Raw genomic sequence first — 57671 nt, forward strand, 5'->3', positions numbered from 1 at the left:
TCTTTTGTTGCAATTAACTCTTTCGAATTTCTAAAAAATGGAATAACTACTTCAATGGGTCTTTGACCATCACAAATGGATTTTATATTTTTACCTGCTTCGGTTTCACGTATAGTTACTTCTCCAAGTTGATTATATTTTTTATAAATTAGGTCAATATAAACTTGTTCAGTTATATCTACTAGTATTCGATTATCAGCACTTTGTAAATAAAATACATCAGGAATATTTAATTTTAATTGAGCTTTCATAAAGTGGCTAACAAACTGACTTTTGGTAGGCTTGTCATTTAGAAGTTCTAAAGTATATTTATTTATCTTCCATAATCTAGTTTCAATCACTACATTTTTATATTCGATTTGTGGAACATATGAAAATTGACTGTAGACTTCACTCCAAGGAAAGTTACTCCAGGTTAGTTCATCTTGCAGTGATATTTCTTGCATTAACCGAATACCATTATCAGTAATGGTAGGATTTAGCATATTGTTACTTGTTACTAGTATTTTTTTATTATCTACAAGATTACGAAGGTACAATCTATCATTTTCAACACCTACTAGAATATCAGTCATTTTAACTTCATTATCACTATCGTATGAATTAGTGTGTAGAGATATGTTTTTACTGTTAGATGTAAAATCTCGTGTAACATTCCCAGATCTTACATTCTTGGGAAGATAAACCAGTTCGCAAACCTCTTCGTTGCTAGAAATACTGAATTGATTGTCAAATTCTTTTATTACTTCTGAAAATCGATTTGAAAAATAGGCAAATCGGCCGAAGGTCTTTCCTGCTTTATTTGAACCAATATTAGGTCCCAAGTAAAATGTTTTTTTGTTTTCATTTTCTTTGATAAAAAAATTAAGTTCTAAATTTTTAGGTAAAACCTTATCCATATTTTTTCCAATGTATAAAGATATTTCCTTAAAGTTAATTTTTATTGACGAATTCATTGTAATAGCTTGAATATATTTATTAATGAAATAGTCGGTTAAGTCACTTGTCTCAGTCAGATTTACAAATGGAGTAATATAACGATTTTGAGGTTGAGAATAATTCATCGGTGCACCAATTCCTATTGTTTCATCTATTACCTCATAAAGAGGAACTTCAATATATTCACCATATCTTTCTAAAAATCTTAATTTAAATTCATCAAGATATTTGTTTTTTTGATACTGTGATACCTCTAATAAAAAAGAGGCAAAATCTTCTAATTGTCCCATGTCTTCTTTTACTAAGACTAGTGAATTAGTTTCGATTTCGCTATCCACTTGAAGATAACTTTTAGACTTAATGCCTTTGATACTTTTCATCTTACTTAAAATAGATTCATATAATGTAATTCCCTCCCCAATCTCAGTATTCCCATATTCATTGATATCATTTTGAATTTCTATTAATAAATTCTTATAGGATTTAACGTCTGAGGTATCATTCATTTTAGATATAACCCAGTCTAGCTCATCTATATTAGTTAACGGTGGTCTTAGATTAGAAATTAAAAATTCTTTTTCTATTAAGGTATTCAAAAACGATCTAAAAATTTCTGAATCACGTTCTGGATATGATGCTTGTAAATAATCTAGCAAATCATTAAAACTCAAAAAATCGGATTTATGAAATTTATGATAGATCATTTCAAAAGGTTTGTTAAAGTTAATACTAATCTTATCCGTTTTTGAATCTGTATTGTAAGGTAGAAAAACTCTGCTACCAATAATATATAGACTACTATTCAATTTAAAATTCAAATTCAGGTAATAATTTTTTTCAATATATTTAACAAAATTTATTAACCATTCCAAATCTACTCGAGCATGTTTAATAAATTTGATTTTTTCTTTATTTGAGTTGCTTGATTGGTTATTGTTTGTGTCAGTCAATCCAACACCTGAGAACAATCCAAATGGTGTTGTTCGTGTTGCTGACCTGTTTATATAGCTTGCCATAGAAGAAATAAGATTTCTTTTCTTTTTTGAAGATAATTCCTCGAAATTACTATTTTTAAATAGTTCATATAAAGAATGTGATGCAACTAACAATTGTTCACAGAATATTGGATTTTGTTTCAATTCATCTAGTTTATCTTGTATATTTACAGCATTATATTTGAACTTTTCGTCTTGGAAAGGAAAGCGGATCATAAATTTACTACTTGCAATTAAAGATTTTCTCATACGTATTTCACCCCTTAAAAAATAGCGGATATGAGTACATATCCGCTAATAAAATTAACAACCACCTAAAGAACATATAAGTGAAGCAACACAACAGTTAGATTTCAAAGTAGAAGCACCCTTACAAGTATTATTGCATGTACCAGGGGTACACCATTTTAAACTAGTAATACGTGGTTCTTTACTTGTACTAGATACATTTTGTTTTAAATTCAAATCAAAGTCATCATATTTTGGCATTGTCTTTCCTCCTCAAATTTTATGCACAAGTCCAGCATGTTTTAGTAACACACACATTAGAACATAACCAGTTTGTATTAGGACATTTGTTGTTACACGTACCTGGCGTACAAGCCATTACGCTAGTTACTCTTGGATCTTTTTGGTTTGACGTAGAAGTTTGTTTTAAATTCAAATCAAAATCATCATATTTCGGCATATTGATCATCCTTTCACATTATTTTATAATCGATTACAAGTAAAGTATAGAAGTCGAATATAAAGTTTTTATAAACTTTTTTTTTAATTTGTTTATAAAAGGTTTATTGTTTGTTGCTAAACTAAAAATATTCAACTAAAGAAAGAGGATAAAAATATGGATTTATTATTAAAATCAGAAAATTTAACAAAAAAATTTGGAAAATTAATCGTAGTTAATTCAATCTCTATTGGTGTTCAAAAAAATTCTATTTATGGACTAGTTGGTCCGAACGGAGCTGGAAAATCAACAACTTTAAAAATGTTGACGGGGAGTCTAAAGCCTACTAGCGGAAAAATACAATTTAGTAAAGCAGTAAATAATAATCCTACAATTGGAGCATTAATTGAGGAACCTGCATTATATAAGAATTTAACAGCTGAAGAAAACCTTTTAGTTTTGGTAAAACTTTTAAATTTGGAAAAAAAAAGAATTAAGGAAGTTTTACATTTAGTAGGATTAGAGGATACAGACAGAAAAATCGTTGCTAAATTTTCTTTAGGAATGAAACAACGACTTGGAATTGCTGCGGCATTAATACAGAGACCTGATTTACTTATTCTAGATGAACCTACAAATGGTCTAGATCCTATAGGTATTAAGGAATTACGAGAATTAATTAAGTCATTTCCTGAACTCGGAATTACTGTTATAGTATCAAGTCACAATCTAAACGAAATTCAACACATGACTAACTATGTCGGAATTATGAACACCGGCATTTTAAAATATGAGGGTATAATACCTGAAGATAAAGATTTAGAAGATTTCTTTCTAGATATAACTAGTAGCAAGTAAAAATGGAGGATAAATAAAATGAAAAATTATATAATAGCTGAGTACTTTAAAGGAAAACGATCTTTCAGTCACTTTTTCTTTTTGTGGTTCCCACTACTAGTTGTGCTAATTTGCATTCCCTTTTCCCAATTTATGTATTTCGATATAAATTTTTTTGTTCCTCTTATTTATAATTGGTGGCCTACACTTTTCTTGCCTATGGGATTATCAGCTTTGGCTTATCAATCGATACAAAGAGAAAATGAAAGTCACACACGAAATTATTACTATTTGTTGAATAAAAATATGTTTTGGAAGTCAAAAATAATTACCTTATCTGGATACTCCTTAATATCAAACAGTTTCCTAGCTATTTTAACGATTGCTTTAGAGTATATCATGTATGATTCATCAAATATTATCCTTGTAAATGTGATAGTATCATCACTGGTTCTTTGGATAACCACATTATTTATTGTTCCGTTCTCTATTTTGCTAGCACAATTAACAACACCGATATTTTCTATTATTGTAAATCTTTTTGGTATTATTACAGGGGTTTTTACATCTGCAGGAAATCACTGGTATTTAAGTCCTTGGGGTTGGTCCCTACGATTGATTACCCCCATCATCAAGACAAATCCAAATGGCACCTTACTACAGGAAAACGATCCATTGAATACTCCTTCAATAATATATCCTGGGATCGGACTCGCTCTATTTATTTTTATCATTTTTTATGTTACTGTACCTTTAATTTTATCTAGGAATTTGGAGAGTGATTAATAATGTTCCGTACATTTAGTGCAGAGTGGCTTAAAACAAAGAGAACATCTTTTAGAATTGCTTTGTACCTCTCTCCATTTTTATTTAATTTGTTCGTTTTCGGTTACATACTTTTAATAAATCCAAAAGTATCTGAAAGTAGTTTTTATATTAACTACTTCTCTATTCTCAACTTTTTATTACCATTCACCATAAGTTTCATACTGGCTTTGATGAATAATTGTGACCGAGAAACAGGAAATTTTCAAAATATATTTGGGTTGAATCGCCACTATTTTTCTTTACTATCTCTAAAATTTATTTTTTCATATTTATTGATTAGTGTCGTATTCATACTAAACGCATTGCTTACAATTATATTGCTAAAATTTGTATTCAATTTATCTTATACTACTTTATTTCCCCACTACGTATATGGGTTCTCCTTAGTTTGGATATCATTCATAACATCATTTATTATATATTTTTTCTTAAGTATTCTTTGTAGCCTTATTATTACTCTTTTTATTGGACTAACGTCTTCTTTGTTGACTGCTATTATTGGTCTAACAGCCTTAGGCAATGAAATTTGGATTTTTTTTCCATTTACTTGGGGTAGTCGTTTTATTACAATGAATATTCATAATAAATCACTAATTAATTTTTATTATGAAAATGTAGATTTTAGCTATATTCTTTTCTTCTTTCCCATAATTATCTTTCCCCTGTTTATAATTACTTATGTCTCTTTTTTCAGAAAGCAATCAACTTAGAAAGAAAAATTTGATACTTACTTAAACTAAATGATAGAACATCAAACTATCTAAATACTCATTGATAGTTTGATGTTCTATTCGCATTTATTCAATAAGTTAAATAGAATATGTTGTATATAAAGTTAGGTTTGTACAATTTAATAACATATCAAAATATTCATCAGCGTTTGTCTTATTCCGCTTCAAAAATTTACATCATTTTTTATTTGATATAGTTTCTTGTTTCTTTACTATCCGTTCCTTCATTTCTAAGAATTCTAATATATTTCTAAATTCTCTATTCTTTCACATCGTCCATTTAAAAATACTTTATAAAATAGATTGTTTTTCATCTAATTATTATTAGACAAAAAAATTCTATCCCCAAACATAAACCCCCAGTGAAAAATCTCCATTTGCAACTTCTATGCAAGTTTAAATTTATAAAATTGTGTCTCAATCGCTCCAGCCGTCCACCACCGCTCTTTCCCTACCTCGTTTGTGCCAAACGAGAAGACCGTAAATCGTCGCTCGCAACGCTTTACAAAGGGCAAAAGGGCTAGTTGCAAGCAACTAACCCTTCCTAAACCTTTAAAAGACATCACAATTTTAATTATGCCCTTTTCGATGAGATACCCACTTATCTTTTTTTGCTTGTTCATGTTTCTTGTAGTATGTCTCGGTCGATTGCTGATTGATACAGTATCACAGCCAGTCAATCCAACAAGGGTAAAATGCACGAGCAAGCTCGCCCTTGTTTCCTCTTTGTGTCTATGATTCTTCCTCTGCACAGCAACCGACCGAAACATACTGACCACAAATGAACCATTTAAACTAAAAAAAGAAAGGAGAATAGTGTATCCCCTCAGTGCATAATCAAAAAATGCGACCAGCTTCTCTCCCTCACACTTCCCCCAAATGGTTGTTTAAAAAATAAAAAAAGAAAACCTTTTGCTCGAACAAAAGATTTTCTAAACTTACTTACTATGAACTGATTGATTTAAGTTCATTATATAGTAAGTGCCGACTTTTTACAATTACACACAAAAAAAGGAGACTTACTATGACAAACAATATTATCAAACAAGCAAACAATTTCTTATCAAGATTTTCTTTAAATAGATACGTTATGACACCGTTAAATGAGTTCGATTTGAACGAGGTATCAATAATTGACTACTTAGAACAAGAATCACTTTCAATCAGTCAAAATGATTTAAGTTATCCAATCGCTCTAGGACAAATTGAATACGAGGAAATTTTAAAAATTGTTCAATCTTTTAGTGATATTTCTTCATCAAATCAAGATTCTAACACTTATTTAGTTGATATTTTTCTTCAGATTAAAACAAATAATCTCGAACAAAAATTCGTCAAAGAAACAAGAAATCAAACAGGTTATCCATTTGATACGTTCGATGAAATTTTAAACTGTTTAGTTCTAAAAAATTTCTATATGCCCCTGGGCGACCAACTACCATTAGCTACAAATGTACACAATAGGCAAGTTAATTTCTTACCTTAAAAAATTGCCATCACAAGCGACTGTTGCAATGCAGACAGAAGAACTTGAATACACTTCACTTTACTTGGCAATAGATGGCATGATGTATAACAAATGAAGTCCTGTGAAGGGTCATGTCTAAATGGGACAAACAATCAACTATTCGATGTTATAGAGGACCGTCGTTTGTTTCGGTTGGTTCAGTACTTCATGCGCTTTCCTCTTGAACAGCGTTTAAATGTTCGATATTTAGTGATGGATATGAATGGTAGCTATCATTTTCTCTTCAAACGCCATCTCTATCCACAAGATATTATTGATGAGTTACTCAATTACGATATAACGCTACGCCTTGCTTATGAGAGTGTCCAACTTCTACATTATCATCGAAAGGAGAAGGATTCGGTTTCTTTTTTCAATGTGATACAAACATTAGACTCTCGCTTACCTCAGTTGTTCAAGAAGAAGCTACGCTTTTTAAAGAAGTATAAGCAAGGTATCAAGAACGCTTTTGACTTAGACTACTCGAATGGTGTGACCGAAGGTTTAAACAATAAGATTAAAGTCATTAAGAGAGTCTCCTACGGTTATCGAAATTTTTATCATCTTCGCGATCGTATTTACATTATTCAAGGATTAATTTATCAATAAAAAGCAAAAAATCGGCAGAGTTTTCTCCACCGATTTCTATGACATATTTGATTCATTTTGAGTCCATCAACACTATCTGACGAACAACCAGACTTTCGTAACTTACCCTTCGTATAGCTCTCTTAAAGGATTCATGATGATGCGATTTAAGTCATTTACAACAAGGCTAAATGCTTGCTCTGTCTGCATTAAGTCGCTAATGATTGGCTCGGTTTGAACTCTTTGTGCTAAAGCTTGGGCTTTTTCTCCATCTTCATCGCTCATTTCTTCTCCCGCCATCATTTTTTGATGCATTTCTTGTTGGAATGTTTGAAACTCTTTGAATAATTCATAGGCTTCTTCGTTTTCTTTTAAACGGTTGAAGGATGCACTTAGCGCTTGAAATGCAGCATCTTCACGGATTTCACGTTCTAATTGATTGGCTGTATCGTATAAATTTGATGACATTTTTATTCCTCCTAGAATTTAATTACCTCACAATTGTACCACTCTTTGAGAAACTACGCGACTGATTTAAGGAAGGAAATCCCTTAAACCTCGTAAAACGTCTTTCCCTTTTTCAATCGCTTTTTTGCCGACTTCTTTCCCTTTTTGGAGGGCGCGATCTGTAAAGTCCTCCAGTTCTTCTTTCCATCGATCCGTTTGTTCCGACTCCTCGGTTGGTGCCGTCACTTCATCGGCCGCTTGAATTTTTCCACCGGTCCAGTAGGCATTCGCAACAGCAAATGGGGTTTGAGCAGTGTAGGGTAACACGCCTTCCGCCTGCGCTTTAAACAAGGCGCCCATGTTCTCTCCACCTGTTCCATGTAAAACGTTTGTTTCGCTTGATGTTTCAAAACCAATCCAAGTGGACAAGACCACATCTGGTGTGTACGCAATCATCCATTGATCGTTACTTTTACTTGTATCAAAACTACTTTCGGTGGTTCCTGTTTTTCCAGCGATCGTGTAGTTTGTAGGAGCCGCACTGACTCCTGTCCCATTTGAATACGTGCCCAGTAACATACTGGTCATCTCATCGCTTGTTTCTTTTGAAATCACTTGTTTGCCTTTTGGCTGCGTTTTATCAACGATGACGGCACCCGTCGAATCAATGATTTTTGTGATTAAATGCGGTGTATAAAGCGTGCCGCCATTTGCAAAAACACCGTAGGCACTGGCCATTACCGCCGGCGACGTCCCATGTTTTAGCCCTCCTAACGACAGTCCCCAATATTTATCTTCTTCGACTAAAGGTAATCCGAACTCTTTGGCCTTGTTATAGCCCTTAGTTAAACCGAGTTCATGCAATAACCACACCGCTGGCAAGTTTAAACTTTGAGCAACTGCTTCATACATTGGCGCTTCGCCTTGATAAGTGCCATCAAAATTTTTCGCCTCATAGTAAGACTGTGGTTCATCTTTTAAAAGGCTATCAGGTTTATAGCCGGCTTCTAACGCAGGCGTATAAACACTTAACGGTTTAATGGTGGAACCGGGCGAACGTTGCATGTCGATGGCAAAGTTAAACCCACGGAAAGTATAATCGCCACGACGACCAATCAGGCCTTGAATGCCGCCAGTGTTGGGGTCTAAGGCTACTGAAGCCGTTTGAACGAGGTCTCCGTTTGGACCATTCGGAGGAAAATAGCCATCTTGAGCAAAGATATTTTGCATATTGCTTTGATAGTTTTGGTCTAGGGCAGTGTAGATCTTATAGCCGCGCTTCATCACGTCGTCACCATCCAGCCCATACAAACGCACCGCTTCATCAATCACCGCGTCAAAATAATAGGGGTATTGATAACCCGAACCTTCCGGATTATAAGCGTCATAGAGCTGATCTCCTAAAGCCAGATTCATTTGGTCTGTCGCCGCTTCTTGTGTAAGTTTTCCGTTATCAACCATCACACTTAAGACGGTGTCTCGTCGATTTTTCGCTGCTTCAAGGTTATCGATTGGGTTATAAATCGACGGTCCTTTTAAGAGGCCAACCAAGGTTGCTGCCTGACCAATGGAAAGGTTGGCTGCATCGACACCGAAATATTTTTTGGAGGCATCTTGAATGCCCCAAACGCCGCTACCAAAATAGGAATTGTTTAAGTACATCGCTAAAATCTCATCTTTGGAATACTTCTTTTCGATTTCAATTGCTAAGAAAATTTCTTTGGCTTTACGGGTAAAGGTTTGATCCAAAGTTAAATACGCATTTTTGGCTAATTGTTGCGTGATGGTACTTCCCCCACCACCAACCGTACTCCGATTGACGACCATTCGCACGCCTGCCCGGGCGATCCCTTTTAAGTCAAACCCGTGATGCTCATAAAATCGACGATCTTCGGTTGAAATTAACGCGTCAATCACATGCGGTGAAATTTGCTCTAGATCAACGTAGTTTTCACTTTTTTCTGCTCGAAATTTTCCAGCCTCTTGGTCATAGCGATCAAAAAAGACCGTTGACTCTTTTAGCCCAGAAGATAACTCTTCAACATTCGTTGTTTTGGCTACATAAAATAAGTACGTACTCGTAATTAAAATTGCTACGAGACTCACTAAAATAATTATTTTAGTGAAATGGTATTTCCGCCAAATTCTTGAAAACCATTGATAAAATTCTTTTAAATAAGGACTGAGCCAACGCCAAAAACGTAGCCAGCCTTTTTTTAACGTTTGAATCATTTCTTGAAAACGCATAGGGATTCCTCCTTGTTCCTACCCTAGTTTAGCAAATGCTCGCGCCTTTTACCTAGGTCAAAAGTTGTACTTTTGTAAAAATTCTACTTATTTTACCATCGCCACGTTAAAAAGAGTGGTTTTTTTCATTAAGAAAGCTTTAAATCTGTTATAATATGGCTGAAACACAGTAAAGGAGAACAAAAAATGGATTTTACGCTCACCCTTCCACCAAACCAATCCCCGATGACGATTCGTGACTTACTTGAAAAAGAATGGCTCGTTCCTAGAAAAGTACGACATTTTTTACGAACAAGAAAAGATGTCTTATTAAATGGTCAAACCGCGATGTTTCATCAAATCGTCCAAGCGGGTGATCAAATTACACTCCATCTCGAAGCAGAAGATTATCACTATCAGCCGATTCACTTGGGCTCCGCTGCCTTGATTGAAGTACTTTATGAAGATGAGCATCTCATCCTCGTAAACAAACCCTTTGGGATGAAAACACACCCGAACCAACCCGATGAAACAACGACTTTACTCAACCATTTAGCCGCATACTTGGCACCTAGCAAACAACAACCCTTTGTCGTTCATCGCCTCGATAAAGAAACGAGTGGGGCGATTTTATTTGCAAAAAATCCCTTTGTCCTCCCCATTTTAGGACGCTTACTCGAACAAAAAAAGATTTATCGACGGTATCAGGCAATCGTTCACGGACAACTCAAAAGGGATTGTATTATTGAGAAAAAAATCGGACGCGATCGCCATGATCGACGAAAACGCGTGATTGATCAAAAAAATGGACAGCCAGCCTTAACAAAGGTGACGGTTCACCAAATTGAAAGCAAGCAGACCCAAATTTATTGCGTACTTGAAACCGGTCGAACACATCAAATCCGAGTCCATTTAGCCAGTCTCGGACATCCCCTAGTTGGAGATCCCTTATATCAAAAACAGGCCGCTAAACGGCTCATGCTTCATGCGAGTGAAATGCACTTTATCCACCCTTTTACCAAAGAAACGATGACAATCCAAGCCTCTCCTGGCTTATGGTAACCGATTCGCAAACAAAAAAACTCCCCGCTCGCGTTGACTTCAAAAGTGAAGCGACCCCCAAAAGTCAGATTTTTGGTCTAACTTTTAGGGGTCACTACAAAGTCGCACGCGGACGGGGAGTTTTGTTTCTTTCAAAGCAAACGGATGCGGGTTTTCTACATAATGAATCGAACAGGGTCCACAAAGCCACTCCAAATTCCGGTGGCTAAACCGAAGTGGAGATGGACGCCCGTTGAATTGCCGGTTGTTCCCATCGTTCCAATTTGTTCGGATGTTTCAACCGATTGCCCTTCACTGACAGAAACAGCCGTCATGTGCATGTAGTAGGAGTAATACCCATTATCATGTTGCAAAATGACATAGTTTCCCGCACTCCAATCGAATCCCGTTTCAACGACAGTTCCATAGCGTGCAGCTAAAATAGTGTCTCCGTAATTTCCAGTAAAATCAACGCCATCATGCCCATTGCCAGAATATCCCGTCGGATCTGCTCGATAACCAAAAGGGCTGCTCATATTTAATGGCCCATTTAAAGGCGATAAAAAACCAGTTTCAGCTAGGCGCTGTGCTTCTTCGGCTTCAGCCGTTGCCTTTTCTTTTAGCTCGGTTAATTTTTGCGTTTCTTTTTCAATTTTTTCCGTGATTGTTTTTGTTTCTTCCGCTAACTGCTCTTTTTCTGCTAGTTCTGCTTCGCGTTGCTCCTTTTGTTCCGTCACTTCTGCTTGAAAAGTTTGTATTTGTGTTTCAAGTTGTGTCATCTTTGCTTGGAGCGCTTCAAGTTTCTTTTCTTGTGCCTTTTGACTTGCAGTTTCCACGCCATTGCTTGTTGAGTCTTTTAAGTAGCTTTGAATCGTCGCCATCACACGGAGACGGCTCTCTTCTCTTTCTAATTCATGACGAAGTTCTGTTTTTTCCTGTGCATAGGTTTCGAGTGTTTGCGTGATTCCTTCTTGATCAATTGGAACCGTGTCGAGTTGAATTTGCAGCCTTGCTTGTTGGGCCTCTAGTGTGGTCACTTTTGCTTGGAGGTCTGTAATTTTTCCTTCTTGCGCTGCTAGCTGTTGTGTCGTTTCCGTCCCTTGCACGTCTGTTAAGGGTAGTAAAAAAAGGAACCCTGTACTCGCAAGTAAAATCAATGTTTTCATTTTCAAATGTTGTAACGCTCCTCGATATGAAATTTAATCCTTTGCCACTGTAGCATGATTTCGTTCATAAAAGGATAACAAAGCCACAACAAATTCATATCAAATAAAGGTTTTTGATGACAAATGAACATTTTTCGAAACAAGAAAGCCTTTTTTATGACAAGCAAGTTACATAGAATCTGTCATTTAATTTGAGAGTAATCTCACCTCATCTTCGGTTAACGAACGAAAGGCACCAAATGCCAAGGTTTCATCTAACTTTAATGTCCCCATTCGTAAACGTTTAAGATACACGACTTCTTTTCCAACCGCTTGAACCATTCTTTTGACTTGATGAAATTTTCCCTCATGCAAAATTAAACGGATTGTTGAGGTTTGCGTGACTGTATCGACGGCATCAATCATTAATTCAGCTGGCAAACAAACCTCTCCACCATCAATCGTCAAGCCCGCTTGAAAAGCTTGTACATCTTCAGGCGTCATGACGCCTGAAACTTCCGCATAGTACTCTTTTTCGACATGGTATTTCGGCGAGAGTAGGCGATGTGCCAGTGCGCCATCATTTGTAATTAACAAAAGGCCTTCGGTATCTTTGTCTAAACGGCCCACGGGAAACAAGTCCTCTCTATAAGTTGCTTCATCAAATAAGTCTAAGACCGTTGCATCATAATTATCCACCGTGGCAGAAATCACGCCGCCCGGTTTATTAAGTAAGTAATAGAAATATTTTTGATATTTGACGGGCTCCCCGTCAAATAAAATCTGATCTTGCTGCTCGTCCACGTGAAACTTGTCCGATTTGATTACGGTACCGTTGACTGTCACATAGCCTTTCTTGATGTAGCCTTTGACTTCCTTCCTTGAACCAAAATTCATATCTGCTAAAAATTTATCTAATCGCATTTTGGACTCTCCTTCTTCATTCAAAAAGGGACTGTGACAAATGCCATAGTCCCACTGAATGCTTTTTCATTTTTTTATTTAATTTTGAATTTCTGACGCAAGCCTGAAATTCTTGGTCCCAGTAGCTTATCTGCAATTCGGATTTTCAAGCTCAAATAAAGATAGGCCAGCCCACCTGCGCCCGCTACCAATAATACTAAAAAGAACGATTGCACTTTCTGTTTATCGGACAAGACCAGACCAAAGAGGGCTTTTGCAAGAACAGCAACGACCAACATCATTAGTGTCATGATCCCCATTAGTAACGTCCGACGAAGCACTAGACTGCGGTTAAAATGTGTTTTTTGATGAAGCTTCCTTAAGTTAAAGTAACAAGCAACCGCTAACCCCACACTCGTTGAAACGTGCGGACCGTAGGATTCTAAGAAATAAATACTCGCTGGTTGTAGTATCACTTTTACGAGCAAGCCGATGCCAAAGAAGACGACGGCGGACATGTTTTCGTAAATTCCTTGCAACATCGAAGCGGTAATCATAAACAACCCTAAGATTAAGCCCGATAAACAAGCGACAATTAATAAGCGTGAACCTAACACACTGTAGCCGTAAAAAATCGTGTTCAACGGATAGGCTAATAAAACCATCCCGAAAGTTGCCGGGAACATGATGAATGAATAAAGTTGCAAGTTGTTTGTCACCAACTTAGCCAAGTTGCGCTGATCATTTTGAGCATAAGCTTCTGTAATTAGGGGCAGTCCGACCGCCGCCATGGCTGTCGCTAAGCCAATTACAACCATTGTTAGCTTATCCGGATTGACACTAAAAAGCGCCATTAAGTTTTGTAATTCTTGCGTCGTGTATTCTGTAAAACGACTCATGGTGCGAATAAAGGTGAATTGATCGACCAATTTAAAAATTGTAATGGCTGAGCCAACAATAATAAATGGCACTGCTTCTTTAACCGTCGCTAATAAAATACCTACAGTATCAATCTTTCCTGTTTCGTGACTTTGTTCAGCCAAAATCTCCATTTTTATTTTTTCTTTTCTAAAATAATAAAAAAGAACAGCGATGCCACCTAACGCACCGATAAAGGCTGCAAACGTCGACTGGGTGACCGCTGCAACATAATCACCACTACCTAATCGCATAATGATAAAGGTCGCCATCAACATATAAATCACACGGAAAAATTGCTCTACTAATTGTGAAATGGCAAAAGGTCCCACGTTTTGTGTCCCTTGAAAATAGCCACGCAGCACACTCATTACTGGAATGACTAAGATGGCCACACTCAGTGAACGCATCGCTGGAACTAATGCATCCCCGCCACCAGAAGCCTTGGCTAAGGCAGGCGAAGCCAAATACATGATCGTTGCACTCATGATTCCAAATAGGAGCATGACCTGTAAGGAACGCTTAAATAAATTTTGGCTCGTGCGATACTCCCCTCGCGAATGATGGAAAGCAACTTGTTTTGCAATCGCAGCTGGAATACCCGCTGTTGAAATCATGATAAATAACGCATACACATTATAACCCATTCCAAACAACGCATTGGCCGTTTCTGCATTGTCTCCTAACCAAAAATACCACGGGATAATATAGACGACACCGATTAAGCGTGAACCGATATTTCCAATGGTTAACCAAGCAGAACCACGGGCCATTTTTTCTTCATTTGTGAGTACGGGTTCTTGCAAATGTTCTTGATTATTCATTTCCCTCTTTCCCAACTTTCTTCTTTTTACATACCTTCTATTTTAATGCTTAAAGTCCTTTGTCGCAATCTATTTCTTTTGTTTGTATCAGACTATGCTATAATGACCTATGTAAATTCCTACTAATTAAGGAGCAAAAGCCATGTACACAATTACGATTGATGCCATCGAGCAATTATTAAGAAAAAACCAACTATTAGCAGACCCAACCAAGGAAATTCCTTTTAAAGACCACGCTTTCACTTATCTATCGTATGATTCACGAGAGATTCAAGAGGATACTTTGTTTTTTTGTAAGGGGGCACACTTTAAAGAAGCCTTACTTGTCGATGCCATTGAAAAAGGAGTGTCCGTCTATTTAAGTGAGATTTCTTATGAAGTGAATGCTTGTGAGATTCTTGTAACAGATATTCGCGAAGCAATGGCACTGATTGCTCAAGCTTTCTACCGTCATCCACAAGACAAACTCATCAAGATTGCCATGACTGGTACCAAAGGGAAAACAACCGTCGCTTATTTTGTGCATCAAATTTTAAAAGATGCCTACGGGCCTAAAGTCGCTCTTTTTTCTTCAGAAGAAACGACAACTGATGGAAAAAACTATGCGCCGTCTGATTTAACCACACCCGAAGCCTTGGTCTTGTATCGCCAGATGGCCCAAGCAGTTGAAAATGGGTTAACCCATTTGGTCATGGAGGTTTCCTCGCAAGCCTATAAAACCAAGCGTGCCTTTGGTTTAACGTTTGAGGTGGGGATCTTTTTGAATATTAGTCCTGACCACATTAGTCCAATTGAACACGAAACGTTTGACGATTATTTCGCATGTAAGCAAGAATTGCTCTTAAACAGTCAACAAATGATTCTCAATCACGATTCCGATCATTTTGATGTGTTAGCAAAAATCTGTGAGACACACCAGATTCCCTATGTCACTTATGGTGAAAAAGCAGCCGATTATCAAGTGTTACCAACAGACGATCCCCGTCGCTTTCAATTATCCAGTACGAACGATCCTTTCACCTTAAACGGAACGTATCAATTATCAATGTTCGGTCACTTTAATCATGGAAATGCCACCGCGGCTTTGTTAGCGACTGCCTTAGTCAACGTACCGACCGCCCACCGAAAAGAAAGTTTGGCCCATTGTTTTGTTCCAGGTCGCATGAATTTATTCGAATTAAAAAATGGTGCACTGGCCTTTGTCGATTTCGCGCATAATTATTTAAGCCTTGTCTCCATGGGAAAATTTGCGAAAGAAATCCGGCCAAATGGAAAAGCAATCGTGATGACTGGTAGCGCTGGTGGCAAAGCCCTTTCACGACGCAAAGATATGGGAATGGCAATTAGTGAAGCCTATGATCTCGCCGTTTTAACAAGCGATGATCCTAACTTTGAAGACCCAAACGCCATTGCTGACGCCATTCAAGCCTACATCACGGAGCCTGCCGTCGAGGTCTATCGCGAAATGTCGCGAGAACAAGCCATTTATCTGGCACTTTCACTAGCCAAGCCGGAAGATGTTGTGATTATTGCTGGAAAAGGAACCGAAGCTTCCATGAAAATCAAGGGCGAAAATGCCCCTTATCCGGGAGATCTTTTTTATACGCAGCAATGGATTGCAAAACAATAAGCAGACCGTTTATTGCATTTTTGTAACAATTTTTACTTTCTCGAAACATTCGCCCTTTCCCAGCATTCTTTCGTTATAATAGACCCGAAAGAGATTGGTAAAGGGGCTTGTTCCATGAAATATTTGCAAAAAAAACATCTGGCTTTCATCAGTTTCAGTGTCATTCTTTTATTCCTTATTTTTTTCACTCTGAGATGGGTGACAACGTTTGATTTCTTCCAGTTCAATCCATTCGCACCTCGAAGTTATGCACGAACAAGCATTTCACATGGACGCTTTCTAGTCTTTTTGATGCCCATCATTGCAACGGGGGCTTTGTTTTTAGGTTTAACTTGGAAACAATCAAAAAATGGAAAATAAAAACAACGAATTATCGTAAGAGGGACATATGCGCCTCTTCGATCGAATCTAGGAGGAGTGACAAAAGGCGGTTTGCTTTGAGAAATTGGAGTGTTTTTTGAACAATTGGTTCTTTCAATTGCTCGAATTTCATGAAGTTTCTAAAAGAGCAGCCTTTTGTTCCCCGTTTATCTGCCAAACGTTCGTAGAACACCAAGGGCCTGAGACAAATGTCTCAGGCCCTTGGCTCATTTCACTCAACCAAGACAGACGCTCACAGAATCGCTGTCTTTTTTTCTTTTTATATTAAGAATCGATTTTGAAGCTTTCTATGTCTTTCGTTTTTATGATAGAATGAGTGACGGAACATGGAACATTTGAAATTTTATGAAATTAGGACGTGAAATTATGTGCGGGATTGTTGGATTCATCAACACAAAAAAGCAAAAAGAAACAGTTATCGAAAAAATGATGGACCGAATTGTTCATCGTGGACCCAATAGCTCCGGTAAATATGTGGATGAAGACATTGCCTTAGGGTTTCGTCGTTTATCCGTCATTGACTTAGAAGGCGGTTCACAGCCCATTTATAACCAAGACCAAAGCAAGGTCATTGTTTTTAACGGGGAAATTTATAATTATCAAACTTTACGGGAAGAACTAACCACTTTAGGCTATCACTTTAAAACAAATACGGATACGGAAGTCGTTTTGTGCGGTTACGAGGCGTGGGGCGTCGCACTTTTACAAAAATTACGAGGCATGTTTGCTTTTACGATTTGGGATAGCGAGAAAAAAGAACTTTTTGGCGCTCGCGATCATTTTGGAATCAAACCTTTTTACTATGCAGAAATGGCTGGTACTTTTCTATTTGGTTCGGAAATCAAAAGTTTCCTCGACCATCCAGACTTTCACAAAGAATTAAATAAGGAGGCCCTTAAACCGTATTTAACTTTCCAATACTCACCACTGAATGGAGAAACCTTCTTTAAGGGCGTCCATCGACTCACTGAAGGTCATTATTTTATCTATCGAGAGGGTAAAATGACAATCACAGAATATTGGGATGCTGACTATACGAAAAAAGAACAACGAACACGAGAAGAATGGATTGATAAAATTGACGAAACGGTGAAAGCTTCAATTGCGCTTCATAAAAATGCAGATGTCGAAGTTGGTTCTTTCTTATCGAGCGGTGTCGATTCAAGTTATGTTGCAGCCGTTTTACGCCCCAATCATACCTTCTCCATTGGTTTTGATGATAAAACCTATAACGAAGCGATCGAAGCGCGTAAGTTGACTGAAACGATTGGTTTAAATAATATTGCAGCCATTATTGATGGCGAAATGTCCTTTAAAGCTTTTCCACTCATTCAATATCACTTAGATGAACCCGATGCGAATCCATCTTGTGTCCCTTTATATTTCTTATCAAACCTCGCTTCACAATATGTGAATGTCGTTCAATCTGGTGAAGGAGCAGATGAGCTTTTTGCTGGCTATAGTGCCTATGGGTTACACACCAATTCAAAAGTGGTTCGGGTCGTTGCTCAGGGCATTCGAAAATTGCCAAAAGGAGTCCGCTATTCGATTGGTCGAAAACTAGGAAAAATGAAGAATTTCCATGGACGTATGCACTTATACGCCGCTTCTGCACCTGCACAAGATTTCTTTATTGGACACGCCGAAATTTTTGCTGAAAAAGAAGCAGCTGCTTATCTTACCCCTGCGTATCAAGCAGCACCAAGTATCGCTGAAATCGTCGCGCCGCACTATGCCAAAGCCGAGCAACGCGCAAATGAGGAAGTTAATAAAATGCAATACTTGGATGTCCACCAATGGATGCCAAAAGATATTCTATTGAAAGCTGATAAATTAACCATGGCAAATTCATTGGAATCGCGCACGCCTTTACTAGATATTGAATTAATGAAATTAGCGCAAAGCATTCCAACGAAATTCTTAATTAATCAAAACAACACAAAAGATGTTTTCCGCCAAGCTTCAAACCGTCATTTACCAGAAGCTTGGGCGAACCGAGAAAAACTCGGTTTCCCTGTACCAATTAAAGCTTGGTTACGCGAAGACTTAGGCTATTCACAAGTCAAAGCCCTCTTTGCAGAACCTTTTGTAACAGAATTTTTTGATCAAAAGAAAATTTTACAATTGGTTGAAGCGCATCGTGCTGCCAAAGCAGATTTACAACGAAAAATTTGGGCCATTTATTCTTTCTTAACCTGGTACAAAGTCTTCTTTATTGAGACCGAAATCCCTAAGGCTGAGAAAATCGTTTATGAAACACTTTAAAAGATTGGACAAAAAGCGGTCGGGTGAATTTCCACATGGAATTCGCCCGACCGCTTTTTTTGCTTGTTTTTACCAAAAATACAACACCAATCTATGAATCTTCTACTTGATCTAATAATTTTTCTACCCTTTGTAGATGCCATAAAATATAAAGTAACATCCCTACTGAAAAAATAAGACCAAAGTACCTTTGTTTTACAATGAGTAATACGCTCACGAGACTAAAAATAAGAATAGAAACGATCCGTCCTCTTTTAAAGGCTCTTTTTGCTTTCATTTTTGGACTCATCACTTTCACGCCCTTTCTCAGGTCCCTTTGAACCGTTCCCTCGTTTGACGGTGCTAGTCTGTTGTACCTGTTTGCTCCCACAACTGCTTCACAACTGGAACATTGCCTAGTTCAGTCATATTTGAAGGAATAATCACCGTATTGGTCTTGCTATTGACAATTTCTTTAAATGCTTCCAACCCTAAATATTGTAAAGCTTCAGGCGTCAGGTCGCTGGCTTTAATCGCTTGGTTCAATGCCGTAATTCGTAATTGCTCTGCCTCTGTGATCACACGAATTTTCTCCGCTTCGGCGTTGGCATCAATTCTCATTCTCTCCGCTCGTGCTTGGGCATCAATCTTTGTTTGTTTGGCACGAGCTTCCGCATCAATTTGCATTTCCGAAGATTTTGCTTCTGAATCCAAAATTAAGGAGTGTTTCCGCCCTTCGGATAAGGTAATCATCGATTCCTTATCGCGTGAAGCGGTAATCAATTTATTCATCGAATTGATAATTTCATCCGACACTAAAATTTCCCCAATATTGATTCGATCAATGGCTAGACCATAACCAGCTGTAATGTCTTTAATCGATTCAAAAAGCGCCGCGTTGATTTCTTCCGTTCCATTTAAAACCTCATTTAAATCCATTTTTCCGATAATGCCCCGTAAATTCGATTGAGCGTCTTGAATCATGGCAGTTACCGCATCTTCGTTATCATAAACGAAGGCGCGAACATCCGTTACATGGTATTTAATCGCTTCATCAATTTGTACAATGACGTTATCTCTAGTAATGGCACTTTGCGGTGGGATTTCAAGCGGTACTTGCTTTAATGAAACTCGCTGACGTACCGTATACAAAATGGGGATTAAAAAATGCAGACCTGGTTCCAATGTCCGAACGTAACGGCCAAAACTTTCAACAATTTTTACTTCCCCTTGCTGCACGACAACCGCGATACTCGTCAATAACCAAATAATGATTGCTAGAACAATTAAAAATAAAACAATTTTTCCAATAAACATTTTTTTCACTCCTCTTACTTTCTGATTTCGATGTAATCTTCGCTTTCTTCGATGAGGTAATCATTCACTCGAACAAAAGCCTTGCCGTTTTCAATGGCAAAAACCTCTAACATACTCCCTTTTTCAGGATTTCCTTCGATAACAACATATTCAATGTACCGTCCCAAAGCAAAAATAACGCCTCTCACTTGAGTTCCTGCGCTACGAAAATACTTTCCCAAAAATTTGTAATCCAGATAATCCAATCGATTTTCAACTCCTCACTCGTCACAGGATATCATTTCTATTTTACCACGTTCTCTTTTCAGTACAACAAGAAATCGGATGACAAGCAACCGAAACTTAAAGGAACAAAAAAACCTGATGTCCCCGACTCTTAGAATTTTTTGTTCATTTCCACTTGTTTTGCACACAACTATTTGCTTCTACCTGTCTTAACTGTAATAATTAATTTACTAGAAAAAAACCGTTCGACATAAAAAAGCTAGAGGAGGAACACCTTATGAAAAAGTTGCTACTAATTAATGGAATCATTGAACCGTTAACCGGAGAAAAACCCTATCCGTCTAATCTTTGGATTGACTCCAATGGAACGATCGAAAAAATCCAACCAGGAAATGCTTTAGAGGAAACGGAATACGAAGTTTTTGATTGCCAGGAACAATTTATTTTACCAGGATTAATTAATGCCCATATGCATTTGTTCTCAGCTGGAAAACCATTGAATTTAACAGTCAGCGAAGGTCCCTTAAACTTACTCTATCGCTTTATCGGAACGGCTTTAGGAAAGCAATTGTTGCAACGAAAAATGCATCAGCATGCCCAAATCGAGCTTCAAACAGGTGTCACAACAATGCGCTCCTTGGGGGAAATGTTTTATCAAGATGTCGCCTTACGTCAACGTTATCAAACAAAAGAAATCCTTGGTCCCAATCTCTATGTCTCTGGATTTTTATTAGCCATCACTGGTGGTCATGGTGCGCCTTATTTAGCCATTGAAAGTGATTCACCTTGGGATGCCCGCAAGAGTGTGCGCTTAAATACTCGTCAAGGTGTGGACTGGATTAAAATTTGCGTCACTGGTGGCGTAACAGATGCCAAGCGAATTGGCGAAGCTGGAGCCTTGCAATTTACCGCCGAAGAAGTCGAAGCTATTTGTTCAGAGGCACATAAAAACGGGACCATGGTCGCGGCTCATGTGCAAAGCAAAGAAGGGATTCGTTTAGCCTTAAAAGCGGGAGTTGACACGATTGAACACGGCGCGCCTATGGATTCAGAAATTATTGAATTGTTTCAAAAGAATCCAAAATCGCTACGAGGATTTTCAGCATTGGTCCCAACTTTTCAAGCTGCAGCTCCCTTTGCCTTGTTGGATCGATCCCTAACAAAGATTGATCGAACCGTCTACGAAAATGGCAAAATAATTTATGAGGGAATGCTTGAAGGCTTTAGACAAGCACAAGAAAACCAGATTTTAACGGGTGTCGGAAATGATGCTTCCGTTTCCTTTGTGACTCATTACGACTTCTGGCGTGAACTGCACTTTCTCGTTCACTACCTAGAGATGACGCCACTTCAAGTGTTACAGATGGCCACACAAAACAATGCCAAACTCATGGGGATTGACCACTTAGTTGGAAGCATTAAAGTCGGCCAATTAGCAGACTTACTTCTTTTCAAAGACAATCCAGTCGAAAAAATTGAAGCCCTTCAAGACATTCAACAAGTGATTAAGCATGGACGTTTTGTACCCAAAAAAGCATTTAAACGTTACCCAGCTGTCGATCAATTGTTAAACCGTCTTGCCTAATGCCAAAAGAAAATCGACCGCCACCTATCAATCAGGCTTTGGTCGATTTTCTTTGGCTGCCTTTTGAATTTTTTGGAGTTTCATACCATACAATAAGGTGACCTTGAGTGCCGCAACGATGGGTAAGATCACAATCATTCCCAAAATCCCAAAAATCTGTCCCGTAATCAACATCATAATAATCACAAAAAGCGGGTGGAGTTTTAGTTCTTTACTCATGACATAAGGAGAGACAATATAAGACTCACCAATTTGTACCAAAATAATTCCAAGCACAAGAATCCAGGCATTGACGTCTTGAGTAATCATTCCTGTAATCACTGCTGGGATAGCTCCAATCCAAGGGCCAAAGTAGGGAACAATGTCCATGATACCAGCGACAACTGCAAATAATAACGCTCCTTTTAGACCTGCAATCCAAAAAGTCAGCCAAGCACCGACAAAGACGTAGAAACAAACCAACGCTTTTCCACTAATATAATCAGACAACGTTTTTTCTAACTGAGTAAAATAATCAAGTGCGATTGCTTGGTACTGTGGAGGTAACTTCAAATGGAATGTCTTTGGTTTCTTTGTATTTTTAAGTAAATAAAAGACCATGATCGGTACGATACTAACGACTAAAAAGGAACTTGATACAAATACAAATAACCACTGAGTACCGCTTTGTAGTCCTACAAATAAAAGATCAATAAAATCCGTCAATGAATGATTAAATAATTGGAGATATCGCTGAATGTTTTCTCCTGAAAAAAATTGTGTTGCAAGTAACCACTGATCGACTTCATTCAAAATTCGTGGAACAGATGTTACTAACGCATCGATTTGGGCAAATAGTAAAGGAATCAATTCGCGAACGATAAAACCTAAAACGCCAAAAAAAATGAAGAACGTTACCGCCAAACTGACTCCTTGATTCTTTAAATACTTAAGTAGCAATAGATACAATGGTTTAAGTAAATAATAAATAAAGAGAGCAAAAATCGTTGGGATAAATAAGGTGTTCCAGGTCATTTGAACAATTTGAGAAAGTAATGCAATGGCACGAAGTTTGGACCAGACAAAGAAAACAAGAATCGTCAATACTAAAATATAGAAAGCTTTCGAATGTTTTAAATCGTTCATTTCCTTCCCCTTTCTTACGCCTGATGTCTTCAAGGCAAGCATCGACTCCTTACAGACCCGGACCCCACGGAATTCCTAAAACGTAAAAGCCAACAAATAATAAAATCCAAGCAATTGCGATCAAAATGGTATGAGGCAACATCAATGAAACAACAGTGCCGACTCCGACCTTTTTATCATAGCGACTCGCAAACGTCACAATTAAGGCAAAATAAGGCATCAAAGGGGTAATAACGTTCACAGGCGAATCTGCGACACGGTAAGCAGCTAATACTGCTTCTGGCGCAACGCCTAACTGATACAGTAAGGGCACGAAAATAGGAGTTAAGATAGCAAATTTTGGTACAGCACCCACCAAAATAAAATCTAACAACAACACTAAAAAAATAAAACACAGTAAAAGGGAGAGGCCACTCATTTCGATACTCTCAATCCATTCGGCTGCATTCACTGCCAAAATGGTGCCAAGATTCGTAAAATTAAAATAGGCTATAAATTGACTAATAATTAAAAGTAAGAAAATCATCCCACTTAATCCACTAAAAACTTTTACAATCGGATGAATGATATCCATACTTGACTTAATTTTCCCTACACTCCGACCATATAGTATCGCTGGAATTAAAGATAACAACATGACCATGGCAATTAAACCGTCCATAAAGGGCGTTGCACCGATAATGTCTCCTGTTTCTGGATGTCTAAGCGGACCACCTTGAGGAATCGTTAACAATGCTATCAATAAAACGACGCCCAAGAAACCGTACAAGGCCGCTCGCAGACCCCGACTTTCTAAGGCTTCATCGGTGTCTTCTGCAAAAACTTCGTTATTTCCTTCGTAGACACCCAAGCGTTGTTCGACAATTTTTTCATTGACGATGGTTGCAACAATGACAATTAAGATGGTTGAAAGTACAGAGAAGAAGAAGTTTGCCATTAAATCGACTTGATAAGTTGGATTCACAATATGAATCGCATCGTTCAATATTTCTGTGAGCATACCATCAATTGGCGTAATGACAATATTGACACCAAAACCTGCAGCAACGCCGGAAAAGGCCGCAGCTAATCCTGCCAATGGATGGCGCCCGACTTTATAAAAAACAGCAGCACCTAAAGGAATCAACACCAGATACCCTGCGTCAGAAGCAATCGATGATAAGACGCCTAGTAAAACTAAGATAGCTGTTAAGGTTTGTTGCGGAACAACTTTTACTAGTTTATGGATTAAAGCACCGATCAAACCAATTTCCTCAGCAAAACCAACACCAATCATCGCAACAAGCGTTACCCCTAAAGCTTGAAAACTCATCAAGTTATTCACGATTGAAGTGAACATAAAGCGGATTCCCTCTGCACTCAACAGACTTTCAACATGCAGGGTCGTCCATTCAGGTAAATGCGTTTCAATATTAATCACTTCAAACTCAGCGGATGTGTCTAAGGCGGCAAAAATAGCCGATAGAATCACAACAAAAACCATTAATAATAAAAAAATAATTGCTGGGTGAGGTACTTTGTTTCCTAACCGTTCGACACCATTTAAAAAGCGATCCGTCCGTGATTGTTTTATCTCTTCTTGCATACTTGTCTCCTCCTCGTAATCTGGTTTTCACTTTTGTTTCCATTGTTTCTTAACCATGCAACTTTTTTATGTTGGATCTCCTCCCTTACAACACAAGTAAAAAACGAAAGCGCTGTCTTTTCTCCTTTCTACTTCCTTTGACGATTTCGATTGCATCAAAATTGATAACGAATGAGCGTGCTTTCTTAAAATAATTATCCCTTAACCGATGAAATTGGTCAAAAGATAACTCTTTCATTGTGAAAAAGCGCCCGTTTTTCTACGCTGTTTTGCTCAATGGCATTTCACACCATTTGCCATACTAGCAGCGACGCACAACCATAAAAAAGGAAGTACGCAAGAGCCTTTGGTTTTCAAGTGTCAAAATCCAACAAAAGACTCGTAAAAGCTACAACATCCTCTTTTTAAACGCAAACTTCCTCCCTTAAACTCGTTCTCAGCATTGGATCGCAATCGAAAAAAACAAAAGAAAAAAAGACCGGTTCAAGCATCTCCCTTATGATTTTTCAGCGTGTTATTAGAGGAAAATGCCAATCTTCGGAACACAAATAAAGGAGCTGCGACAGATGTCACACCTCCTTTATTTTACGAGTGAGAGACGGATACAGGGGAAACAAGAGTCGACGCTTTCCAAACCTTCACGAAATTCGAGCAATCGAAAAAGCCAATTGTTCGAATTTCTCTCTCGCTTCTCAGCGCCAAACGACTTTTGTCACACTTCCATCTTAAAATTTCATTTATCGCTCCTTCTTGATTAAGGACCTGAAACCTTCGCCTCGACACTTTTTTATGCATTCATTAATTTGCGACAATATTGACAAGTTTCTTCGGTACGGCAATCACTTTACGAATGGTTTTATCTGCCAAATACTCTTGGATACTTGGTTCTGCTTGAGCCAGGGCTTCCAATTCTTCGCGCGTAGCAGCTGCGGGAACTTGTATTTTCGTCCGAACTTTGCCATTGACTTGAATGACAATCTCAATTTCATCCTCGACTAATGCTGCTTCATCGTAAGTTGGCCATGGTTCATAAGTCAAGCTCGCTTCATTTCCTAAAATTGACCATAACTCTTCTCCAATATGTGGTGTAATCGGAGTTAGAAGTTGAACAAAACCTTTGATGTATTCAATCGGTAAGGCGTCGACTTTGTAGGCTTCATTTACAAAAACCATCAATTGTGAAATCGCCGTATTGAAACGGAGATGTGTCATATCTTCTGTCACTTTTTTCACGGTTTGATGATAGACCTTCGTTAATTTTCCATCATTAAAAGTCGTGATCCGATCCCGCATTTTTCCTTCTTCGTCAACAAGTAAACGCCACACACGGTCCAAGAACTTCCGGCTACCTTCCAAGCCGTTTTCATTCCAAGCAATGGCTGCATCTAATGGTCCCATGAACATTTCGTAAAGACGCAAAGTATCTGCCCCGTATTTTTCCACCACGTCATCTGGATTCACGACATTTCCACGAGATTTCGACATTTTCTCGTTGTTTTCCCCTAAAATCATCCCTTGGTTATACAACTTTTGGAACGGTTCGGAAGTCGGAACAACGCCAAGGTCAAATAAGAATTTATGCCAGAAGCGAGCGTACAATAAGTGAAGGACGGCATGCTCTGCACCACCGATATAAATATCAACAGGTAACCAACACTCTAATTTTTCATAGTTGGCGATTTCGTGTTTGTTATGCGGATCGATAAAGCGTAAGAAATACCAAGAACTTCCCGCCCATTGCGGCATTGTATTGGTTTCACGACGTCCTTTCATGCCTGTTTTTGGATCGACAACGTTCACCCAGTCAGAGATGTTGGCAAGCGGAGATTCCCCCGTGCCACTTGGATGAATGTCATCTGTTACTGGTAAACGCAAAGGCAACTCTTCAAGTGGTAAAGTTGTCATTGTCCCATCTTCCCAGTGAATCACTGGGATTGGCTCTCCCCAATAACGTTGACGTGAAAACAGCCAATCTCTTAGGCGGTAGCTGACTTCTTTTTTCCCTACGCCGTTTTCTTCTAACCAAGTTAACATCGTTTCAATCGCCGTTTCCTTATCTAAACCGTTTAAGAAATCTGAATTGATATGGGGACCATCTTCAAGGAAAGGCGCCTTTTCAATGTCGCCGCCTGCTAGAACCGGTAAGATTTCAATTCCAAAAGTTTTTGCAAAATCATAATCGCGGTCATCGTGTGCTGGAACGGCCATAATTGCACCAGTTCCATAGGTCGCAAGTACATAATCTGCAATCCAAATTGGTACTTCTTTTCCATTGACTGGGTTGATCGCGTAAGCTCCGGTAAAGACGCCGGTTTTTTCTTTCACTAAATCGGTTCTTGTTAAATCGGACTTTTTACTAGCTGCATCAATGTAAGCCTCCACTGCTGCTTTTTGTTCAGGACTGGTAATCTTTTGTACCAATTCAAGTTCTGGCGCTAAAACGCAGTATGTCGCTCCAAACAATGTATCTGGTCGTGTTGTAAAGACAGTAAACGATTCTTTTCTTCCAGCAACTTTAAATGTCACATTCGCACCATAAGAACGACCAATCCAGTTGCGCTGCATCTCTTTAATACTTTCTGGCCAATCTAAGTCTTCTAAATCATCTAATAGACGATCAGCATATGCTGTAATTTTCAACATCCATTGACGCATCGGTTTGCGAATGACATCATAGCCACCACGTTCACTTTTACCGTCGATGACTTCCTCGTTGGCAATCACGGTTCCTAGCTCAGGCACCCAGTTCACAGCAACTTCGGCTTCATAAGCCAAGCCTTTTTCATAAAGTTTCGTAAAAATCCATTGCGTCCATTTATAATATTCTGGATCCGTCGTATTAATTTCACGATTCCAGTCATAACTAAAACCTAAGGAGTTAATTTGACGACGGAAAGTCTCAATGTTTTTTTCAGTGAATTCTGCCGGATCATTACCGGTATCTAAGGCATACTGCTCTGCTGGTAGTCCAAATGCATCCCACCCCATTGGATGTAACACATTATACCCTTGGCTTCGTTTCATGCGCGACAAAATATCTGTTGCTGTATAGCCTTCTGGATGTCCGACATGTAAGCCTTGTCCTGAAGGGTAAGGGAACATGTCGAGTGCATAAAATTTTGGTTTATTCGATTCGTCTGTCGTATTAAAGCTATTATTTTTCGCCCAATACTTTTGCCATTTTTTCTCAATTGCTTTGTGATTGTAATTCACGATAAAACGCTCCTCTGCTATTTTTTCATAAAAAAAATCCTATAAGAAACAAAGTCGTTTCTTATAGGACGTATTTGACGTGGTACCACCTAAATTTACTAACAAAAAAGTTAGCCTCAACGTGTTAACGGTCGTCACCGAATCTTCCTACTGTCTTCAAAAGATTACACTACAAGGTGAGTTCAAAAGATTCTTTGTACACTTGCACCACACGTGTACTCTCTAAGAAAGAAGGGCTTTTTACTATTCCTTTTCAAACATGTTGATTATTTGACTTACGTGTATACTAGCAAATTTTTCTCACTCTTTCAAGTGTTTTAACGTACTTTCAAGGTTTGTCCAACATAAATCGTATCCGAAGTCAAATGGTTCAAGCTTTTGAGCTTCGCAACCGATACACCGTATTTTTGTGCCAAAGCCCATAAACTATCCCCACTAACGATTTTGTGTGTCGCTTGTTGGTTCCCAGTCGTTGTTGTTTGATTCCCACTAGTGGAATTGCTGGCTGCCGTACTGGTCGTTCCTTTTTTGACAATAATTTTTTGATTTGGGTGAATCAAATCGCCTTTAAGGTTGTTCCAGCTACGAAGTTGATCCATCGTAATCCCATGATTATTGGCAATCAACCAAACCGAATCCCCGGGTTTCACTGTGTAGTACTGTTGACTCGTACTTGGAGTGGACGGTTTTGGCGTATTTGCTTGATGATTGTTATTCGCTGGCGGTGTCGGCTGAGTATTCGTGCCACCTGTGCTTGATTGACTCACCACTAGTTTTTGTCCCGGATGAATTAAATCACCCTTCAGGTTATTCCAACTACGAAGCTGATCCATCGTAATTCCATGATTATTGGCAATCAACCAAACCGAATCGCCGGATTTCACCGTATACGTTTTTGCACTACTATTTGTCGGTGGTTTCGGTGTCTCTGGTTTGGGCGTTTCCGGTTTGGGTGTTTCTGGCTTCGGCGTTGTTTGACCCGATTGACTCACCACCAGTTTTTGCCCTGGATGAATCAAGTCTCCTTTAAGGTTATTCCAGCTACGAAGCTGATCCATCGTAATTCCATGATTATTAGCAATCAACCAAACGGAGTCGCCTGATTTCACCGTATACGTTTTTGCACTGCTATTGGTTGGTGGTTTCGGTGTCTCTGGTTTAGGCGTTTCCGGTTTGGGTGTTTCTGGCTTCGGTGTTGTTTGACCGGATTGACTGACAATCAGTTTTTGCCCCGGATGAATCAAGTCCCCTTTAAGGTTATTCCAGCTACGAAGCTGATCCATCGTAATCCCATGATTATTGGCAATCAACCAAACCGAATCGCCTGATTTTACCGTATAGGTTTTTTCTTGTCCCGTCGCTTGATTATTTTCTTGATTACTTTCACTGTTGTTCCCTGTGTTTTGGTTGCCTTGTCCGCCACCATTTCCCGTTGCCGGCGAATCAAAGCGTGTTAGATTGTATGTTTCAATCACACCATTTAATTTCCCTGCATATCCTGGATCGGTTGCATAACGGCCGGTCAACCAAGCAGTTGCATCGCGGTAGCTATTCGTATTGCTCTTCCAAGCACCTGAATAAAAATAAACCCCTGCTTGAAACGAGACGTTTCTCAAAGTCGCTGCATTGTCTGCAAAAGATTCAGCAAATGATGGATATTTGCGAAACGGTTCATTCTTAACGACCCATTGTCCATTTAAGTATTCTTGCGTACTCATGTAAACCGTCTGACCTTGATAACTTCCTTTGATACCAAATAGATTATAATTCGGTGCTTGTGAAAGTGTGCTTCGTCCCCAGCCACTTTCAATAATCGCTTGTGCAATCATCACTGAAGCATATAAATCATTGGCATTTGCAATTGGTTGCGCATGAATCGAAACTTCATTAATGAAGGCTTGCGGATCCACATAGCTGGCACTCGCGCGCATCAGCGGATTTGCAAAAGGTAAAGCTGCTGGCTCTTTCACTTCATCGTTTTGTTCTGTTTCCTTTTCGACTACAGCTGGCACTTCTTCTTCCGAAACTTCCACTTCCGGCGCACTTGGTTGAACTTCTTCTTCCATTCCCTCTGAAAATTCTGGTGCCTCAGAAGGATCGACTTCAACCGTTTCCGTTGTTTCTTCCATTGCCGTACTTGAGTCGGCTACTTCTTCTGTCGTATCAATCGGATCTGAACTCATTGATTGGATGGTCCCATCTGTTTCATCCGCAAAAACGGTAGCAATTGGTGCAAGTGGGGCAACGACTGAAATTGCTGTGACCGTTGTTCCTAGAACAGCTGCACTTTTTTTCATGTGACGATAAAAAACACGTTGCTCTTCCATTTTACGACGCTCTTTTCGTGACAAAGACTTTTCCATTTTCTGACCTCCGATATTGTGTGAATACATTCATGCTTTTAAGTATACCTGTTCTTTTTTCTTAATAAAAGTTTAATCGTGTCTTTTAATGAACTGTAATATAGATGTAATACTTCACCTTGCGTAATTTCTGTTCTATTGTATACTAAAACAAGATTTTAAGAGAAGGAGTAGTGAGATGAAACAGAAACTTTATTATCAATTTGCAGGTAGTTGTAGCCTCTTAGTCTTTGCTTTTTTGGGCTATGTTGTCAAGTTTTATCCGCAATGGTTCCATCGCTTTGATACTTTTTTTACAACACCTTTGTATCAGGCGCGACCGAATTTCCAATCGTTTTTCTTATGGATTACTCAATTTGCCAATCCCTTGCCGATCATACTGCTGTTTTTGGCCATTAGCATGGTGCTCCTTTATGGAAAGCAATACGCGGAAGTTTTATGGTTAAGTAGTGGCATGGTGCTAATTGCCGGCCTTTTCAATCCACTTTTTAAACTTTTTTTTGCCCGTCCACGCCCGGATTTGACACACCTAGTGACGGAACACAGTCATAGTTTTCCTAGCGGGCATGCAGCAAGTAGTATGGTTTTTTACGGTGCTTTAATCTTATTGTTACCAAACCTTTTGCATAAGCAACCAATCCGTCTTTTTTTACAAGGTCTACTCGTTCTTATCATTCTAGCAATCGGTTGTAGTCGCATTTATCTGGGCGTCCACTATCCAACGGACATCCTCGGAGGATATACACTCAGCTTGGGTTGGCTATTGTTGACTTACCCCATTTATGAGAAACAACGCTTTATTTGGCGCTTTAAAAACAAACAAAACTAAAAAAAGAGGTGTCCCATGAATCCCTTTCCTTTTACAGAAGATCCGACAAAACGTTACCACTCTTGGAACTATGCCTTGCGACAAACTTTTGGCGATAAAATTTTCAAAGTCCCCATTGATGGTGGTTTTGATTGCCCCAACCGTGATGGGACCGTTGCACATGGCGGGTGTACTTTTTGTAGCGTCTCTGGTTCGGGAGATATGATCGTCGCACCGGAAGACCCCATCCCTGTCCAATTTACCAAAGAAATCGAGATGCGCCACCGCAAATGGCCAGGAGTCAAACAATACATTGTCTATTTCCAAAACTTCACAAATACACATGCACCAGTCGCTGTCATTAAGGAACGCTTTGAGCAAGTCGTCAACTTACCCGGGGTTGTTGGTCTAGCAATCGGCACACGACCCGATTGTCTACCAGATGAGGTTGTCGACTATCTCGCTGAACTAAACGAACGTTTGTATTTGTGGGTGGAACTTGGTCTGCAAACGACTTTTGAATCGACTAGTCAACGAATTAACCGTGCGCATGACTACGAAACGTATCTTGAAGGCGTACAGAAATTGCGTCGTCATCACATTCGTGTTTGTACCCATCTGATTAATGGGCTACCAGGAGAAACACCTGAAATGATGGAAGAAAATGTCCGTCGAACGATTCTCGATAGTGATATTCAAGGAATCAAAATTCACTTACTTCACTTAATGCGTAACACGCGTATGCTCCGAGATTATCACATGGGGGGCCTACAACTTCTTACACAACAAGCTTATACCGAAATCGTCTGTAATCAACTTGAAATGATTCCAAAAGAAATCATTATCCATCGCTTAACTGGTGACGCTCCCCGAGAAACTCTGGTGGGACCGATGTGGAGTTTGAATAAATGGGAAGTGTTAAACGGGATCGATCAAGAATTACTTCGACGCCAGTCATACCAAGGGAAATTTAACGTCCGACACAAAGGAGAATCGCCATGTTAAAAACCGCACTCCATTACAGCCGTCAACTACTAACCGATATTTTACAGCCAGGAGACATTGCCGTTGATGCCACAATGGGAAATGGGAATGACACCTTACTTTTGGCTGAGCTCGTTGGCAAGACCGGCTTTGTTTATGCCTTTGATATCCAGGCTCAAGCCATTGAAAAAACGAAAGAGCGCCTCTACGGAACCCCCTGGGAACAACGCGTCCAACTCGTTTTTGATGGGCACGAAAATTTGGATTTTTATTTGCCTACCGACCTCTTGGTGAAAGCAGCCGTTTTCAACCTCGGTTACCTCCCACAAAGTGATAAAGCGATTATCACCTTGCCTCAAACAACCAAAAAAGCATTAGACGCCTTATTGCTTCGCTTAGCTCCACGTGGTCGTATCGTCATTGTTGCCTATTACGGGCACGAAGGCGGCACGCAGGAATTGACCCACATTCGTCAATATTGCGAGCAATTGCCACAAGACACTTACAATGTATTGAACTATCAATTTATCAATCAAAAAAATCAGCCCCCCATTTTGTTTTGCATTGAAAAAAAGCCCGAATCGCGAAAATAAGCTTGATTCAGGCTTTTTTTTGAGGCAAAATGAGAACGTAAACAAAAACAGAAAGGGATTACATCATGAATGAAATTACTGTCGCTACTTATAATATTCGTATGGATGCTTGGGAAGATGGGGATTGGTCATGGACCAACCGACGTTCTCACGTCCTTGACCTGATTCGCTATTGCGATTGGGACTTATTTGGTGTTCAAGAAGTGTTGCCTCATCAACTAACAGACTTTGAAGCACTCACCGAGTACGCCTTCATAGGGACTGCTCGTGAAGATGGAAAAAACACTGGCGAGTACAATGGAATTTTTTATAAAAAAGAACGTTTTGAATTACTGGAGGAAAAAATTTTTTGGCTTTCTGAAACACCCAATGTTCCAAGTATTCACCCTGAAGCAGGTTGCCATCGCTTATGTGTTTGCGGCTTATTTAAAGAGAAACTTTCAGGAAAAACCTTTGTCTTTGCCGATACACACCTAGACCACGAATCCGAAAAAGCACGCGTTCTTGGAACCAATGTCATTCTTGCTGAAGGTTTGGCACACTTTAAGGACCAGCCAATCATTCTCGTAGGAGACTTTAATGCAACGCCAGATGAAGAAGCTTACCAACAATTAAATCAACATCTGACAGATGCTCGTCAAATGCCAGGCGCTTTCGTTTACGGACCAAAAGGCACCTTCCAAGAATTTCATTACAATTGTCCTTGGGAGGAATTAGTTGAAATTGATTTCATCTTTGTCTCTCCAACCATTCAGGTCAAAAAAGTTGGTACCTTAACCTATAGTTGCGATCAACGCTTCCCTTCTGACCATTTCCCAGTTGAAGCGTCATTGAGTATTTAACGAATCTTAGGATGCCTATTCTTATTTAACATGGAGACAAAACAAAAAGAATCAACACTTGCCTTTAGAAAACCAAGTGTTGATTCTTTTTTCTTTAACTGACAAAAATCATTCCGACCATTCTTTTGCAAGGCAATTTCTTGGATAGAGGAACAAAATCGCCTTTTATTTTCCAGTTTGAAGACCTTCTTGCTTTTTAATGTACTCTGCATATTGTTCTCTGTATATTTTCGTCTTTTGATAATAAATAAGATTAACAGTTGTGAACAACACAACAAAAAGGAAGACGCCGACCAATATTATTTTTTTAAAACTGCGTCCTTTTTTTAAATCGTCATCTATTTTTTTCACCGTTTCTTTATCCCCTTTCAAGAATTCGTCTAGGGAGAGGTTGAATCGATTCGACATTTCGATAATCGTTGAGATATCTGGATACGTCCTACCCGTTTCCCAACTAGAAATCGTTTTATCCGATACATTCAGTTGTTCTCCTAATTCTTTCTGAGTCAAATGATTATTCCTTCTAAATGTTTTTATCCTACTCCCAATATCCATTGAATGGACCTCCTTATTTTTATTCTCTCGCATACGCTTTCGTTAGCATACCTTAGACTTGTAGAATTACCAGTCTACTCACTCTACGTCTTGTAGAGGTCGCCGTTTTATCGAATCGATTCTGTTCTGCTCAAAAAACACATTTGTACCATTGCCTCGTTTTTCACTTGAATCATCCGTTCACGTAACTGATTTTATGACGAGTAAAAGAGCCCTCAAAAAGGGGCCTTTTATATTTTCTGGAAAGGTTATTTAAAACGTTATGAGTTAACATCACTTACATTGTCATACATTAGGTCTAAAAAAGTTGGTTCAATATTGAAGAACTTCCAGGTAAAAACAAAAACAATCCTAAGCAAATGAACAGTGTTCCAATAATCAGTGACATCGTTACAATTTTCGTTGAACGTGTAACATCCTTATTTCTTAAATCAACAACTAATAATACAATACCTAAAAGGATCATATAAAATACCATCGTCCCCTATCGAATCCCTACTTTCTTTCTCCTTTGTTATCGTTTTAAAGGAATACTTGGAAAATGGATAGTCGTTAAAAGGAAACTTGAACAACACTTAATCATTCCACTTTTATAACTGCAATAGCAACCAAAAGGGACTGTAACTTTTGTCACAGCCCCTTTGATATTTTACGAATGTTTGACGGATAAACAGGTAACAAAAATCTACCTTTTCAAAAATTCCCCCTCTAGCTCCTCAAAGCAAAATCACTTTTGTCATCCCTTCTTTTTGCTGCGGCTTTTAAAGTGCTTTTGGTTTGAATCGTTTTAATCTTAACGCATTTAATACGACTGAGATCGAGCTAAAACTCATCGCAGCACCCGCAAACATCGGACTTAACAAAGGACCGCCAAAGAGGTGCAACACCCCCATTGCTACTGGGATACCTAATACGTTATAAGCAAAGGCCCAAAATAAGTTCTCTCGAATATTTTTAATCGTCGCCCGACTTAATTCAATTGCTGTTGGCACGTCGTTTAAATCGCCCCGCATTAGAACAATATCCGCAGATTCAATCGCCACGTCTGTTCCTGAGCCGATCGCAATGCCGACATCCGCTTGAGCTAAAGCAGGGGCATCATTAATCCCATCACCAACCATCGCAACCGTTCTTCCTTCTTTTTGGAGTCGTTTGACTTCATGGGCCTTATCTTCTGGCAAGACTTCGCTAAACACGCGGTCAATCCCTACTTGCTTCGCAATTGCCTGCGCTGTTTGGTGGTTATCTCCCGTAATCATCGCCACTTCTAACCCCATTTGATGCAAGCGAGCAATCGCTGCTTGGCTACTTGCTTTCACGGTATCTGCGACAGCAATCACACCAATCAGTTGCCCTTCATAAGCAATATACATCGGTGTTTTTCCATCAGACGCTAACGCTTGAGCCTCCGCAACTTCTGTCGTGAGTGCAATTTGACGTTCCACCATTAATTTTTGATTGCCTAACAGCAAGGTTTTACCTGACACTTCGACTTCAATCCCGTGTCCAGGAATCGCATGAAAATGACGCACATTGGGTAAGGTTAAGCCTTTTTCTTTCGCAGCCTCGATGATTGCCTGACCAAGGGGGTGTTCAGATCCCGTTTCAGCGGCAGCTGCTAAAGCTAACACTTGTTCTTTTTCCATTCCATTATAGGTTAAGAGGTCCGTTACCACGGGTTTTCCTTCCGTAATGGTTCCTGTCTTATCGAATACAATCGTTTGAACTTTATGGGTCGTTTCTAACGCATCGCCACTCTTAATTAATACGCCATTTTCTGCACCTTTACCTGTCCCCACCATAATCGCTGTCGGTGTCGCTAAGCCAAGCGCACATGGACAAGCAATGACTAAGACAGAAATGGTAATCGTCAGGGCAAAGACCCACGACTCCTGACCTAAGAAGAACCAAGCACCTCCTGCTAAAAGCGCAAGGACAATCACGATTGGAACAAAGATTCCTGAAACCTTATCTGCAAGTTGGGCAATCGGCGCTTTTGAACCTTGCGCCTCTTCAACTAAATGAATAATTTGTGATAGTGTCGTGTCTTGGCCTACTTTCGTTGCTTTAAATTTAAAAGAACCCGTCTTATTCATGCTTGCACCGACAACCGTGTCTTTGACTTTTTTCTCGACGGGTAGACTTTCCCCAGTTAACATCGATTCATCAATCGCAGAATGCCCTTCGACAATGACGCCATCTACTGGAATTTTTTCACCAGGACGAACGACAACGACGTCTCCGGTTTGGACTTCTTCAATCGCAATTTCAACTTCTTGATCGTTACGCATGACTCGCGCGGTTTTAGGAGCAAGCCCCATTAATTTCTTAATGGCTTCTGAAGTTTTCCCTTTTGAAACTTCTTCAAAATATTTCCCTAAAGTAATTAAGGTTAAGATGACTGCAGCGGATTCATAATATAAGTTCATTGCCGCGTGAACATCGCCTTGGTAGACCACAACCGTACTATAAACGCTATATAAAAAGGCGGCACTCGTTCCTAAAGCCACGAGCGAATCCATATTCGGATGTCCTCTAAAGAGTGCTTTAAAACCACCTTGGAAGAAACTGCGACCAAAATACATGACCGGCAAGGTTAAAATCAATTGCAACGATGCAAAAGTCATCGCATTCCGCCAACCTACCATTGGACTTAAAAATGTTGGGATTGGCAGTCCGACCATTTCGCCCATGGCTAAGTAGAGTAACGGAACCGCAAAAATTGCTGATCCAATGAAGCGATGCCACAGTTCTTTTATTTTCTGGGCTTTTTTCCCGGCGGAAATTTCTGCTTCATCCTGACCAGTAGTTAAAATCTTAGCGTGATATCCCGCTTTTTCAACCGCTGTCATGATCGCAGAAGCTTGAAGTTGCGTAGGATCAAAAGTCACCAACATTCTTTCTGTCGCTAAGTTCACAGAGGCCTGGGTCATACCATCTAAGTTTTGGACAGCTTTTTCTATCGTTTGGGCACAAGACGAACAGGTCATCCCCTCGATTATAAAAGTCATCGTTTGATCGTTATGACGGACTTCATAGCCTGCCTGATGAACGGCTTCACGAATCGTTTCGTCATTCAAGACCGCTTCATCATAAGAGACCGTGAGTTTTTCCGTGGCTAAGTTCACACTTGCTTGACGAACACCGGCTAATTTTTGAACCGTTTTTTCAACAGTTTGAGCGCAAGAAGAACACGACATGCCTTCAACTGCGTACGTTTCTTTTTTCATTTTATCCTTTCCTTCCTTTAACTGACTGGGTAACCAATTTCTTTTAGTTTCTCTTCGATTTGATTTCTTCCTACTTGTTGTTCATCAAATTGAATGGACACCTTTTTTTCAGCGAGGTTCGTTTCCACGTTCGTGAGACCATTGAGAGCTTCTAAAGCACTCACTATATTATTGACACAGCCGGCACACTTCATTTTTTCAATGCGATAACTTTTTTCTTTCATTTTTTGTTTCCTCCCCTTCGTTTACATATGTAATCCATCGATACTTTTACTATAAAGGTCAAGGGAGGAATTGTCAATCGCTTGCACTTAAAAAAGAAAAAAAGTGCCTCTTTAGAATCAAATTTTTCTAAAGAAACACTTTTAAAATTATTTCTCCCTCACACAACGAAAGCCCATATTGTTACTGGCAGACATGCCGGTATTGCCGTTTCGAGCTGCAATGCGATACCTTTTACAATAGGAAGCGTGGCATAAAAAAGAGCCGCCACGAATCGCATAAGCCTCATCGTCTTTTCCTTGAAATTGTTGCCAAAAGGTTGTTCCGCTCGTTTGATTAAACGCACGCAATGGGATCCCTCTTGGATTGACACACCATTCCCAGACATTCCCAATCACTTGATAAAGACCATAGCCATTTGGTTCAAATGTATGCACAGGGGCAGTATTGGCATAACCATCTTCCAGTGTATTTTCAATGGGAAAGTTGCCTTGCCAAATATTACAGTGGTGCTGTCCACCTTCTAGCAAGTCCTCTCCCCAAGGATAACGCTCAAAAGTGGTTCCACCTTTCGCTGCGATTTCCCACTCGGCTTCAGTTGGTAAGCGAAGCCCTGCCCATTGACAGTAAGCAATGGCATCATTACGTGAGACGTGAACTACTGGATGATCGAGACGGTCGGTAATCGTTGACCCCGGACCTTCCGGGTGTCGCCAATTGGCTCCTTGCACCCCCTTCCACCATTTGAGATGTGGAACAGTCTGTTGATACTTTGGATCTAAGGTTTGGAGAAAATAATCAAAAACAAAGGACCAGCCAAAGGTTTCTGACTCAGTGACGTAATTTGTTGCAGCAACAAACTTCGCAAACTCGGCATTAGTTACGGGTGTTGCCGCAATAAAAAATTCTGGAAGGGTGACTGAGACTTTCGGTCCTTCCATATCGCCAGTAAAACCATCCAATCCATTTGTACCAATTTCATAAGTGCCACTGGGAATCCGAATCATCCGATGACCTCCTTACGCATTCTCAACGCTTCATATTCAAAAATAAGATTGTCTTGGTGCTGTTTCATCCAATCGTGTAAGGCTTGACGCATCTCTGTTTGTTGTTTTTGATACGTCAACTGGTCAATCTTATTATCAAGCTCATAAGGATCCGTTGCTAAGTCATACAATTCATCAATATCGCCACAATTAAACACATATTTCCAAGTCCCTTTACGAATCATTCGTTGGGAAAACAAGATACTCCCAATACCCGAACACTCAGTCACGACTGTATCTGGCCAATCGATTGGTTCCTTTTCAATCAACGGACGAATCGATTGCCCATCTCGTTCTCTGGTCACTCGATCGACACCCGCATAATCTAAGATTGTGGAGTAGATGTCACATGTATTAATAAATTCACGGATATGTTCTTTTGTTTGTCCTTTGGCAGGTTTCACAAAGAGCGGGATACTATTGGTTTCTTCATACATGAAAATTGCTTTGTCACATAACCCGTCATGAATTCCTAGCGACTCTCCATGATCGGAACTAAAAATAATCACGGTGTCATCATATAAATCGTTTGCTTTTAAATACTCAAGCATGCGACCGATTTGTGCATCAATATGTGTCATTCCGGCAAGATAATGTTTGACAACGGGTTCAATTTCAGACCATTCCCTAAAATTGCCTCGCTTCACATCATGAACGCGTGGCTTCGCCGACCCTTGTTCATGAAAATTTTTCCATGCAGGAATTTCGACTTCCTCGTACAAGGCTAGGAATTCTTCCGGGACAAAATAGGGCTCATGCGGCCCCCAGAAATTCAGTTGGAAGTACCATGGTTGGTCTTTTTTTTGAAAGTCTCCAATGATTTCTGTCGCACGTTCAACAAGATAATGTTCAATCGTCGATTCGACCCCGGTTGTAATCACTCCCGCTTGATGTTGTTGATAAAAATCTTTTATTACACGTTCAATTTTAAAATCGCGGCCTTTTTCTTTTAAATAGGTTTGAAATTGTGGATAGAAGTGCCCGCCAAACCCATGGCCTGGAAAATCATCCCCCACATAGCCTCGTGTGGTTGGAACCGCATCGTTTTTTAGTTCGTATTCTGGAAATTGGATGCCTCCCATGAACTTTTGAATATACGCATCGGCTTTCACATTTTCCACACCAGATCCTAAGTGCCACTTGCCCGTAAATCCGGCTTGATAACCAGCGTCTAGCAGTCGACGACTCAATAGCTCGGGAGTATCCGCTAATTCTTGAACCATATTGCCATAATTATACGAATTTGTAATCATCCCATGGTGCATCGGATACAGTCCCGTTTGAAGCGATGCTCGAGCAGGTGTGCAAATGGGACAACTCGCATAAGCTTCATCAAAGACCGCTGATTCTTCCGCTAATTGATCAAGATTTGGTGTAAAACATGGCACATCCCCGTAGACTGATAACGTATCTTTGCGTTGTTGGTCGGTTAATATAAATAAAATATTCGGTTGTTTCATTTTATACCTCCGTTCTTTTTAGCAGATCAAGTGTGACTTTGGTTTGTTGCAATGGAACCAATTGCCCATCCTGTACAAACCCTTCTTCTCGATGTTGAAGTTCCTTGATTAAAATTTCGCGCAATGCGGCACATTTTTCCGTTTCACTTTGATGCAAGTCAACGCATTCATTCGGATCGCTTGTCAGATGGAACAATTGCTCCTCTCCACGAATTGGAAACCAAATATACTTCCATTCTTTCGTTAAAATATATTGGTTTGAATCTTGCCCAAAACTATGCTCGCCATGTAAATACGCACGTGTTTGAAAATCCGCATCAGTCAAACAAGCACGTAAGGAGACGCCATCAACATGATCTGGTACCTCACCCGTCGCAAAATCAAGAATCGTTGGCAAAAGATCTCGTAATTCAACAATTTCTTCGATTTCTTGCAGGTTCCCCTCTAAATAGTTGCCTGGATCATAGACAAAAAATGGCAGATGAATACTTCCTTGGTAAGGTAATGATTTCCGGAAATAATGGTGTTCGCCTAATTGATCGCCGTGATCCGAGACAAAGAGTAGGATGGTCTCCTGGGTTAAGCCCTGTTCCCCTAAGGCGATTAAAAAACGACCGATTTGATGATCAATTTGTGTCACTAACCCATAGTAGGCGGCCCGCATGCGATCAAGTTCATGTTTTTTGTATTGCCCTTTAAAGGCGTCTACTGCTGATTTTTCATCTTTTCCAATTAATTTCGCCCATTCGCCAATGAAGATTGGTGGAAACTCCGCGCGTAACTCATGATACATGTCATAATAAAAAGGTGGCGGATTCAATGGTGAGTGCGGACGAACGAAAGACATATTTAAAAAGAAAGGCATTGTCGGATCGCGTCGTTCTAAGAATTCAATCGATTTTGTCACTACCCAATTCGTAGGATGCAAGTCCTCTGACTCCATAAAAGGACGCGCCATCCAAGAATTACAATCCAGTCCATCATCAATAATGTCAGCAGTTGGTCCCTTTTTTTCACGTAACCAACGCAAATAGTCATCACTTCCAACATATTGTGTTTGATGCGGTTTTTTCTGCTGACGATTGGCATGTAAGTAACCATCATGCAATTCAACATGATCAAAGCCTAAACGATTTCTCTCAGGATAGACATGCATTTTACCGACAACTTGGGTTTGATAGCCCGCCTTTTTTAATTGTGTGCCAAGCGTTTGCTCATACGTCCAAGGAACTCCATCTTCATAGCCCACTCGTCCGTGATTGACTTGCGAAAGTCCAGTCATTAATGCCGCACGAGCTGGAATACAGCTCGGCACTGCCGCATAAGCTTGTTTAAAATTATACCCACGTTCAGCCATCATATCTAAATTGGGGGTAGAAATGATTGGATTCCCATTCACTCCTAGCGCATCATAGCGCATTTGATCGACGACCATTAAAATAATATTTGGTTTCGTTTTCATTTTCTTCTCCTCACTAAAAACTTTCTTTTACCTTAGCACTGAAAAAAAAGAGTTTCAATGGAGTAATCTAGTTTTTTAGATGAAAAATTCCATTTCCTCTTGAGATTTTTACTTATTTAACCACTTCTTGTAGGTGTATATTAATGAAATCATAGACTTCTTATGGTATTCTTTAAGCAGAAAGCATGTTTTTTTAACATATTTCATCATTTTTAAACTTTTATTTTACAAAGAAAGAAACGTGATTCTTACTCCCTTGACTTCAATGTTTGTTGAGAAATTTGCCTCCCCTTTTTTACCGACAAATTTCCAAGCAACCATCAATAAGACAAAAGGAATGAGGGCATGTCACGATTCATCTTCGAGCAACACTTTCGTCGATGACACCGTCGCTCGAAAATACCGAAAGAAAAGGAGGGGAAACCGTTTCGCCAAAAAAAATAGAATAACTAAGAAAAATAGCAATGGCTGTGTACCGATTGATTCGCTTGTTAAAAAAGAAGCGGGCCTATTTTAGACAAAAGAAACGAAAAAAACACATGCTATTTTATCCACTTTTGGCAGCGGAAATTATGAACAAAGATTTCTTATCATTTTATACGAATTTAACCAAATTTTTAGGCAGTGCGCTTGGAAATCAATATGAAATTATTCTCCATGTATTTGATTCGGGTAATTTTCATGTGGCGGCAATCGAAAATAGCCATGTCAGTGGACGGACAATCGATTCTCCTCTATCAGGATTTGCTTTAAATTTAATCCAGTCCGAGATCTATCAAACGAAAGATTTTGTTGCAGACTATAAAACGCAAACCGTGGATGGCAAATCATTGAGAGGGTCGACCTTTTTTATTAAAGGAGAAAACGGTGAACTTCAGGGAATGCTCTGTATTAATCAAGATACCAGTCGCTACGAAGAACTTTCTCGTGAAATTTTAGCCTTAGCAAACGGCCCCAATACGATCATTGAAGAAATTGCCACGATTGACCGCACGGAAATCCTAGACGAAACAATTGAAGGAATTATTTACGCCATTGTTTCTCCGGATTTACTCAAAGAAAAAACCTCACTCAGTAAAGAACTAAAGGTTGAAGTGGTCCGTCATTTAAACGAAAAAGGAATTTTCCAAATTAAAGGAGCAGTCGCGCGCGTATCAGAAATCCTTCATATTTCTGAACCAAGTGTTTATCGCTATCTCAAAATGGTCGAACACGAATCGCTTTAAACAAAAAACAACGCTCATGCTCGATTGAACCTTTCTTTGGCTAGGTTAAGCAAAAAAAATGATGTGTCCTAGGTTTGCGTAAGGCAAAACCTTTTGGACACATCATTTTTTTGAATCGATTTGATTTTTTTTAACAGGCAAACATTATTCGTCTTCAGTATTCACTTTCATTGGGGCATCATAAATTTCACGATTAAAAGTGCCATCCCAACGGTCAACTACAATCGCTGACACCATCGAACCAGCTACGTTTAACATTGTACGTCCCATATCAATAATGGGGTCAATTCCAAAAATGGCACCAATACTTGAAATGGTGTGTCCATAACCTAACCCATTAAGCGTCACGGTTGCAGCAACCGTTGCTGTTCCTGGAACGCCAGCAATTCCGATTGAACCGACTGTTACAACGACAACCACCAGAACAAAGAATGAAAGATTCATTTCTGTTCCTAGCGCCCCTGCAATTAGCGTACCTAACATTGCCGGGAAAACACCCGCACAGCCATTCATCCCAATAGAAGTTGCTAAGGTTCCAACAAAGTTTGAAGTTTCACCTGAAACACCTAAGTCTTCTTGTAATGTTTTCAATGTGTAAGGGAGTGTTCCGACACTTGAACGAGAAGAGAAGGCAAATAGTAGCGTTGTAAATGATTTTTTATAAAAGGTCAATGGATTGACACCTACAGCAAGCAAAATCACAACATAAACGAGTAACATAATGATGACACCGGTATAAAGTGCTGCGATAAAACCGAGCATGCCTAAGATTGCTTCCACACCATTTGAAACAATGGTATTGGCAACAAGCGCTGCAACTCCGTAAGGCATCATTTTAATCACATTCGTTAAAACGGAATTCACTGTGACTTTTAACGAGTCTAACATTTCAACAAATGGTGCGACTTCTTTTGGTTTTTTCACATTTAAAAAACGAATGGCACTGGCAAACATCGCCGCAACAATCACGACTGAAACAATACTACCATTGTCTCCCATGACTTGAATGATATTACTTGGAATTAATTTCAAGAAGAATTCCGGGAAACTCTGAGCGGCAATATTTCCGATGAAGTCTGCTTTAGCATCTGTTAAGTCTCCAGCAAAGCTTGCTCCTTGTAAATTGTAAAGTTTAACCACTGCAATCCCGACAACCGCTGAGATTGCTGTTGTTCCAAGAAGTGTCGCAAAAGTCCGACCCGTTAAGTTTTTAATCCGATCGCCTTGCACGTTCACAACGACTTGAATAATCGATAAGAACACAACAGGAATCGCTAATAATTGAACGAGTTTTAAAAACCCTGTGCCCAGTAAACCGTACCAGACAGAGATTTCTCCTCGTGCAAATTCAACAAACATTGGATTTGATTTTCCAACGAGGTCAATTGCAACCCCTAAAACTAAACCGATCGCTAAAGCAATCATCATTCGTTTGGAAAAACTGACACGCTTATCCTTTAAGCCTTTTAAAACGCCTAAAGCAATCACTAATAAAATAATAGCAGTTAAGGTATAAAAATTACTAATTTTTAAAAATTGCGTAAAAAATGGTGCTTCAATCATTGGATTTCCTCCTTTTATTTGGCTGTATTTGCTGCGACGTTAATTGCTTCCCAAGTAGAGGCAAAAGGTGGCGCATACGCATAGTCAATAAAGCCCAATTCTTTCGTTGTCATTCCTGCATGAATCGCCGTTGTTAGACCGGTCGCCCGAAGAACGGTTTCATTCTTACCAAACAATTGCGCGCCATACAAGACGTAGCTGTTTGCATCATAGACTAACTTAATCATAATTTTTTCTTGAACAGTATAATAGTTCGAATGGTTATAAGTTTCGATACAGGTCGTTTTAACCGATAAACCCAAAGCCTTCGCTTGTTTTTCTGTGATTCCAGTACTTGCCGCCTCATATTGACCAGCCTTAATCGCACTCGAGCCAAGCGCGCCAGGAAAGACGAACCAATCTTCTTTTTCCACCGCGATATTGGTACCGATAATTCGGCCCATTTTATTGGCTACCGTTGCAAGAGGTAAATACACATCGCCTGATAAACGATGAGGCACTGTTGCACAGTCACCTGCTGCAAAGACGTCTGGTTGTGAAGTACAGCCGTGCGCATCTACTACAATCGCACCATTGCCTAGCATCTCTAGTTGCCCTGCCAAAAAGTGCGTATTCGGTCGGAAACCAACAGCGACAATGACAATATCGGCTTGATATTCTCCACGATTGGTCTTCACTGAAGTGACCACGTCGTCTGTTACAACGAAAGTTTCTGCTCGTTCTTCCAGATGAACAGCCACGCCTTCTTCTTCAACGGCCATTTTTAATTTTTCCGAAAATTCCGGATCAAAAGGCCCACCCATAATCGCTTGATCGGCTTCAATGAGATGTACCGTTTTTCCTTGTAGTGCCAATTGATCGGCCACTTCGACACCAATAAAGCCTCCGCCAATCACCACAACATTTTGCACCTTGTCCAATCTCGCTTTTAATTCGGCTACCGGTTCTGGTTTGGTAATCGTGTATACGTTGGATGCTTGAATTCCTGGGATCGGTGGAACAATGGGCTGTGCGCCTGAAGCAATCATTAATCGATCATAAGACTTCTGTTGTTTTTCATTCGTTGCTAGATTCACCACTTCAAGCGTTTTCTTTTCAAAGTCTACTTGTACCACCTCGTGTTCTAACAATAAATCAATCCCACTCGCTCGCATTTGTTCTGGCGTACGAGCAAACATCTCTTTTTGATCTTCAAATTGATTTCCTAAGAAATAAGGCAAACCACATGCACCAAAAGACACGAATTTTTCTTTTTCGATAACCGTGATGTTCGCTTCTTTATTCGTACGAGCCGCTTTAGCAGCCACGCTCATCCCTGCTGCAATGCCACCGATAATTACTATTTCCATTTTGTTACCTCCTTTGTTATTTTACTTTCTTCATTGTACCTGTTTTTCGATCATTTGAAAAAACATAACCCTTCGAAAGTAACGCTCGAACAAGTCCTTACTCTCAAAAGCCTTTCTTTTTCGTTTCAGGAATATTTTTTCGAAAAAACCAGATAGCAACACTCAATCCAGTTATTTTTCAACCTCCTTTTCACTTTTTTGTTTTCATTTTTTAAGGTTGTGCTTCGCAAAAAAATTACTCAAAAAAGAACTTTTTCACATTAAGAACTTACCATGTAATGAAAGCGCCGTCAACATTTCTCACCATTTTATCATTTAGTTGTTTTCGATTTTTTTCAACATAGAAACAAGCACTCCTTTTTTAAATGTTATCGCTTTCAATTATAACATAAGATAAATGAATGTTATATAACATTTCCTGACTTTCAATTGACAACTCCTTTTCATCTATGGTAACGTTCACTTTGTAAGGGTTTTATTTTTTCATTTATTATGATACTGGAGGACTCATTATGAACATTAACACAAAATTATTACATGCTTATCCTGTTATTTGTGAAGAAACAGGCGCTTCTTCCATTCCCAAATTTCAAGCTTCGACATTTCATCAAAAAAATATTGCGACTCATGAAGGTTACCAGTACACTCGTTTCGGGAATCCCACCATCACCGCAGTAGAAGAATGTATAAAAATGTTGGAAGATGCAAAATACGGCTTGGCCTTTTCATCCGGTGTGGCAGCAATTAACGCGGTACTCTTTTTACTTTCTAAGGGAGATCATCTGATACTAGGTAAAAACATTTATGGTGGCACTTTTCAAACGGTTCATGAATTCTTACTTCGCTTTGGTGTTGAATGCACTTTTGTCGATGAATCAGACGTTGCTGCTTGGGAAGCGGCAATTCAACCAAACACAAAAATGTTTTATTTAGAAACACCCTCCAATCCGTTACTGACCATTACCGATTTACAAGCGGTGACGGCACTGGCAAAAAAACATGATTTACTAGTCGCTTGTGATAATACATTCATGACACCCCTCGGCCAAGAGACCTTGCCTCTGGGCATTGATATTGTGATCCATTCTGGAACGAAGTTTATCAATGGGCATAGCGATGTCATTGCAGGTTTGCTTGCAACTAACGACGAGGCCCTTTACCAACAATTAAAAACCCATCAAAAAGCGCTTGGCGGTGTTTTAGCAGTTGAAGAAGGTTGGTTGCTACTGCGAGGCGTAAAAACCATGGGCTTGCGCATGGAAAAATCGATTCAAAATGCCCAAAAAATGGCGATTTTCCTAAAAGAACACCCACAAGTCAAACAAGTCTACTACCCTGGCCTTCAAACGCATCCGGGGTATGAAACGCACGTGAAACAGGCAAAAAATGGAGGGGCTGTATTATCTTTTGAGCTAGCTTCGGAAGCACATGTTCAAAAATTATTTGATCGTTGCAACATTCCGATTGTTGCCGTGAGTTTAGGTGGCGTTGAATCGATTCTTTCCTTGCCTTGGTGCATGTCACATGCAGCCATGCCAGAGGAAGAGCGTTTGAAAATGGGGGTCAAACCAACGCTTGTTAGACTCTCTTGTGGGATTGAAGACATTGAAGACTTAATCGAAGACTTTCAGCAAGCTTTAGCAGAGTAAAAAAAATGAACTCCACTCGCGCAGCAGTCCTGTTGCGTGAGTGGAGTTTTTGATTTCATTCGGATTCTAAGTCTGACATTCGTCTTCTAATTCTAATCGTTCAAATTGTTCACTTGGTGCTTCAAAATCCTTTAAAGCTTTCTTTAATTGTTTTTTGTATTTTCCTTCCAGTTCATCATCTTTAATTGGAGATAATTGATGCGGGTCTTCAATAATATTAAACAACAAACTCTCTTTTGTATAATCTTCCACGCCATCTAATCCGACTAAAATAGCAGGTGTTTCGATTGGTACTTTTAATACTGGATAATTCGTTCTTTTCAAAAAGGTGCCATATTCAATGGTCTCCGGGTGTGCTTTGCCAATGTAATGGCGAATTGACGTCGGAATCCCCGCATATTCAAACAACGGCGTATTTTTTTGATTAGGCGCTCTAAAATAAGTATATTCTCCATCTGTTAGGTTAACAGTCACACCATGTGCCCCATACAACGCAACGGACTTCTCTCGTTTTTCTTCTTTAAAAATTGGAGAAAGGGAGATTCCCTGCACTTCTTTTGGAACTTCCACCTCAAAATGATCTAAAATTGTTGGCATTAAATCAATGTTTTGTGTTAACTCCGCACTTCTTTCTCCGGCTTTCTCCCCTTGAGGATGTTTGACGAATAAAGGAATCGAAGCGAGCTCATTAAAATTGTGCATGTAATTTTTCCCGAATAATTGGCGATCTCCTAAAAAATATCCATGATCAGATGTCACAATAATTTGAGTGTCTTCATACATATCTAGAGCCTTTAACTTATCAATCAATTTTCCAAAATATTTATCCGTCATTGTGACTAATGCTGAATATCGTTTTCGAATATAATCAATTGCTTCTTCTGGAACATCGACTCCGCCATACGATGGTGTTTCAAAATATGGTCCTTGATAATCCGTTTCGTACATTTCCATGTATTTGTCTGGCACATCAAAGGGTTCATGCGGATCGAATACCTCTACTTGTAGAAAAAAATTGTCTTCTCCTTGATTTTCTTCTAACCATTCACATGCTGAATGAAAAGTTTGAGGGGTTGGATATTTCGTTTCATCATTGATCCAACGCTCACGATTGGCTTGGTATTGTTTTCTCAGTTTTCCATAATAGTGTTCCGGCATCCACTCTGGATCTCGAATAATCGAGTGCCATGGATCTCCTTCTTGGCCTCTGTGAAAATCCCAAGTAGTATACTGATTAATATACCCCTCTCCTCCTAAGCGAAAGTAATGCGTGTGATCGGTTGTGAGATGTGAAAAAATCTCTCTTTCTTCTAGCAGTTTTGGTAGTGTAATATCAAAAGGCTCCACAGGGCCCCATGAACGTTCTAAAAAATTTAGTCTCCCCGTCAAAAGGTCACGTCTGGCCGGCATACAAGGCGTCGACCCAATATAATGGTTATCAAAGATTAAGGAGTCTTTGGAAAAAGACTCTATGTTAGGTGTGGCGACCGGCGTATCCGGATTATATACACTAAGAAAATCTTTGCGCAAGGTATCGATTAGAACAAGTATTGTACGCAATGAAATAAATGCCTCCTTCCTAAACTAAAATTCCAAATGCGGATAACAAGATTGATGCAAAGATAATAAAGAAGATCATCGCTACAACATGTTTACCATTCCATTTTTTAAATAGATACAAACATAAAAGCGTGATTAACATCGGTAACATATTCGGCATCACTTTGTCTAACATTTCTTGGATATTAATGGCCGTATCACCTGTCCCATATTGTAAACCCAACGTAATTTTAATCGTTGATGCCACTAATGCACCGGTTACCATCACCCCTAATACATTGGCAGATGTACTAATGCGATCGAGTAACTTCTTCCCATTAGCAGAAGTCAGCAAATCTCTACCTTTAGAGTAGCCTAAATGAACACCATAATATTTTAAAGGTATATAGAGAAGATTAATCATCAAGAACATCAAAAGCGGCCCTAAAAAGTTCCCTTCAATGGCAAAAGATGCACCAATACTCCCGGCAATTGGATACCAAGTAAAGTTTAATAAACTATCTCCTAAACCGGCTAATGGTCCCATCAAACTGGTTTTTACCGCAATCACCGATTCCTTTTCTTCTTCTTCTGTACTCTCTTCTAAAGCAGCTGTAATCCCTAAAATAAAAGGAATTAAAACTGGATGACTATTAAAAAATTCGAGATGTCGTCTTTGCGCTTCCACTCGTTCTTCTTCGGAACGATTGCTATAAAGTTTTTCCAAGACAGGAGTTAACGCATACAAGGTCCCTAGACTTTGCATTCTCTCATAATTGTGTGAAAACTGAATTAATTGTACTTTCCAAAAGACTTTTGTTAAATCTTTCTTTGTAATTTTATTTTCCATTACAAGTCGTAACTCCCTTCATCTTCTGCAACTGTGACTGTTGCACTATCTTGCGTGCTTGATGTTTCTGTTCCTTCACGATTCATCATAATATCATACAGAGCTGCTGCGCACAGGGCGAATAAGGCAATTGCAATCGTAGGAAGCGACAAGAACGTTGCTAACAAGAAACCCATCAGTAAGAAAATCCACATATTTTTTTTCATCATCATCGAAAGTAACATTGCCAAACCAACAGCAGGAATAATTTTAGAAGAAATTGTTAAACCTGTTAAAACAAATGCTGGAATGATTGATAAAAATTTTTCGATAGCTGGAGCCCCTAAAAATACTGCGATAAAAACTGGAATTGCACGACTTAAAAAGAAAGCCAATCCACCAATATACTGTAATTTATTAATTCTACCAAACGTACCATTGGTAATTAATTTATCTGCTCTATGAACTAAAGTCACGTTAGCCGTCATGACAACCATACTTAACTGTTGGACCAACAAAGCAACCGGAATCGCAACAGCCACACCCGCTGCTTCACCGCCTCCAGATAAAATTCCGATGGCCACACCCACTACCGCACCTGAGATAACATCAGGTGGCTGATAAGCCCCCACGTTATTGGTTCCTAGCCACATCAACTCTAATGTTCCCGCAATGATTAATCCTTGGAGTGGGTCTCCGAGAATGAATCCTACGACTACACCCGCTAGAAGTGGTTTTCGAAAACCTAAATGAGGACCAAACTGATCAAGCGCACATAGTCCTGCCCAAATAGCGACTAATAAAGATGTAATTAACATTTTATCCCTCCCTAATTTTAGTAAAGTGTTTTGTAATCAACTCTTGGATCTTTGGGAACCATTTGAACATTAATATGGATGCCCTTTTCTTGTAAATCAATAAATGCTTGGTGTTCTTTTTCATCGACAGATATTGCTTTATGAAGTCTTTTTCTCCCTTCTTTAAATCGCATTCCTCCTGCATTGACTTCTTTAATCGCTAGTCCCTCATTCACCAAGTAAGCAATATCAATCGGATTCGTAAATAATAATAGCGTTCGTTTTTTAATTTCATTTTTTTTCATAATTGTACTAAACTGCTCCACACCAAAGATAATCACCTTCACGCCTGCGGGAACCGCAAAATTTGCAACCGACTGTTGAACAGGATCATTTTTTGTTTTATCATCGATGATTAAAATTTGCTCAATTTCATAATTTCGAGTCCATGTCGTAGCAACTTGTCCGTGAATTAATCGATCATCTATTCTAACTAATTCTATTCCCATATCCATTCTCCTCTATAGTTCAAACTCAAATTCTTCTTCGATAGGCATTTCTTCTTTTTCAACAATCGTTAAACTATCCTTATAAACTTCAGAAAGCGCTTTTAAAAGCGTGCTCGAATCTGGATAGTTGCCTACAAAGGTCTCAATTAAAAGCGGTAAATTAAATCCTGTCACAATTTTTACATTGTCCTCTAAATTTTTAAAACTCGCATTAAATGGAGTACCTCCTAAAATATCACAAAAAATGACCACTTCCTCTGTGGGATGTTTTTCAATTTCTTTTTTGATTTCTTCAACCATTCCCTCCAATGTTGTGTCATGAGTCACTAGTAAAACAGTCACATTTGCTTGCTTTCCGACAATCATCTCTGCACTTTCTAGCGCCGCTTTAGCGAACGGTCCATGACTTGTTAAAATATAATGCAATTCCTCTCCTCCTATTATCGTTTTTGTTCGTTTTTATTCGTTTTCTTTTGATATAAACAAGAATACAGCGCTTACAAAAGAATGTCAATAGGTTTTTTCGCTTTTTTTCTTTAAAACACGAGAAAATAAAACATTTTAAAACTTCTCTGTTCCTAATTGACAACAAAAACAAACAATAGTATTATACAAACAAACACAAGGAGGAGAAATTGCTCTCCTGTTATACGCAAGATGACCACTACCTGTAACTCTAATCAATAAAAAAGAAAGTTGGTTCTAATGATAAAAGAAGAAAGACATCAATTCCTACTAGAACAGTTAAAACAAAAACAAGTAATTACTGTGACTGATATTACCCAAACGCTAAAAGTGACAGATATGACCATTCGCCGGGATTTACAAGAACTGGAAGAAAAAGGTTTACTCGTTCGTGTCCACGGTGGCGCAAGAGCGATCACAGACGAACCAATCAACCCAGTTGAATTAAGTCACCTTGATAAAAAAGAGATTCATCTAAAAGAAAAAAAAGAAATCGCTTCCTTAATTGCATCTGAGATCAAGGAAGGCGAGACTGTTTTTTTAGGTTCTGGTACCACTATTGAATTGGTTTACGACTACCTTACTATCAACTACGCCAAGATTATTACAAATTCAATCTATGTTTTTGATAAATTTAAACATGATTCTCGATTCGATCTCGTCTTGATTGGAGGTGCTTATCGTTCGAAAACAGGTGCGTTTGTTGGTACGATTGCCAATGACCTCCTTTCAACAATTCATGTGCAAAAAGCTTTTATCGGTGTCAATGCCATCGATCGTCAATACGTCTACAATTCAAATGAAGACGAAGGATTAACGCAATCTCATATTTTAAATAGTGCAGAAAAAAAATATATTCTCACTGATTACTCTAAGTTTAATAAAAGAGATTTCTATAATTTCTACGCTTTAAAAAATATTGATTATTTAATAACAGATTCTAGAACAGATTCTGAAGTTTTAAACATGTATCAAGAGACGATTAAGATTATTAATAAGTAAAGGATGGGAAAAACATGACAATTATTATTGGATCTGACCAAGCGGGCTTCGTTTTAAAAAATGAGATTAAAGACTATCTTAAAGAAAATGACTTGAAGGTGATCGATGTCACAGAAGTCCCCGCAGCGGATTTCATTGACTCCGTTGAAAAAATCGTAAACGAACTAAAGAAAGATAAAACTAGCCTAGGTTTAGCTTTTGATCAATACGGTGCGGGTAGTTTCATCGCAGCAACGAAACACAAAGGTATCATTGCCGCTGAGGTTTCTGACGAACGCTCTGCATATATGACCCGTGAACATAACAATTCCACCCTAATTACAATTGGTAGCGATATCGTAGGAAAAGAACTCGCCAAAAACATTGTAAACGAATTCATAAAAGGTTCCTACGAAGCCGGGAGACACCAAATTCGGGTAGATATGTTAAATAAAATGCGATAGCCTTCCCTTTTTTACAAAAAAACCAATCGTAGCACAGTAGAGGAGTGAAATATGAATATGGTTAATTTGAATGTTTTAACAACTGAAGCTAGAAACAACCATACAATAAATTTAGACAAAATGTCGACCATCGAAATTTTAGAAACAATGAATAAAGAAGATCAAAAGGTACCCGAAAGCATCAAACAGAGGCTACCTGAAATTGCTCAAACGATTGAACAAATTGTCAAAACTTTTCGCCTAGGTGGACGATTAATTTATATTGGAGCTGGAACAAGTGGACGATTGGGCGTTCTAGATGCTGCAGAGTGTGTACCTACTTTCGGTACACCGGCTGAGATGGTCCAAGGAATTATCGCTGGTGGAATGCCCGCAATGACCACCGCTATCGAAGGAGCAGAGGATTCGCCGACGCTAGGAAAAGAGGATTTGAAACGTATTGCTTTAACAAATAGAGATCTTGTTATCGGAATTGCGGCAAGTGGAAGAACTCCTTATGTGATTGGTGCCTTAATTTACGCCAAATCAATTGGTGCAAAAACAGTGGCTTTTTCTTGTAATCAAGGAGCAGAAATTAGCCAACATGCCGATTATGCCATCGAAGTCGCACCTGGTCCTGAAGTACTGACAGGCTCGACACGCTTAAAAGCTGGTACGACTCAAAAACTCGTGTTAAACATGCTATCTACCGCCTCCATGATTCAAATCGGTAAAGTATATCAAAATTTGATGGTCGATGTTGAACCGACCAACTTAAAGTTAGTTGAAAGAGCAAAACAAATTATCATTCAAGCAACTGATTGTTCCTACGAAGAAGCGAGCAATGCTTTTGTTGCATCGGATAAGAATGTAAAAGTTGCAATCCTCATGATTTTAACAAATAGCACAAAAGAAGAAGCAATAAAAAAACTAGCTAAAGGAAATGGCTTTATCCGTAAAGCGCTAGAAGAAGACAGATAATCTTCCTAATAAAAATAGAAAGAAGGATAAATAATGAAAATTGCTATCGGTTGCGACCATATTGTAACAGATACAAAAATCGCCGTTGCTGATTTTTTAAGAAATAAAGGATACGATGTGATTGATGTTGGGACTTATGGATTCACACGCACACATTATCCAATCTATGGTAAAAAAGTTGGTGAGCTCGTTGCTTCAGGCGAAGCCGATCAGGGCATCGTCATTTGTGGAACTGGCGTGGGCATTACAAATGCCGTTAACAAAATTCCAGGTATCCGTGCAGCTTTAGTACGAGACATGACGACTGCTCTTTATTCAAAGAAAGAGTTAAATGCCAATGTTATTGGATTCGGAGGCAGAATTACAGGTGAATTTTTAATTTGCGACATCGTGGATGCCTTTTTAAAAGAAAATTATCAAGAAACACCAGAAAATAAGAAGCTCATCCAAAAATTAAACGCGCTGGATGCCCAATCAAAAAATGATTTGAGCGATCATTCTTTTGATGAATTCCTAACAAAATGGGATGCTGGAGAATACCACGATTAGGTGGTGCTGCTTCCCACACCTTTTCACTGTCAAATCTAATAACAAATGACAAAAACCGCTTCGAACCTCTACAAGATAAGGTTCGAAGCGGTTTAATTATATACATATCAAGGACTGAGTAAGGAACACTTTTTTGGCTTCCCTTTAAAAAACAATTGATTTTGTCTAAATTTCCTATCCCATAGGAAGGTTCCCATTAACGATACAGATCGAAACGGCCTTTAGCCATGACCTCTTTCACACCACCTGTTTCCATCAATGATTTATTCATAATCATTTTTTTAACAAAGGATGCTGGATACCCTTTAACGTTCATTTTCCCTACTAATCCAAAAGCGTGGGCGTTTCCGATTGACGCCACAGAACCAAGGGATTGGAAAGTAAATGGTTTGGTCGGTTGTTGGTTTAATTGTGCCAAGATATTACGACCAGCATGTGCCCCCATTTTCAAAGCAATTTGCGCTGTTGTTGGGTAAGGACGATTGGTTTCTGGGTCCATCACCGCACTCACGTCACCAATTAGGTAGACATTTTCATTCTTCGGATCAGTTAAATCCGCATTCACCATCACACGGCCACGGCGTTCTTCAAAGCCAGACGCGCCAATGATTTCACTCCCACTCACACCCGTAGTCCAAACAATTGTACCACTTGAGAGTTCTTTTTCTTCTTCGCCATCTGCGTAAATCACCGTTTCTAATTTTAGGCCTTTGATTGCTTTACCTAGCATGAGCTCAACATCCCACTTCGCTAAATTGTCTAAACAGTATTTTCGTAACTCATCGTTAAACATCGGCAAAATCGAAGGTGCTGCTTCCACACAGTAAACGGTAATTTCTTCTGGCTTCACGCCTGCACGTTTTGCAAATTCTTTTTTGTTTTCGACTAACGAACCAACTAATTCAATACCAGTAAATCCGGCTCCACAAACCGTGATATTTAAATATTTACGGTCTTTGGTCGCTTTGTATTGATCCATCATCGCTAAAATATGCGTATACACTTTTTTTGCAGATTCAATATCGACCATTTCTAAAGCAAACTCAGCCGCTCCAGGAATGCCAAACGTTTCTGAACGAAATCCTAAGGCAACCACTAAATAATCGTATGCAATCGTTCCAGCATGTTCCAGTTGCACTTCTTGTTTTTCTGTATCAATTTTTAAGACTTCATCTTGCAAAAAAGTCGTCATGGCAGGTTTCACGACATCACTAATTTCATAAGTGATTTTTTCCCATGGCTGTGTTCCTGCAGCAACTTCATGTAAATCGGTTGACTCAAAGTGGTAGCTATTGCGATCGACAAGTGTAATCGTAAAATCTCCAGTCTTTTTTTGTAACTCCCTTAATGTTCGTAACCCTGCGTATCCAGCGCCTAAAATCGTTACATTTTTCATAACTTCCACTTCTTTCTTTGATTAAAATAAAGATATTATTATACCTAATAGGTAGGTAAACACTTGAGTAACAGATCCGACGGCCAGTATTTTCACTGCACAAAAAAAAGTCGTTCCTTTTTCTTGTCTTTGTAAAAATTGTTTCGTTTGGTTCCAAACGAACGGCACAATCAGATAGCTTAATAAAACAGTTTTTGGTGCAAGATTCAGCCAGACGGACAAGCCGAGGCTAATGAGAGCCACACCATTTAGTCCAACAAATAAAGAAAGCGCAGCTGGCTTCTCTAAATAATGAACAAGTGTGTGCCGGTTGTTTTTCCGGTCTTCATCCAAATCACAAAGATTGTTCGCCAACATAAGATTGGCAATCCACATCGTATTTGGTAAGGCAATGATAACAATACTCAAAACTTCCGAAAATTGCCAACGAAATGCTTCAAAGGCATTTAAGTACACACAAATCAACGAAATCATGATCCCCATCGTGAATCCCGAGAAAACTTCACCTAAAGGTAAACTTGATAAGGGTTTCGGACCAGACGAATAAAAAATACCGACCAAATAACAAAAAAGTCCCATCCAAAATAAGGGCCAACCGACTTGGGTGGCTAACCAAATACCGAGTCCTGCTGAAAAAAGAATCATTCCGGTCATTAACCAAAATAAAAAGCGAACAGATAAATTTTCACGACCAATAATATTTGTTTTTTCCTTGTAATCGTGCACATCGGTGGCATTATGATAGTCATTATAGTTATCTAAAATATCGACTGCCATATTAAAAATAAACATTGCGATAAAATAGATTCCTACGTAGCCTAAGTGCAAGGTTTGGTAATGATAATAGCTATAACAAAGACCGATCAGAAAAGGCAAGACGCTAGCCGTTTTCGCCTTCATTTCAACAAGTTCAAAAAATACTTTAACTGACATAAAAACTCCTTTAATTTTAGGCATAAGATTGCCTTTTTATAGCGAGATGCGCTAGAATGAAAGAGAATGCGATTAAGGAAAGGATACAACAATGCTTACTTACTGGAACGATTATCCCATGATTCAAAACAAACTCCAAACCGTTTGCTCATTAATTGAAGAACGGTTTCAAATTGATAATAAAGAAATTCAAGGAGCCCTGTTGCATCTCGCTCAAGCCGGTGGGAAATTCCTACGTCCGACTTTTTTCTTTTTATTTGCCGATCTCGGTAATAAGAATGAACAAGATCTGCAACAGCTGACGAAAATCGCAGCCTCACTTGAAATTTTACATATGGCGAGTCTGATTCATGATGACATTATTGATGACTCTCCTTTACGACGCAACACGACGACCATTCAAGCACAATACGGTAAAGATGTTGCTGTCTATACGGGTGACTTACTTTTTACAATCTTTTTCGATTTGCTGATTGAAACGATGAACGGCACTCCCTATCTTGCAAAAAATTCACAGGCCATGAAAAACTTATTGCTTGGAGAATTAAATCAAATGGCCAGTCGTTTTCAAATCGAAAGTACGGTCGAAAACTACCTCGAAAATATCAATGGAAAAACCGCGGAACTTTTTGCCCTTTCGTGTGCAGAAGGTGCTTACTTTGGCCGTTGTTCCGAAACGATGGTTCAACAAGCTGAACAAATCGGTCGAAATATCGGCATGGCTTTTCAAATTTTTGATGATATTCTAGATTATACCGCCAAGAAAAAAGACCTGAAAAAACCCATCTTAGAAGACTTGGCACAAGGCGTTTACACCTTGCCTTTACTTTTAGCAAAACAAAATCAACCGGTTGCTTTTGCTCCTTATTTAGAAAAAAAAGCTGCTATCACAAATGAAGAAGCGCAAGAAGTGGCCAAACTCGTCGTGACTCACCAAGGGGTCAAAGAAGCGAAAGCTTACGCAAAAGCGTTCACGAATCAAGCCCTCGCTGGAAT

General features: G+C 39.1%; 49 protein-coding genes and 1 other annotated feature (2 of these 50 cut by a window edge). Of the genes, 19 read left to right on the forward strand and 30 right to left on the reverse strand.

What is annotated here, in order from left to right; all coding sequences use genetic code 11:
* The 3 genes in view from ACYSNO_RS04825 to ACYSNO_RS04835 are tightly spaced (at most 54 nt apart) and all read right to left on the reverse strand, a layout consistent with a single transcriptional unit that may run on beyond the window.
* On the reverse strand, nt 1-2183 hold the 5' portion of the coding sequence (locus tag ACYSNO_RS04825) for a lantibiotic dehydratase (RefSeq protein ID WP_461729947.1). 874 nt of this gene lie to the left of the window's left edge; 2183 of the gene's 3057 nt are visible here — the first part of the coding sequence; the start codon lies at nt 2181-2183; its stop codon lies beyond the left edge, outside the window.
* 54 nt (nt 2184-2237) lie between these two features.
* A complete protein-coding gene (locus ACYSNO_RS04830; RefSeq protein WP_461729948.1) occupies nt 2238-2423 on the reverse strand; it encodes a gallidermin/nisin family lantibiotic in 186 nt (61 codons plus the stop codon).
* 19 nt (nt 2424-2442) lie between these two features.
* A complete protein-coding gene (locus tag ACYSNO_RS04835) occupies nt 2443-2631 on the reverse strand; it encodes a gallidermin/nisin family lantibiotic (protein WP_461729949.1) in 189 nt (62 codons plus the stop codon).
* A 147-nt stretch (nt 2632-2778) separates the two neighbouring features.
* On the opposite strand from ACYSNO_RS04835, the gene ACYSNO_RS04840 reads away from it, so the two are divergent.
* From ACYSNO_RS04840 to ACYSNO_RS04855, 4 genes are all read left to right on the forward strand, one after another.
* On the forward strand, nt 2779-3459 hold the full coding sequence (locus ACYSNO_RS04840; RefSeq protein WP_461729950.1) for an ATP-binding cassette domain-containing protein: 681 nt from the start codon (nt 2779-2781) through the stop codon (nt 3457-3459).
* A gap of 18 nt (nt 3460-3477) precedes the next feature.
* Nucleotides 3478-4224: a lantibiotic immunity ABC transporter MutE/EpiE family permease subunit gene (locus tag ACYSNO_RS04845; protein ID WP_461729951.1), complete on the forward strand. Its 747-nt coding sequence runs from the start codon at nt 3478-3480 to the stop codon at nt 4222-4224.
* Between the two features lie 1797 nt (nt 4225-6021).
* Nucleotides 6022-6483, forward strand: coding sequence for a hypothetical protein (locus ACYSNO_RS04850; protein WP_461729952.1), 462 nt, complete (start codon nt 6022-6024; stop codon nt 6481-6483).
* Nucleotides 6484-6576: 93 nt separating this feature from the next.
* Nucleotides 6577-7113 (forward strand): transposase, encoded by a 537-nt coding sequence (locus ACYSNO_RS04855; RefSeq protein WP_461729953.1) that lies wholly within the window; start codon nt 6577-6579, stop codon nt 7111-7113.
* Between the two features lie 102 nt (nt 7114-7215).
* Here the strand turns inward: ACYSNO_RS04855 and ACYSNO_RS04860 are convergent, their stop codons facing one another.
* Nucleotides 7216-7560, reverse strand: a complete 345-nt coding sequence (locus ACYSNO_RS04860; protein ID WP_461729954.1) for a YlbF/YmcA family competence regulator — start codon at nt 7558-7560, stop codon at nt 7216-7218.
* 66 nt (nt 7561-7626) lie between these two features.
* Entirely contained in the window at nt 7627-9786 is a 2160-nt protein-coding gene (locus ACYSNO_RS04865) for a PBP1A family penicillin-binding protein (RefSeq protein ID WP_461729955.1), read from the reverse strand.
* A gap of 186 nt (nt 9787-9972) precedes the next feature.
* Here ACYSNO_RS04865 and ACYSNO_RS04870 point away from each other — a divergent pair, with 186 nt between their 5' ends.
* A complete protein-coding gene (locus tag ACYSNO_RS04870; RefSeq protein WP_461729956.1) occupies nt 9973-10827 on the forward strand; it encodes an RluA family pseudouridine synthase in 855 nt (284 codons plus the stop codon).
* Nucleotides 10828-10982: 155 nt separating this feature from the next.
* Here the strand turns inward: ACYSNO_RS04870 and ACYSNO_RS04875 are convergent, their stop codons facing one another.
* The 3 genes from ACYSNO_RS04875 to ACYSNO_RS04885 form a co-directional block, all read right to left on the reverse strand.
* Nucleotides 10983-11972: a M23 family metallopeptidase gene (locus tag ACYSNO_RS04875; protein WP_461730043.1), complete on the reverse strand. Its 990-nt coding sequence runs from the start codon at nt 11970-11972 to the stop codon at nt 10983-10985.
* A 186-nt stretch (nt 11973-12158) separates the two neighbouring features.
* Nucleotides 12159-12875 (reverse strand): pseudouridine synthase, encoded by a 717-nt coding sequence (locus tag ACYSNO_RS04880; protein WP_461729957.1) that lies wholly within the window; start codon nt 12873-12875, stop codon nt 12159-12161.
* A gap of 74 nt (nt 12876-12949) precedes the next feature.
* The gene (locus ACYSNO_RS04885; RefSeq protein ID WP_461729958.1) at nt 12950-14596 is read right to left on the reverse strand and encodes a putative polysaccharide biosynthesis protein; all 1647 of its coding nucleotides are present in this window, start codon (nt 14594-14596) and stop codon (nt 12950-12952) included.
* Between the two features lie 142 nt (nt 14597-14738).
* On the opposite strand from ACYSNO_RS04885, the gene murE reads away from it, so the two are divergent.
* Together murE and asnB are read left to right on the forward strand one after the other, a co-directional pair.
* Complete coding sequence (murE, locus tag ACYSNO_RS04890) at nt 14739-16226, forward strand: UDP-N-acetylmuramyl-tripeptide synthetase (RefSeq protein ID WP_461729959.1); 1488 nt, start codon at nt 14739-14741, stop codon at nt 16224-16226.
* 747 nt (nt 16227-16973) lie between these two features.
* Nucleotides 16974-18872: an asparagine synthase (glutamine-hydrolyzing) gene (gene asnB / locus ACYSNO_RS04895; RefSeq protein ID WP_461729961.1), complete on the forward strand. Its 1899-nt coding sequence runs from the start codon at nt 16974-16976 to the stop codon at nt 18870-18872.
* A 91-nt stretch (nt 18873-18963) separates the two neighbouring features.
* Here asnB and ACYSNO_RS04900 read toward each other — a convergent pair whose 3' ends face one another.
* The 3 genes from ACYSNO_RS04900 to ACYSNO_RS04910 all read right to left on the reverse strand — a co-directional run bounded on the left by ACYSNO_RS04900 (nt 18964) and on the right by ACYSNO_RS04910 (nt 20413).
* Entirely contained in the window at nt 18964-19149 is a 186-nt protein-coding gene (locus ACYSNO_RS04900; RefSeq protein ID WP_461729962.1) for a hypothetical protein, read from the reverse strand.
* Between the two features lie 65 nt (nt 19150-19214).
* On the reverse strand, nt 19215-20168 hold the full coding sequence (locus ACYSNO_RS04905; protein WP_461729963.1) for an SPFH domain-containing protein: 954 nt from the start codon (nt 20166-20168) through the stop codon (nt 19215-19217).
* Nucleotides 20169-20182: 14 nt separating this feature from the next.
* On the reverse strand, nt 20183-20413 hold the full coding sequence (locus ACYSNO_RS04910) for a hypothetical protein (protein WP_461729964.1): 231 nt from the start codon (nt 20411-20413) through the stop codon (nt 20183-20185).
* 257 nt (nt 20414-20670) lie between these two features.
* On the opposite strand from ACYSNO_RS04910, the gene ACYSNO_RS04915 reads away from it, so the two are divergent.
* Nucleotides 20671-21978: a metal-dependent hydrolase family protein gene (locus tag ACYSNO_RS04915; protein WP_461729965.1), complete on the forward strand. Its 1308-nt coding sequence runs from the start codon at nt 20671-20673 to the stop codon at nt 21976-21978.
* Between the two features lie 27 nt (nt 21979-22005).
* On the opposite strand, the gene ACYSNO_RS04920 is transcribed toward ACYSNO_RS04915, so the two are convergent.
* From ACYSNO_RS04920 to ACYSNO_RS04935, 4 genes are all read right to left on the reverse strand, one after another.
* Complete coding sequence (locus ACYSNO_RS04920) at nt 22006-23103, reverse strand: AI-2E family transporter (RefSeq protein WP_461729966.1); 1098 nt, start codon at nt 23101-23103, stop codon at nt 22006-22008.
* A gap of 49 nt (nt 23104-23152) precedes the next feature.
* Entirely contained in the window at nt 23153-24688 is a 1536-nt protein-coding gene (locus ACYSNO_RS04925; RefSeq protein WP_461729967.1) for an AbgT family transporter, read from the reverse strand.
* A gap of 798 nt (nt 24689-25486) precedes the next feature.
* Nucleotides 25487-27901: a leucine--tRNA ligase gene (leuS, locus tag ACYSNO_RS04930; protein ID WP_461729968.1), complete on the reverse strand. Its 2415-nt coding sequence runs from the start codon at nt 27899-27901 to the stop codon at nt 25487-25489.
* Between the two features lie 61 nt (nt 27902-27962).
* Nucleotides 27963-28168, reverse strand: a binding site (T-box leader).
* A 50-nt stretch (nt 28169-28218) separates the two neighbouring features.
* Nucleotides 28219-30264, reverse strand: coding sequence for a muramidase family protein (locus ACYSNO_RS04935; RefSeq protein WP_461729969.1), 2046 nt, complete (start codon nt 30262-30264; stop codon nt 28219-28221).
* Nucleotides 30265-30442: 178 nt separating this feature from the next.
* Between ACYSNO_RS04935 and ACYSNO_RS04940 the strand changes: the two genes are divergently transcribed.
* The 4 genes from ACYSNO_RS04940 to ACYSNO_RS04955 all read left to right on the forward strand — a co-directional run bounded on the left by ACYSNO_RS04940 (nt 30443) and on the right by ACYSNO_RS04955 (nt 33491).
* Nucleotides 30443-31093: a phosphatase PAP2 family protein gene (locus tag ACYSNO_RS04940; RefSeq protein ID WP_461729970.1), complete on the forward strand. Its 651-nt coding sequence runs from the start codon at nt 30443-30445 to the stop codon at nt 31091-31093.
* Between the two features lie 15 nt (nt 31094-31108).
* On the forward strand, nt 31109-32077 hold the full coding sequence (gene mnmL, locus ACYSNO_RS04945) for a tRNA modification radical SAM protein MnmL/YtqA (RefSeq protein WP_461729971.1): 969 nt from the start codon (nt 31109-31111) through the stop codon (nt 32075-32077).
* Nucleotides 32071-32649, forward strand: a complete 579-nt coding sequence (gene mnmM / locus ACYSNO_RS04950; protein ID WP_461729972.1) for a tRNA 5-(aminomethyl)-2-thiouridylate-methyltransferase MnmM — start codon at nt 32071-32073, stop codon at nt 32647-32649. The genes mnmL and mnmM overlap by 7 nt, the downstream gene beginning before the upstream one ends.
* Nucleotides 32650-32714: 65 nt before the next feature.
* Complete coding sequence (locus ACYSNO_RS04955; RefSeq protein WP_461729973.1) at nt 32715-33491, forward strand: endonuclease/exonuclease/phosphatase family protein; 777 nt, start codon at nt 32715-32717, stop codon at nt 33489-33491.
* A 165-nt stretch (nt 33492-33656) separates the two neighbouring features.
* Here ACYSNO_RS04955 and ACYSNO_RS04960 read toward each other — a convergent pair whose 3' ends face one another.
* The 6 genes from ACYSNO_RS04960 to ACYSNO_RS04985 form a co-directional block, all read right to left on the reverse strand.
* Complete coding sequence (locus ACYSNO_RS04960) at nt 33657-34046, reverse strand: helix-turn-helix domain-containing protein (protein ID WP_461729974.1); 390 nt, start codon at nt 34044-34046, stop codon at nt 33657-33659.
* 761 nt (nt 34047-34807) lie between these two features.
* Nucleotides 34808-37276: a heavy metal translocating P-type ATPase gene (locus ACYSNO_RS04965; protein WP_461729975.1), complete on the reverse strand. Its 2469-nt coding sequence runs from the start codon at nt 37274-37276 to the stop codon at nt 34808-34810.
* A gap of 17 nt (nt 37277-37293) precedes the next feature.
* Nucleotides 37294-37500, reverse strand: coding sequence for a heavy-metal-associated domain-containing protein (locus ACYSNO_RS04970; RefSeq protein ID WP_461729976.1), 207 nt, complete (start codon nt 37498-37500; stop codon nt 37294-37296).
* 147 nt (nt 37501-37647) lie between these two features.
* Nucleotides 37648-38505, reverse strand: coding sequence for a formylglycine-generating enzyme family protein (locus ACYSNO_RS04975; protein ID WP_461729977.1), 858 nt, complete (start codon nt 38503-38505; stop codon nt 37648-37650).
* Nucleotides 38502-40004 carry a sulfatase-like hydrolase/transferase gene (locus tag ACYSNO_RS04980; protein WP_461729978.1) on the reverse strand — a complete coding sequence of 501 codons (1503 nt, stop codon included), beginning with the start codon at nt 40002-40004 and terminating at the stop codon, nt 38502-38504. Before ACYSNO_RS04980 ends, ACYSNO_RS04975 begins: the two co-directional genes overlap by 4 nt.
* A gap of 1 nt (nt 40005) precedes the next feature.
* The gene (locus ACYSNO_RS04985) at nt 40006-41466 is read right to left on the reverse strand and encodes an arylsulfatase (RefSeq protein WP_461729979.1); all 1461 of its coding nucleotides are present in this window, start codon (nt 41464-41466) and stop codon (nt 40006-40008) included.
* A 464-nt stretch (nt 41467-41930) separates the two neighbouring features.
* On the opposite strand from ACYSNO_RS04985, the gene ACYSNO_RS04990 reads away from it, so the two are divergent.
* Nucleotides 41931-42692, forward strand: coding sequence for a helix-turn-helix transcriptional regulator (locus ACYSNO_RS04990; RefSeq protein WP_461729980.1), 762 nt, complete (start codon nt 41931-41933; stop codon nt 42690-42692).
* A 144-nt stretch (nt 42693-42836) separates the two neighbouring features.
* Here the strand turns inward: ACYSNO_RS04990 and ACYSNO_RS04995 are convergent, their stop codons facing one another.
* On the reverse strand, nt 42837-44255 hold the full coding sequence (locus tag ACYSNO_RS04995) for a cation:dicarboxylate symporter family transporter (protein ID WP_461729981.1): 1419 nt from the start codon (nt 44253-44255) through the stop codon (nt 42837-42839).
* Nucleotides 44256-44269: 14 nt separating this feature from the next.
* A complete protein-coding gene (locus ACYSNO_RS05000) occupies nt 44270-45604 on the reverse strand; it encodes a CoA-disulfide reductase (protein ID WP_461729982.1) in 1335 nt (444 codons plus the stop codon).
* 512 nt (nt 45605-46116) lie between these two features.
* Here ACYSNO_RS05000 and ACYSNO_RS05005 point away from each other — a divergent pair.
* Nucleotides 46117-47253, forward strand: coding sequence for a trans-sulfuration enzyme family protein (locus ACYSNO_RS05005; protein WP_461729983.1), 1137 nt, complete (start codon nt 46117-46119; stop codon nt 47251-47253).
* Nucleotides 47254-47319: 66 nt separating this feature from the next.
* On the opposite strand, the gene ACYSNO_RS05010 is transcribed toward ACYSNO_RS05005, so the two are convergent.
* From ACYSNO_RS05010 to ACYSNO_RS05030, 5 genes are read right to left on the reverse strand one after another with little or no spacing between them, the layout of a single operon-like run.
* On the reverse strand, nt 47320-48813 hold the full coding sequence (locus ACYSNO_RS05010) for a sulfatase-like hydrolase/transferase (RefSeq protein WP_461729984.1): 1494 nt from the start codon (nt 48811-48813) through the stop codon (nt 47320-47322).
* Between the two features lie 19 nt (nt 48814-48832).
* The gene (locus ACYSNO_RS05015; RefSeq protein ID WP_461729985.1) at nt 48833-49642 is read right to left on the reverse strand and encodes a PTS system mannose/fructose/sorbose family transporter subunit IID; all 810 of its coding nucleotides are present in this window, start codon (nt 49640-49642) and stop codon (nt 48833-48835) included.
* Complete coding sequence (locus ACYSNO_RS05020; protein ID WP_461729986.1) at nt 49642-50439, reverse strand: PTS mannose/fructose/sorbose/N-acetylgalactosamine transporter subunit IIC; 798 nt, start codon at nt 50437-50439, stop codon at nt 49642-49644. Before ACYSNO_RS05020 ends, ACYSNO_RS05015 begins: the two co-directional genes overlap by 1 nt.
* Before the next feature lie 17 nt (nt 50440-50456).
* Complete coding sequence (locus ACYSNO_RS05025; RefSeq protein WP_461729987.1) at nt 50457-50927, reverse strand: PTS system mannose/fructose/N-acetylgalactosamine-transporter subunit IIB; 471 nt, start codon at nt 50925-50927, stop codon at nt 50457-50459.
* A gap of 12 nt (nt 50928-50939) precedes the next feature.
* Nucleotides 50940-51353, reverse strand: a complete 414-nt coding sequence (locus ACYSNO_RS05030) for a PTS sugar transporter subunit IIA (protein WP_461729988.1) — start codon at nt 51351-51353, stop codon at nt 50940-50942.
* A gap of 279 nt (nt 51354-51632) precedes the next feature.
* On the opposite strand from ACYSNO_RS05030, the gene ACYSNO_RS05035 reads away from it, so the two are divergent.
* The 4 genes from ACYSNO_RS05035 to lacB are packed head-to-tail and all read left to right on the forward strand — an operon-like array spanning nt 51633 to nt 54346.
* Nucleotides 51633-52394: a DeoR/GlpR family DNA-binding transcription regulator gene (locus ACYSNO_RS05035; RefSeq protein ID WP_461729989.1), complete on the forward strand. Its 762-nt coding sequence runs from the start codon at nt 51633-51635 to the stop codon at nt 52392-52394.
* A 14-nt stretch (nt 52395-52408) separates the two neighbouring features.
* Nucleotides 52409-52837, forward strand: a complete 429-nt coding sequence (gene lacA / locus ACYSNO_RS05040) for a galactose-6-phosphate isomerase subunit LacA (protein ID WP_461729990.1) — start codon at nt 52409-52411, stop codon at nt 52835-52837.
* Between the two features lie 57 nt (nt 52838-52894).
* Nucleotides 52895-53797, forward strand: coding sequence for an N-acetylmuramic acid 6-phosphate etherase (gene murQ, locus ACYSNO_RS05045; RefSeq protein WP_461730044.1), 903 nt, complete (start codon nt 52895-52897; stop codon nt 53795-53797).
* A gap of 33 nt (nt 53798-53830) precedes the next feature.
* Entirely contained in the window at nt 53831-54346 is a 516-nt protein-coding gene (gene lacB / locus ACYSNO_RS05050) for a galactose-6-phosphate isomerase subunit LacB (RefSeq protein ID WP_461729991.1), read from the forward strand.
* Between the two features lie 196 nt (nt 54347-54542).
* Here lacB and ACYSNO_RS05055 read toward each other — a convergent pair whose 3' ends face one another.
* Together ACYSNO_RS05055 and ACYSNO_RS05060 are read right to left on the reverse strand one after the other, a co-directional pair.
* Complete coding sequence (locus ACYSNO_RS05055) at nt 54543-55742, reverse strand: NAD(P)/FAD-dependent oxidoreductase (RefSeq protein ID WP_461729993.1); 1200 nt, start codon at nt 55740-55742, stop codon at nt 54543-54545.
* A gap of 21 nt (nt 55743-55763) precedes the next feature.
* Nucleotides 55764-56675, reverse strand: a complete 912-nt coding sequence (locus ACYSNO_RS05060; protein ID WP_461729994.1) for a 1,4-dihydroxy-2-naphthoate polyprenyltransferase — start codon at nt 56673-56675, stop codon at nt 55764-55766.
* A 91-nt stretch (nt 56676-56766) separates the two neighbouring features.
* Between ACYSNO_RS05060 and ACYSNO_RS05065 the strand changes: the two genes are divergently transcribed.
* A protein-coding gene (locus tag ACYSNO_RS05065; RefSeq protein WP_461729995.1) for a polyprenyl synthetase family protein crosses the window boundary here: on the forward strand, nt 56767-57671 show its 5' portion. Its footprint extends 76 nt past the window's final position; 905 of the gene's 981 nt are visible here — the first part of the coding sequence; the start codon lies at nt 56767-56769; its stop codon lies off the right edge, out of view.

It is taken from the genome of Enterococcus sp. LJL98, from assembly GCF_054871745.1.

What these genes read in the sequence shown, in the direction of transcription:
- ACYSNO_RS04830 (WP_461729948.1), bottom strand. Translation starts at nt 2,423, where the DNA reads ATGCCAAAATATGATGACTTTGATTTGAATTTAAAACAAAATGTATCT.
- ACYSNO_RS04835 (WP_461729949.1), bottom strand. Translation starts at nt 2,631, where the DNA reads ATGATCAATATGCCGAAATATGATGATTTTGATTTGAATTTAAAACAA.
- ACYSNO_RS04840 (WP_461729950.1), top strand. Translation starts at nt 2,779, where the DNA reads ATGGATTTATTATTAAAATCAGAAAATTTAACAAAAAAATTTGGAAAA.
- ACYSNO_RS04845 (WP_461729951.1), top strand. Translation starts at nt 3,478, where the DNA reads ATGAAAAATTATATAATAGCTGAGTACTTTAAAGGAAAACGATCTTTC.
- ACYSNO_RS04850 (WP_461729952.1), top strand. Translation starts at nt 6,022, where the DNA reads ATGACAAACAATATTATCAAACAAGCAAACAATTTCTTATCAAGATTT.
- ACYSNO_RS04855 (WP_461729953.1), top strand. Translation starts at nt 6,577, where the DNA reads ATGAAGTCCTGTGAAGGGTCATGTCTAAATGGGACAAACAATCAACTA.
- ACYSNO_RS04860 (WP_461729954.1), bottom strand. Translation starts at nt 7,560, where the DNA reads ATGTCATCAAATTTATACGATACAGCCAATCAATTAGAACGTGAAATC.
- ACYSNO_RS04865 (WP_461729955.1), bottom strand. Translation starts at nt 9,786, where the DNA reads ATGCGTTTTCAAGAAATGATTCAAACGTTAAAAAAAGGCTGGCTACGT.
- ACYSNO_RS04870 (WP_461729956.1), top strand. Translation starts at nt 9,973, where the DNA reads ATGGATTTTACGCTCACCCTTCCACCAAACCAATCCCCGATGACGATT.
- ACYSNO_RS04875 (WP_461730043.1), bottom strand. Translation starts at nt 11,972, where the DNA reads ATGAAAACATTGATTTTACTTGCGAGTACAGGGTTCCTTTTTTTACTA.
- ACYSNO_RS04880 (WP_461729957.1), bottom strand. Translation starts at nt 12,875, where the DNA reads ATGCGATTAGATAAATTTTTAGCAGATATGAATTTTGGTTCAAGGAAG.
- ACYSNO_RS04885 (WP_461729958.1), bottom strand. Translation starts at nt 14,596, where the DNA reads ATGAATAATCAAGAACATTTGCAAGAACCCGTACTCACAAATGAAGAA.
- murE (WP_461729959.1), top strand. Translation starts at nt 14,739, where the DNA reads ATGTACACAATTACGATTGATGCCATCGAGCAATTATTAAGAAAAAAC.
- asnB (WP_461729961.1), top strand. Translation starts at nt 16,974, where the DNA reads ATGTGCGGGATTGTTGGATTCATCAACACAAAAAAGCAAAAAGAAACA.
- ACYSNO_RS04900 (WP_461729962.1), bottom strand. Translation starts at nt 19,149, where the DNA reads ATGAAAGCAAAAAGAGCCTTTAAAAGAGGACGGATCGTTTCTATTCTT.
- ACYSNO_RS04905 (WP_461729963.1), bottom strand. Translation starts at nt 20,168, where the DNA reads ATGTTTATTGGAAAAATTGTTTTATTTTTAATTGTTCTAGCAATCATT.
- ACYSNO_RS04915 (WP_461729965.1), top strand. Translation starts at nt 20,671, where the DNA reads ATGAAAAAGTTGCTACTAATTAATGGAATCATTGAACCGTTAACCGGA.
- ACYSNO_RS04920 (WP_461729966.1), bottom strand. Translation starts at nt 23,103, where the DNA reads ATGAACGATTTAAAACATTCGAAAGCTTTCTATATTTTAGTATTGACG.
- ACYSNO_RS04925 (WP_461729967.1), bottom strand. Translation starts at nt 24,688, where the DNA reads ATGCAAGAAGAGATAAAACAATCACGGACGGATCGCTTTTTAAATGGT.
- ACYSNO_RS04935 (WP_461729969.1), bottom strand. Translation starts at nt 30,264, where the DNA reads ATGGAAAAGTCTTTGTCACGAAAAGAGCGTCGTAAAATGGAAGAGCAA.
- ACYSNO_RS04940 (WP_461729970.1), top strand. Translation starts at nt 30,443, where the DNA reads ATGAAACAGAAACTTTATTATCAATTTGCAGGTAGTTGTAGCCTCTTA.
- mnmL (WP_461729971.1), top strand. Translation starts at nt 31,109, where the DNA reads ATGAATCCCTTTCCTTTTACAGAAGATCCGACAAAACGTTACCACTCT.
- mnmM (WP_461729972.1), top strand. Translation starts at nt 32,071, where the DNA reads ATGTTAAAAACCGCACTCCATTACAGCCGTCAACTACTAACCGATATT.
- ACYSNO_RS04955 (WP_461729973.1), top strand. Translation starts at nt 32,715, where the DNA reads ATGAATGAAATTACTGTCGCTACTTATAATATTCGTATGGATGCTTGG.
- ACYSNO_RS04960 (WP_461729974.1), bottom strand. Translation starts at nt 34,046, where the DNA reads ATGGATATTGGGAGTAGGATAAAAACATTTAGAAGGAATAATCATTTG.
- ACYSNO_RS04965 (WP_461729975.1), bottom strand. Translation starts at nt 37,276, where the DNA reads ATGAAAAAAGAAACGTACGCAGTTGAAGGCATGTCGTGTTCTTCTTGC.
- ACYSNO_RS04970 (WP_461729976.1), bottom strand. Translation starts at nt 37,500, where the DNA reads ATGAAAGAAAAAAGTTATCGCATTGAAAAAATGAAGTGTGCCGGCTGT.
- ACYSNO_RS04975 (WP_461729977.1), bottom strand. Translation starts at nt 38,505, where the DNA reads ATGATTCGGATTCCCAGTGGCACTTATGAAATTGGTACAAATGGATTG.
- ACYSNO_RS04980 (WP_461729978.1), bottom strand. Translation starts at nt 40,004, where the DNA reads ATGAAACAACCGAATATTTTATTTATATTAACCGACCAACAACGCAAA.
- ACYSNO_RS04985 (WP_461729979.1), bottom strand. Translation starts at nt 41,466, where the DNA reads ATGAAAACGAAACCAAATATTATTTTAATGGTCGTCGATCAAATGCGC.
- ACYSNO_RS04990 (WP_461729980.1), top strand. Translation starts at nt 41,931, where the DNA reads ATGGCTGTGTACCGATTGATTCGCTTGTTAAAAAAGAAGCGGGCCTAT.
- ACYSNO_RS04995 (WP_461729981.1), bottom strand. Translation starts at nt 44,255, where the DNA reads ATGATTGAAGCACCATTTTTTACGCAATTTTTAAAAATTAGTAATTTT.
- ACYSNO_RS05000 (WP_461729982.1), bottom strand. Translation starts at nt 45,604, where the DNA reads ATGGAAATAGTAATTATCGGTGGCATTGCAGCAGGGATGAGCGTGGCT.
- ACYSNO_RS05005 (WP_461729983.1), top strand. Translation starts at nt 46,117, where the DNA reads ATGAACATTAACACAAAATTATTACATGCTTATCCTGTTATTTGTGAA.
- ACYSNO_RS05015 (WP_461729985.1), bottom strand. Translation starts at nt 49,642, where the DNA reads ATGGAAAATAAAATTACAAAGAAAGATTTAACAAAAGTCTTTTGGAAA.
- ACYSNO_RS05020 (WP_461729986.1), bottom strand. Translation starts at nt 50,439, where the DNA reads ATGTTAATTACATCTTTATTAGTCGCTATTTGGGCAGGACTATGTGCG.
- ACYSNO_RS05025 (WP_461729987.1), bottom strand. Translation starts at nt 50,927, where the DNA reads ATGGGAATAGAATTAGTTAGAATAGATGATCGATTAATTCACGGACAA.
- ACYSNO_RS05035 (WP_461729989.1), top strand. Translation starts at nt 51,633, where the DNA reads ATGATAAAAGAAGAAAGACATCAATTCCTACTAGAACAGTTAAAACAA.
- lacA (WP_461729990.1), top strand. Translation starts at nt 52,409, where the DNA reads ATGACAATTATTATTGGATCTGACCAAGCGGGCTTCGTTTTAAAAAAT.
- murQ (WP_461730044.1), top strand. Translation starts at nt 52,895, where the DNA reads ATGGTTAATTTGAATGTTTTAACAACTGAAGCTAGAAACAACCATACA.
- lacB (WP_461729991.1), top strand. Translation starts at nt 53,831, where the DNA reads ATGAAAATTGCTATCGGTTGCGACCATATTGTAACAGATACAAAAATC.
- ACYSNO_RS05055 (WP_461729993.1), bottom strand. Translation starts at nt 55,742, where the DNA reads ATGAAAAATGTAACGATTTTAGGCGCTGGATACGCAGGGTTACGAACA.
- ACYSNO_RS05060 (WP_461729994.1), bottom strand. Translation starts at nt 56,675, where the DNA reads ATGTCAGTTAAAGTATTTTTTGAACTTGTTGAAATGAAGGCGAAAACG.